The organism is Thermostichus sp. MS-CIW-34 (assembly GCF_054060435.1).
The window spans coordinates 1-56340 of record NZ_JBSSDE010000018.1 but is presented as its reverse complement, the minus strand read 5'-3'; the positions used below and the strand labels follow the sequence as shown (position 1 = coordinate 56340).

The following is a 56340-nucleotide window of genomic DNA, read 5'->3' as shown; positions in this document are numbered from 1 at the left end:
GCTCGGAACACCCCAGGGCCTCGATGAACTCCTTGACGGTGATCTCGCCGTTGCGCAGCTTGGACTCGGCAGAGCTGAGCTCGGCGCTGATGTTGTAGATGTCCATATCCCGCTCGAAGACCTGCCGGTAGGCGGCGCGGATGAGGTTGTTGACTTCCGCTTTGTTGGCCAGGCTGGTGAGCTTGAAGACAGGGATCTCTTGGCGTACCTTGGGCACCCCCTGCTGGGCCCGCCGCTGGATTTCCAGCTCGCCGGAAGGCATATCCCGAGGCTGACCCAACTTGACAAAGAGAGGGATGTCGTCGTCGGTGCGAATGGGCTTGGTTGCAACAGCCATGTCGCTGGATCCCGACCGCATCCGCCGCAACGCCAGACCGCCGGGGGTGAGGTAGCGCTCATAGGGCACGATATCTTCCCCGAAGACCTGCTGGTACTCCTCGCTGTCGAGGATGGCGTCCACGACGGCGTAGAACCCTTGCTTGGAGGCGATGTCAAATAGGCGGTTCATCTCCTGGCGCCCGTAGGTGGGTCGGCCCAGCAGCTTGCGGTGGATGAACTCGATGGCTTTGCAGACATACAAGCTGGACCAGTACTTGTTGCGGAAGAGATCCGACTTGGCCAGTTGGCGCACAAACTCTTTGACAGGAATTTCCCCCGACTCCAGCTTGATCTCCCAGCGGGTCAGCCGTTGGCCTTCGTAGGGCATGTAACCGTACACCTGCTGGTAGCAGGCGCGGATCACCGCCTGGGTGGATCCCTCGCTGCCGACAATGCCGGCCCGCACCCCTAGCCGCCGGCTGCGATCGCCGGGAGTTTGGGTGAGCTTGAAAACCTTCGGGCCAAGGCTGCCGGGATCCCCCACTGCCTTGGGATTGGTGCGCTCGTTGGTCAGGGCAAAGCCGCGCCGGATGAGGATGCGCTTGACATCTTTGTTGAAGGGAGCAGGGCGGGCGCTGAGGGAACGGGTTTCCTTGGGGAAGATGGCCCCAAATTGGATCTCCAGCGGGTCATTGCCGGAGCCATAGGCATGCTGATCCGGCAGGGGCCGGTTGTAGCGGGCAAAGAGGGTAATGAACTGGGGCACCTTGCGGCGGGGGGCAGCGTAGGTGTAGAGGTCGAATTTGGCCCCCCAGTTGGCGCTGGTTTGGGCTTCTATCCCCAGCTTGCGCAGGTAGGGTACCGTCTCCTCGCCGAAGTAGTCCCCGTACTCGCGGCTGTCCACCAGCGCGTCCACCAGGCCGGCCAGACCCTTGCTGGAGATGATGGAGAAGTAGGTCTGCACTTCCTCGCGGGTTTCGGGAGCCCGCCCCAGGAAGTGGCGGAAGGCCAGCTCCACGACGCGGCTGTTGATGTAAGGCTCGTAGAACTGCTTGCGATACAGCTCCGATTTGCCCAGGCGGCGAATGAACTCCTTCATGGAGATCTCGCCGTTTTTCACCTTCGACTCCAGGTCGGAAAGCTTGAGGCCGTAGGCGCGGCGGATATCCCGCTCAAACACCTGTCGATAGGCGGCCTTGATGACTTCTTCTTTCTCGGCGTTGGACAGCCCCGGCTTCATGGCAAAAACGGGAACTTTCTCGGCAGCCAAGTTGTAAACCTGGGGTAGCTGCAGCCCCTGCAGGGGCAGGCCGTCGGCGGTGCTGGCATTGCGCTGCCGCAGCTTGTCGGAAGGGGCGGGGGCGATGAACTCGCTCAGCAAGACATCGAAATATTGGTTGATGATGGCAACTGCTTCGGCATCTTTGCGGAAGTAGCCAGCCGCTGCCCGCTTCATCTCTTGAATGGCGACAATGGTGGCCTCGGCGGAGCAGGCATTTTCGATGATCTCCCGCAGGCCGCGGGTGTTGACGGCGATGATACTGGGATCCCCGGCCACCAAAGCGTAGGTGACGTAGCGCAAAAACCAGCTCAGATCCCGCAGCGATTTGCGCATGTTGGCAGCTCCGTAGCGGGAGATGTTGATGGGGCGGAAATTGGGGGGAATCTCCACACCGCTGGCGCTAAAGATGTTGCGGATGGCCTCAATGAATCCGCCGGTGGATTCCACGTAGAAGGCAGTACCCAGCTTGAAGGCTTCTTTCTCGTCTTGGGTCGCTTCTGGCCGCTCCAGATAGGCCATGGGCGAGCCCCCTGTGAAGATGCGGTTGGCTGCCCGGCTGACGATGATTTCCGAATTGGCCGCAATGACCTCGGCAATCTCTAGCCGTTTCAGGCCGCTGGAGAAAAAGTCCTCGAGGCGATCCAGCTCGGTGCGTCCCAGATAGCGATCCTGCTGTTCCGCCTGGGAGATGGTCGATACAGGCACGGTTTGGTAGAGACGGGGGTTGGAAACGACTGCGCCAGCGGATACGTTGATACCCATCGATCTTTTAAACTCCGTTTTGATCGAAAAAACTGCCGACAAAGGCCGAGGACAGTGCCATCGAAGGGGGTGAAGAGGCTGACCCACGACTGGAGGAGCATCCCTCTCTGAGCTGAGAAGGATCGATGCCCGATCCCTGAGGGGGAAGCCAAGCCTAGAATACTAGGGGCACGGGCCCAGAGTGGGGAGGTTGTTGCAGTTTGTAACACTGTTTCTCATCCACAAAGACATGGCTCTCAACCCAGCTCTACCCTCCCATCTGTTGTCTTCCGCTTTTCTCCTTGAGGATTGGGAGCAGGGACATTACGAACGCGTTACCCAGGTTTTACAGCAACAGCTCGAGCAGGGATCCCCCTCTCCAGAGCTGTATTGGGAGCTGGGAGCCGCCTATCTCCTGCTGGGTCGGGAACTGGAGGCGCAGCTGGTGTGGCAAGAGGGCTTGGCGATGCTGCAAGCGAGGGGGGTGGCCGAATCCGAGGCCGTCTACCACCTGCTGAGGAGCTTGCAGGCTTTGGCGGAAAGCCTGTGGGAGAAGGGCCATTGGCCGCAGGCAGCAGCTCTGTATCGGCAGCTTCTGGAGTTGGGGGATGGGCTTTCTGGGCTGGAGCTGTCTTCTGGCCAGGCTTTGGCTGCTCACCGCATTGGCCTGACCCAAGAGCGGAGCCGGCTGTGGGCTGCGGCAGCGGAGTGGTTTGAGCGGGCTTGCCAGCAGGATCCGACGGCGGCAGAGAGTTTTTGGCGCTGGGGCTTGGCCCTGATGAAGCTGGGCCGTTTGCGAGAGGCGATTTCCCCTCTGCAGGAGGCTGCGCGGCTGCGCCCTGAGTGGGGGGATCCCTGGGTACAGATGGGCTTGGCGTGGCTGGATCTGCAGGATCCAGTTCAGGCTGTGGGGTGTTTCCAGGCGGCTGAGGCGCGGGGCACCGGGACAGCGCAGCTCTACAGCTACTGGGCGGAAGCGGAAGTGCGGTTGGCTCACCCTGAGGCGGCTTGGGAGAAGGTTTGCCGAGCGGTGGCAGCGGAACGGAATTGGGTGCAGGCGTGGTGCGAGGGCAGCGGCAGAGAAAGCCCTCTGCGGTCTGGACTGGAGCAGGCATGCAGAGGGGAGGGCCCCGATTGCCTGCTGTACTCGGCTTGGCGGCAGCGTTGGGCTCCAGAAGGCGTTGCCCCTCCAGCAGACTCCTTTTCCCAGAGCACTCCCCCTACAACTGACTTCTGGCCAGTGCCAACCCAAGGCTACCTCACCACCCGACAGTGGCATCAGGCCACGGGCGAAGGGGACTACCAACTGCTGGATCCAGGGGGGGTTCTCTGTCTGAAAGCGCCCCCTGCGGCTGATCCCGCCATTTTGCAAAAGTTGCGCCCGCAGCGCATCCCCTTGGCAGAGACCTTTGTCGCCCAGATCCCCCGAGGATCCGTCCACGTGGGCCACTATCCCCGCCACCTCTACGCCAGCTTTGCCAGCGGGGTGCTCACCCGCCGGGGAGAATTGCTCGCCGATCTATCCCTGAGCTTGCCGCCGCCGGAGTTCCTCGACTGGGACTACAGGCCAGATCACCTGCGACACCACCCCCTGCTGGGCTTGCCCCATCTCCCCCCACCGATCCCACTGGATGGCCCCGTTGCCCTTTTGCCCTTGGGGGCAGTTAATTACTTTCACTGGATGGTGGATATTCTGCCGGCCCTCGATATCCTGCAGCGGTCGGGCGCCCTGGAAAAGGACATCCCCATCTTGATCCACGGGTATCAAAGAAAGCCCTTTCAGGTGCAGAGCTTGGCTGCTTTGGGGATCCCAGCCGAGCGCATCCTCAGCTTTGAGCAGTTGGGGGGATCCCATCTGCAAGCCCAGAACCTGATCGTGCCCTCGGCAGGCGCTCCGGTGGGGTGCTTGACGCCTAGGGGATTGGAGGTGCTGCGGCAACTGGCCCAGCCGAGTTTCTCCATCGACCCCCTGCAGCCGCGGCGGATTTACATCAGCCGTCGGTCTGCCCGCTGGCGGCGGGTGATCAACGAAGCGGAGGTGCTAGCCTGTTTGCACCCTTGGGGATTTGCACCGGTGCAAATGGAAACCCTTTCTCTTCAAGAGCAAATAGCCCTGATGCAGGGGGCAGAGGCGGTGATCGGGATCCACGGGGCGGGCCTAACCAACCTCGCCTTTTGTCCACCCGGCACCACCGTCATCGAGATCTTGCCCAGCAATGCAGTGCTCCCCTATTTTTGGATCATTGCCCAGGTGGCAGGGTTAAGGTACTTCCCTTTGGTAGCACCTGTTTGTGATCCGGCTTTGGTGGCTCTTCTTTCCAGCCCCGATTTGGATCGAGAAGATGCCTGGGTTCGGATCTCGAACTTGCTGGAGGTGCTGGAACAGACAGGGATCAAGGGATGATGGGATCGGAGGGACTCGAACCCTCACGTTCTTGAGGAACAACGGATTTTAAGTCCGTAGCGTCTACCATTCCGCCACGATCCCAATCTGTCGGCAATAGCCGTACTACTCTACCAAACTGCTTGCCTTGGGGGGGCAAGTCTTTAAGTTGGTTCACCCAGCCCTGCAGTGGAGGGTATGAAGTAGGGGATTGCTGCCTCTACTTATGGGATCCCTGCTGTGCCCGCTGGCTTGAAGCTCCTACAACTTCTCTTTCAAAAAAACGTTGGCCACCCAGATCCCCACCACCGCCAAGGCGGCCATCCCATAAAAGGTATAGCTATAGCTGCCCAGCCTATCGCGAATTTGCCCCGCGATCATCTTTCCCACCAAGGCCCCAACTCCATAGGCGGTAAACACAATGCCGTAGTTCTGGGCGTAGCGTTCGGGATCAAACAAGCGCAGGGTCAGGGCGGGAGCCATGGCCAGCCACCCCCCCAGGCAAAACCAAAGCAAGGAAAAAGTTACCCAGTAGGCCAGAAGGGATCCCTGAGGAGGCAGGAGCATTAGCCCACAGGCCAGCAGGATCAGCCCATAGGAGCCCGTAGTGACCTGATGGGGATGTAAGCGATCGGCCAACCAGCCAAACAGAGGACGGCTGAGCCCGTTGAAAATGGCGAAGAGAGCCACGCTGTTGGCAGCCGCAGGGGGATCCAGGCCGATCAGCTCTTCCCCCACGGGGCCGGAAATCCCAATGGCGCTTAAACCAACCAGGGTGCCGATGGCGTAGCAGATCCACAGGCCATAGAAGGAGGGGTTTCTCAGCAGAGGGAGAGAGCGCCGAGAAGTCAACGGAGAGCGATCTGGGCCATTCGTGGATTTTCTTGGAAAAGGTGAGGAAGGGATCCAATCGGGAGGAGGAAATCTCAGTTGGGTTGCGATCCCCAGGATCACTGCCGCGAAGAGGATCCCCAAAATCAGCAGCGTAGGCCGAGCCCCCAGTGCCTCGATCAAGCAGTTGGCCAGGGGAGCAGTGAGCAGGGGAGATAGGCCAAAGCCGATAATGGTGGACCCCACCGCCAATCCCTTGCAATCGGGAAACCAACGGGCTGCCACGGCCATTGGCACTCCATAGGCTATTCCCACACCGCTGCCGGCAATGACTCCATAGCAGAGGGCAATCCACCCAATGGAGGGGGCGAAGCTGGCCAGCCCATAGCCCAGGCCCACCAAGCTGCCCCCCAGAGCCAGTACTCGGCGGGATCCCCAGCGGGGGATGACAAACCCTGTGATGGGCATGAGGGTAGCGTAGAACACGAGGGCAACCGTGTAGGGCAGCAGGCTCTCACTGGCCCCGATCCCCAGCTCTGTTTCCAGAGGCTTGCGGAAAATGCTCCAGGAATAGACGGTTCCCAGGCAAAGAAGAACCAGGAGCCCCAGGAGGATAAAAAGCCATCTCCCTCCATAGGCTGGTTGTCTATACAAAGTAATGGGGGATCCAACCCTTTTCATGGGTATTTGGAGCTTGTTAGCTTGTGGGGGCGTGGGGTAGCTAAGCCCCGCACTGTAACCGTAGCATCAGTGTCGGGATACAGATACCCCCACATGGTGTATGATGGGAGTAGTTGTACAAAACGGCGTTGCCGGAATCTGGTACAACTACGCGGTAGGGCATTCCGTGTCTGCGCGTGGAGGGTTCTTGCGAAGGCTCCCCGATGAAGCGCGAAGCCCACGCTGTACCTGTAGGGTCAGCGATGGGAGTATGTCACAGCTGAGTTCAACCCATTCTCTCAGCCCTTTCGGGGATGAGCCGATAGGAATAGAATTGCTTGAATTGTTCAGCCAACCGTTGGCTAGAGGCGTTTGGCCTCTACCGTCTTGGGCAGAGACAAAGGCTCCGGCAGCTCCGGGATGGACAATTCCCAACCGTTGCTCAAGGTGAAAATGGTTTCCCCGGCCTCTGAACGGGTGGCCACAACCGATTCTTCCAGATCTTTTTTGGGAACGTAGACCATCAAATGCCCGTAGGCACTTTCGTGCAGGATGACTTTCATAGCCCTTTCTCCACAAGTTCCAGCTCTTGGGCACGGCACCCCACCACCAAGCCTTTGGCCAAGCAGTGGACGGCATAGACGTAAAACCGTTGTAGAAAGGTGCCAATGGAAATCACGTAACCTTCGTCGCCCGGAACGGCCAAGATTTTCCCCACCGGCTGGCCGAAGAAGGTGCCATCGTTGCGGATGACCTTACGGATGCGGACTTTGTCGCCCAGCTCAAATTGGGGAGGGCGATCCAGCTCCAGTTCGTCGCTCATGGGGTACCTCCTGTGATTTCTGCCAGCACCTGACAAAGCTCTTGGCGGGTTAGGCTGCGGCCTACTTGGCGCGCCCGTCGAGACACGGCTGCCAAAATGGCCTGAGATTTGGAAGTTTCCTTTCCGGACAAGCGGTTAGACAACATCGGGATGGCTCTCCTCTGGGATGGGTTCTGGAGTGTGTTGCGCCCATTGCGTCAGCGTTGCGCGGCAATAACGGGCCAGTTCCGCCGGTGGGATCGGATGCTTGCAGTGGGTGACGTGCTGCCGCACCTGTTCCAGGAGCTTTTCCAGCTGGCCAGGTGGGATCTGCTCGACAGGGATCCCGTGTTCCTTGAGGATTTGCAGCAGCAAATGCCGGCCGGAGTGTTTGCCCAACACCAGCCGCCGCTGGCCGCCCACGGCTTCTGGTGGGAAAGGCTCATAGGTCTGGGGATCCCGCAGCACCCCTGCAGCGTGAATGCCCGACTCGTGGGCAAAGGCGTTGTCGCCAACGATGGCCTTCCAGGGGGGGAGGGGAGCACCGCTGGCCCGCGCCACCTGTTGAGACAGCTCCCGCAAACGGCGGGTATCCACCCCAACATCGATCCCCAAGGTGCAGCGCAAAGCCATCACCACCTCTTCCAGGGGGGCGTTGCCGGCTCGTTCCCCCAGGCCGTTGACGGTGGTGTTTACCGACTGAGCGCCGGCGCGGATTCCGGCCAAGGCATTGGCAGTGGCCATGCCCAGGTCGTCGTGGGTGTGCATCTCCACAGGGATATCGATGGCCTGCACCAGACGGCGAATCTGCTTGTAGGTGCTAAAAGGATCCAAAATGCCCACCGTATCGCAGTAGCGGAAGCGCCGACAGCCCCAGCTCTGGGCCATTTGGGCCAACTCGATGACCTGCTCCAGGGGGGTGCGGCTGGCATCTTCTGCCCCCACCGAGACCCACAGCCCTTGCTCCAAGGCCATCTCCACGCATTGGCGCAACTGTCGCAGCAGCCGAGGGCGATCCCCTTGGAACTTGGCAGCGATTTGCCGATCCGAGACCGGCACGGAGATGTGGATCCGCTTGAGGCCGCAACGAATAGAGGCGAGGATATCGCTGGGCACAGCCCGGTTCCACCCCAGCAGCTGAGCCCGCAGCCCCAGGCTGAGCATGGCGCGAATGGCTTCCGTTTCCACGGCGCCCATGGCCGGGATCCCCACCTCGATCTCGGGCACGCCAATGGCATCCAAGAGGGCAGCAATGGAGATTTTCTCGGGGATTTGGAAGGCTACCCCTGCCGCTTGCTCCCCATCGCGCAGGGTGGTGTCGTTGATGGTAACAGAGGAATTCATGGGATCCATCCTCCAAGACCTACGGCCCGCCTAGGCAATCGGTAACCGTCGATGGTGCTCCGCACCGCTAGCGGGACCCCGGTTGCGTCAGGGCAATCATGTCCAGGGTAGAAAGCTCAACCAAGTTGCCGCAGAATTCATCAGATTCCTGTAAGGCTTGGCTGTTCCTCTTAGCGGGGTGGAGTCTTTGGAGCAGGGGATCCTTGACAAAGTCCGACAAAGTCCGGCCTTTGGGATCCCGCTGCTCTGGCCATCAACGAATTAAGTCGAAGGAGATGTCGGTTTTGCCGGGGATGATGCTGCGCCGATCTGCCTCATCCAGAATGGTGTTGACAATCCAGTTAAGGAGGTTGAGCGCCCCCACATAGCCATAGGTGGGGTAGCGGTGCAGGTGGTGGCGGTCGAAGATGGGGTAGCCGATGCGCACCAAAGGCGTGCCCGTATCCCGCCACAGGTATTTGCCGTAGGAATTGCCGATCAGCAGATCCACCGGCTCGGTGAACATCAGAGAGCGCAGATGCCAGAGATCCTTGCCCCCCCAGACGGTTGCCCCCTGTCCATAGGGACTGGAGGCCAGCAGTGCCCGCGCCTCGGCTTCGAACTCCTCGTTGCTGTTGGTCACCACCACATGGATCGGCTCCGCTCCCAGCTCCAGCAACAGGCTGAGCAAGCCCATCACCAGATCCGGATCCCCGTACAGGGCCACCCGCTTGCCGTGGATCCAGGCTTGGGAGTCGGTGAAAGCATCCACCGCCCGGCCCCGCTCGATCTCCAGCTCGGCGGGAATGGGCTTGCCGGTTAGCTGAGATAGCTGCATCAAAAACTCATCCGTGCCCCGAATACCCACTGGCCGCGCCGTCAGGGTGGGCCGACCCGAGGCCTCTGCTAGAAACTCCAGGGTCTTGGGCGTGGTGTAGCGCTGGAAGGAAAAAGTAGCCTCGGCGTTGAGGCATTGGGCGGCCACCTCCAGAGGGGTTCCGCCGGGATACATGTGGAAAGTGCCGTCGTTGGGCGAATCCAAATAGTCGGAGTTGTCCGCCAGCAGGGTCAGCGGGATCCCGAATAAGCCGAAGATGCGCTTGATCTCCCGCAAGTTGCCCATGTAGGTATCGAAACCGGGGATGACGTTGATGTAGCCATTGCTACCCGTGCGGCCCACCGGCTCGGTGAGGGTGCTGAGAATGCTCTTGAGCATGTTGTCGTAGCCGGTGATGTGGGATCCCACAAAGCTTGGCGTGTGGGCATAGGGCACCGGGAAGTTGTGGGGAATAACTCCCTCATTTCTGGCCGTGGTGATGAAGGCCCCCAGGTCATCCCCGATCACCTCTGCCATGCAGGTGGTGCACACGGCGATCATCTTGGGTTTGTAGAGGGTGTAAGCGTTTTCCAGTCCCTCGATTAGGTTTTTGAGGCCGCCAAACACCGCCGCATCTTCCGTCATCGAGGTGGAGACCGCCGAAAAGGGCTCCTTAAAGTGGCGGGTGAGATGGGTGCGAAAATAGGCCACACACCCCTGGGATCCATGGACGAAGGGCAAAGTTCCCTCGAAGCCGACAGCGGCGAAGATGGCCCCTAAGGGCTGGCAAGCCTTGGCAGGGTTTATCGTCAAAGCTTCCCGCTGAAAGTTTTTCTCCCGGTATTCCCAAGATTTTGTCCATTCGGCCACCCGGGCCACTTCTTCCGGGGAAGGGAGATCTTCAAAGGTTTGCTTGCACTGCAGAAGCGCCTGATATTCCGGATCTTGAAACAGGCGGGCGTGATCTTTGATGTCTTGGATATCTTGCGGCATGGTCGGTCTCCTAATGAGGGGCAGGGGAAGGAAGGGCCGTTGGCGTCTGGGATCCCGGCGGCAAGCTAGGATTTCCAGGGGGCTTTGACCAGATCCCAGGTGGGGCTATTCAAAGCTAAATCCATATCGCGGGCGAACACGGCAAAGCCGTCGTAGCCGTGGTAGGGGCCGGAGTAGTCCCAAGAGTGCATCTGGCGGAAGGGCAAAGCCATCTTTTGAAAGACGTACTTCTCCTTGATGCCGGAGGCGATGAGATCTGGCTTCAACCTCTTGGCAAATTCTTCAAACTCGTAGCCGGACACGTCATCGTAGATGAGGGTGCCGTCGTCGATGTACTGGGTGGTGCGCTTGTAGTCGTCGCCGTGGCCGAATTCGTAGCCGGTGGCAATCACCTCCATGCCCAGCTCCCGGAAGGCCGGAATGACGTGGCGGGGCCGCAGTCCGCCCACCATCAGCATCACCCGCTTGCCCTCCAGGCGGGGACGGTACTTGGCAATGATGGCCTCGCTCTGGGGCTGGTACTTGGCGATCACCTGCTCTGCCTTGGCCTGGATGGTCTCGTCAAACCGCTGGGCGATGGCCCGCAGGGATTTGGCAATTTGGGTGGGGCCAAAGAAGTTGAACTCCAGCCAGGGGATCCCGTAGGCTTCCTCCATGTGGCGGCAGATGTAGTTCATGGAGCGGTAGCAGTGGATGAGATTCAGCTTCACCCGAGGGGCAAGCAGCATCTCGTTCCAGGTGCCATCGCCGGAAAACTGGGTCACTACCCGCAGGCCCATCTCCTCCAGCAAAATCCGGGAAGACCAAGCGTCGCCGCCGATGTTGTAGTCCCCAATCAGGGCCACATCATAAGGGCCGGGCTCAAAATTGAGGGATCCCTCCTTGGCTTTCTTGTCGGCAATGGGCAGAACCCAGTCCCGCACTGTATCGTTAGCAATGTGGTGGCCCAGGGACTGGGAAACCCCCCGAAAGCCTTCGCAGCGCACCGGTACCACCGGCTTGCCAATTTCTTTGGAAACTCTCTTGGCCACTGCCTCGATGTCATCCCCGATCAAGCCGACGGGGCATTCGGACTGGATGGTAATGCCTTTGGCCAAGGGGAAGAGTTCGCTGGCTTCTACCAAGAGTTTGGCCAGTTTTTTGTCCCCCCCAAACACCACATCCCGCTCCTGGAAATCGGAGGTGAACTGCATGGTAACGAAGGTGTTCACCCCGGTGATTCCCACGTAGTAATTGCGCCGTCCCGACCAGGAGTAGTAGCCGCAGCCCACGGGGCCGTGGCTGAGGTGGATCATGTCTTTGACCGGCCCCCACACCACCCCCTTGGAACCGGCATAGGCACAGCCGCGAGTGGTCATGACGCCGGGGATGGATTTAATGTTAGATTTTACTCCGCAATCTGCTTTGCCCTCGTCATAGACGTTGAGGTGCTTAGCTCTCTTTTTCTGAGCTTTTTCGGGGTAGGTTTCCAGAACCTCCGTTACGATTTTCCGGGTTTCCTCTTTGAGGGTACTTTTCAGAGTAGTCATGAGAACCTCAGCTATTGGGTGTCATGGATAAAAGCCACAGTGCGAGGGGGGGCTGAGGGAGGAAACCAGCTACCCCCAGCCCGTCTTTTCGGGGATCAGACAGGGGCCAACTCTTTTTCGGTTTTGCCGATGAGGTGGGCGATTTTCTGGTCGTCGTCCAAAACGCCGAACTCTATCAACAACTGCTCCAGCTCATCCATAGAGATGGGGGTGGGGATCCTCAGATCCGTGTTGTTGATGATCTTTTTGGCCAAGGCCCGATACTCGTCAGCTTGGTTGCAGTCGGGGGAGTACTCGATCACCGTCATGCGGCGCAATTCTGCGTGCTGAACCACATTGTCGCGGGGGATGAAATGCAGCATTTTGGTGTTGAGCTTTTCGGCCAGAGCTTCGATCAGCTCGATCTCGCGATCCACCTTGCGGCTGTTGCAGATCAGGCCACCCAAACGCACGCCGCCGGAGTAGGCGTATTTCAGCACGCCGCGGGCGATGTTGTTGGCCGCATACATGGCCATCATTTCGCCAGAGCAAACAATGTAGATCTCTTGGGCCTTGCCCTCCCGGATGGGCATGGCAAAACCGCCGCAGACCACGTCCCCCAGCACGTCGTAGCAGACAAAGTCCAGATCCTCGTAGGCTCCGTTTTCTTCCAAGAAATTGATGGCGGTGATGATGCCTCGTCCGGCACAGCCAACACCAGGCTCGGGGCCACCGGATTCCACGCAGCGCACCCCTCGGTAGCCGGTGAGCACCACTTCTTCCAGCTCCACGTCTTCTACGGATCCCCGCTCCGCCGCCAGGTGAAGGACGGTGGTCTGGGCTTTGCAGTGCAACATGAGGCGGGTGGAATCGGCCTTCGGGTCGCAGCCGACGATCATGATCCGCTGCCCCAATTCGGCCATACCGGCAACGGTATTCTGACAGGTGGTGGATTTGCCGATACCGCCTTTGCCGTAGAATGCAATTTGTCTCATGGTTCAGTTCTCCTAATGAAGACTTGAGGAAAAACTTGAGGGCGACTTAAGGGTTAGAAATCTCCTGCCAATGGGCGCAACTGGTCGCATTAGCGAGACGGGATCCTTACTGCAAAGGATTTCAGCTCGCGGGAAGGCAGCCTTGGATCCTGGGCAGGATCTGGAAGCAAACCGGTTGAACGGTGGGGCTCTCCCGAATCGAGGCAGGAGATGGGGGAAGCGACGGGGAGTAACAGTGGGGCAGATCATAGGGCTCTCAGGCTTATCGAGAATGGGGAACTAGAGGGCATGCACGGTTAAAGTGGGCCACACCTGTTCTTGCAGGCGGGTTTCGATGAGCAACCGCAGGGTGTTTTGCTGGCTGGGGCAGGTGGTGCAGGATCCCTTGAGGCGTACCCACACCTGATCCCCTTCCAGGTCGTACAGCTCCACATCGCCGCCATCGGCCAACAGCAGCGGGCGAACTTCCTCGTCTAGGACGGCCTGAATGCGGGCGATCTTTTGCAAGGTGGTGAGGGGAGAGGGAGCAGCGGGAGAGGGCTCTGTCTGGTTTTGGGAGTTCCCTTTTGAATTTCTTGAATCTTCTGAAGGGGTTGCGTCAGTCTCGGCCAGAACAGCGGCGATCAGGTCTTCAATCTGGGCCAGGCAGGAGCCACAACCGCCGCCCGCTTTGCTGTAGGCTGTTACTTCCTCAACGGAGGTGAGGCGGTTTTCCCGGATCAAGCGGCGGATCTTTTGCTCGCTGACGCCAAAGCAGGAGCAGACCAAAGCGCTGTCATCATCCGTGTGGTCAGGCAGAGGAAGGCCGCGATAGCTGTAGATGGCTGCCTCCAGAGCCTCTTGCCCCATCACCGAGCAGTGCATCTTGGCGGGGGGCAGGCCGCCCAGGTAATCGGCGATTTGGCGGTTGTCGATCTGCAGGGCTTCATCCAGGGTGAGGCCGGTGATTAGCTCCGTCAGAGCCGAGGAAGAGGCAATGGCGCTGGTGCAGCCGAAGGTTTGGAAGCTGGCAGCCAAGATGCGCTCGCTGGCCTCGTCCACCTTTAAGTAGAGCCGCAGGGCATCGCCACAGGTGATGCTGCCCACTTCTCCCACCACCACCCGAACACCAGGCTCGGAGCTGGGATCCATTGCCCCTTGGTTTTTGGGGTGGTAGAAGAGTTCCAAAACTTTTTCGCTGTAGTCCCACATGGCTGGATCCTGAGTTGAGGATGCGAACGGTCGAGGGAAGATGAGTTTGAGGGGGGTCAGCGGTGAGCCAGTTCCCGCTCCTGCTGTTGCAGCCAGTCTTCCGCCTCGTGGCTGAAGGGGGAGATGGCCCGCAAATGCTCGATGATCCCCGGCAAAACCTCCAGCACCCGCTCCACCTCTGCCGGCTGGGTAAAGCGAGAGAGGCTGAAGCGGATTGAGCCGTGCAAAACGGTGTAGGGCAGGCCCATGGCCCGCAGCACATGGGAGGGCTCCAGGGATCCGGAAGTGCAGGCGGAGCCGGAGGAGGCGCAGATGCCGTATTTGTTCAGCCAGAAGAGGATCGCTTCCCCTTCCACGAACTTGAAGCCCAAGTTGGTGGTGTTGGGCAGCCGCTGAGTGGGGTGGCCGTTAACCTGGACATCCGGGATCCGCTGTAGCAAGCCCTGCTCCAAGCGATCCCGCAGCAGCCGCTCATGGGGATCCCCCAGGTGGGCTTGGGCCAGCTCCGCTGCCTTGCCCAGAGCGATGATGCCCGGCACATTTTCCGTCCCGGCGCGGCGGCCTCGCTCCTGATGCCCTCCCAGCAGCAACGGACGGAAGCGCAAGCCCCGCCGCACATAGAGAGCGCCGATCCCCTTGGGGGCATGCAGCTTGTGCCCGGAAAGGGTGAGGAGATCCACCGGCAGGCGCTGCAGATCGAGAGGGATCTTGCCCACCGCCTGCACTGCGTCCACATGGACAACAGCCCCATAGCTGCGAGCCAGGGATCCCACCGCCTCGATGGGGAAAAGCACGCCCGTCTCGTTGTTGGCGGCCATGCAGCTCACCAGGGCAGTATCGCCGGTCAGGGCTGCTTCCAACTCCAGCAAGTCCAGGCAGCCTTGCTCATCCACCGAGAGGTAGGTGACGCGGTAGCCTTGTTTTTCCAGGTGCTTGCAGACGTTGAGCACCGAGGCGTGCTCTACCTGCGTGGTGATGATGTGGCGCTTCTGGGGTTGGGCTGCCAAGGCTGCATAAATGGCCGTGGTGTTGCCTTCGGTGCCGCCACTGGTGAAGACGATCTCCGTCGGGTCGGCTCCCAGAAGGGCTGCCACCTGTTCGCGGGCTTGGTTGAGGGAACGCCCCACCTGGCCGCCAAAACTGTGCATCGAGGAGGGGTTGCCGTAGAAGGTCTGCAAATAGGGCAGCATCGCCTCCAGAACCAGGGGATCCACGGCGGTGGTGGCGTTGTTGTCCAGGTAGATCACGGGGTTCATACAGGCTCCGGTACAAGGTAGGGGTTGGGCAACGTTAAACGGCTTGCGGAGCGTGGGAATGGCACTGCTTTGGGCAAATGCGGGCGCAAGCCTGACAGCCGATGCAGAGGGCGGCATTGAGGATGGTCATCACTTTGCGCTCACTTTCTTCTTCCTCTTCGTTGTCGACAAACTCGCCGTCTTCGTTGAGGGCTCTGAGGGCGAACACACCCCGGCCACAGACTTTGAGGCAACGGCTACAGCCGAGGCAGCGGCTGATATCCAGGCTTTCGATAAACTGTGGGATCCAGGGCAGTCCGCCTTTGGTGAGAGCAGTTACAGTAGCCATGGCCGCGTCTCCAAAAGATGAGGTCTCAAGATCGGGAAGATTTGCTGTCCAGGGCCTGGTTGACCAACCAGGTGCGGTAAAACTTGAGGGCCACCGTTTCAATGAGGTCGTAGTCTTCCACCACTTCGATGCCGGCCTCGCGAATACGCTTCATGGGGCAATCGCCGATCTTGGAGACCAGCACGGCTCGGCAATCCCTGATGAGATCCAGGATTTGCTCTAGGTTGTTGTCCTCCCCGGATCCCCCGTGGCAGTACTGCGGAACCTTGCGGTGGCCGACAAACTGCGCCCCACGGGCGTTGACCTCGTAGATCAAAAACTCCCGTGCATGGCCGAAGTGGCGATTGACCAGGCCGCCGCCTTTGCTGGCTACGGCCACCAGGATGGAGGGGCTGTCGGGAGGCAGGTCGGCTGTCCAGTGGGTTGGGGTTGACTGCTGCTGAGCTTGCAGTTGGGCAATGCTTGCCTGGACCTGGCGGCGTTTTTCGGGGTCGTATTCGGGGGTCATCTGCATAAAGCGCTCCTTGGTAAACTCTTGGCTGCGGTCTTCCCCCAGCAGGCCCACCGCGTCCGCCCGACACTGGCGACAGTGGCGCATCATCCGCATGTTGCCGGAGCACCGATCTTGCAGGGCTTTCAACTCCTGAGGGGTGGGGCCCCGCTGGCCGATAAGGCCGAAGTAGGTGCCGTGTTCAGGCGCCGAGATCAGGGGCATGATGTTGTGCAAGAAAGCCCCTTTCTCCTGGATCACCCGGTTCACTTCCAGCAGGTGGGTGTCGTTGATGCCGGGAATGAGAACGGAGTTGACTTTGCAGAGGATGTCTGCCTCCCGCAGCAGATCCAGGCTTTCCATCTGCCGTTCGTGCAGGATGCGGGCTGCCTCCACCCCTCGAATGCGCTTGCGTCGCCAGCGGATCCAGGGGTAGATCCTGGCCCCGATCTCCGGATCCACCATGTTGATGGTCAGGGTGACGTGGTCAATGTTCAGCCGTTTGATCTCGTCGATGTAGTCCGGCAACATCAGGCCGTTGGTGGAAAGGCAGAGCTTGAGATCCGGAGCTTTCTCGGCAATGCGGGCAAAGGTCTCGAAGGTTTGCTTGGGGTTGGCCAAGGGATCCCCAGGCCCAGCAATGCCCACCACCGTCAGTTGCGGGATCTTGCCGGCAATCACCAGCACTTTGTGGGCGGCTTCCGCCGGGGTAAGCAGCTCGCTGACCACACCGGGCCGGCTCTCGTTGGCACAGTCGAACTTGCGGTTGCAGTAGTTGCACTGGATGTTGCAGGCGGGGGCTACCGCCACGTGCATGCGGGCGTAGTGATGGTGAGCTGCTTCGCTGTAGCAGGGATGGGTGGCGATGCGTTGCTGCAGATGAGGGGGGAGAGCCTGGCGGGGGCTGCTGCTGCAAGCGCAGGCCGATGGGGAAGGGGATCCCTGGCGGGGCGGAGTTGAAAGGGGCGGCATAGTGGGGTCAACCAGGGGATAGAACGTTACTGGCGGTTATATCAACCGCCCTCTGCCCGCTCCGTTGCACTCAGCCCGGTAGAACTGATCGAGTTTATTGGCTTTGTACTCAAGACCTGCAAAGCCTGATGGCAGGCCAAATCCAACTTTTTTTAGGGGTCAAGGGTCTGGTTTTTCAAGGCCGGGGATGCCGTATTTTGACCCAAAGGGGCGGGGGATCCGGCTGTGGGGAGGATCCCCGGAATCCCTGATTCGACAAGGGCTTGGGGCAATGCTTAGGAAATACTAAAAATCTGCTCAGATGCACTCAAGCGCCGCAGCCTCGGCTGCGTTTTGCATCAATTGCTACGATTTAATATCGTATCAGCCCAAAAGTGTATTGAAAATAGCCGTTTGAGTTTGAGGAAAGATCCCCCTGGGGCAAAGTCCTCGCCAAGGAAGTGAAGACTACTGCGGCGGCAGGCCGTCGGACTTTCTTGTTGTGACAGGGGGGATGTACTCGCTCAAATACCCATACCCTTCCCCAAAAATACCGGATCCCTGCGGGCAAAAGACTCAACCCCCTGCCCTCAGAAAAACTTTTTTTGCCCTCTGGGCCAAGCTTCCAGGGTTTGAGTACATCGGCAATAACTCAATCAATCCTGATCGCCCGCTGCCAAGCCTGAGCCCCTGCAGCCGCTTGCTATAAGCGGGGGATATAAGCGGGGGAACAGAAACCCAACGGTTCTGCCCTCTGCTGAGACTCCCTCCTGCTTCCCAACCGGTGAGCTTATGTCCCCCCTTGTTTCTCCCCCACCGAAAACGGCTGAAGTGCTGCAGGTGCCCCGTTGCGATCGCTGGCGGATTCTCTACCGTCTGCAGGAGCTGGATTTGACCTGTGGCTGTACCCCGACCGGCCAACTGTGGGTGATGATTCGCACCCCCACCGAAGCCCTCCTCGTCCACAGTGTGCTCCGCCTTTTCACCCTCAACCGCTCTGGCTGGCTGAGTTGGTTGGATCGCTGCTGGTCTCTCCAGACCTGGGATCCCCCTGAGAGATCTGCAGGAGGGGATGACCACCCCTGAACCTCTGCCGTTTGCCTTCTTGCTTCTCCTGTTCACCTCGTTTTGGTAGCGCCAATGAGCACTCCATCCCCCTCGACTCACTCCTTCCAACAAGTCCGAGACAACCCCGTTCATCTGGGACGTGAGATCACGGTTCCCATCTGCGAGGGCCTCAACCTAGTTTGGGCCAGTCTTCAGGGGCTGTATTTGCAGTATCTGAAGCACCATCTGGTTGTCGAAGGAGCAGAGTTCTACTCAATTCACCAATTTTTCAACGAAAGTCTACAGGAAGTTCAGAACCACGCCCATGAGGTGGGGGAGCGCCTGAACGGCCTGGGTGGGATCCCGGCCTCCAGCTTTGCCAAGCTGGCGGAGCTGTGCTGCTTCAGCCCAGAAGGGGACGATGCGTTGGCCGTGCGGCCCATGCTGGAAGCGGATTTGCGGGCCGAGCAAAGCCTAATCGATCTGCTGCGTCGCCAGGCGGCTCTGGCGGAAAGTGTTGGGGATCGCGCCACCCGTCACCTCTACGAGCAGATTTTGCTGCGGACGGAAGAACGGGCCTTTCACCTGGCCCACTTTCTGGCTGCCGACAGCTTGGTTTTGGGCTTGTCCCCATCCTAGCTTGCCCATCTACGCCCACCCCTCGTTTTGGGAGACTCTGCCATGCTTACCCCCGATCGGGCGCCGCTGCTGCAGTTTTTGCAAGTTGAGCTTGGGATCCCGGAATCCGCCCTCACCTTCGCCCTGAAACGGCATGGGTGTGAACAGGGCCCTTTGCCCATGATTCTTTGGCATTACGGGCTGATTTCCTTGGAGCAACTGGAGCAGATTTTTGAATGGTGTGCTCCCCCTCCTCTTGTTACCAATTCTACCCATTCGGAGGTTTAAGCCATGACTTATCCCTACCCTTCTCTTCCCTTTCCCAGAGTCGGCAACCCTTTGGGATGGCTCGGCCTGGTTTTTAACCCAATTTTCAGATCTGCCCTGCAGTGGCCGCGCCGCTGGCTCAACAGCATTGAAATTCGCGGATCCCGGCAGGCCCGTTGGATTTGTCGTTTGATCCCGGCTTCCTGTCCCTTTGAGCGGGATATCCGACTGGGATCCCGCACCGTTCACATTCCGGCCCTCTGTCGCATCAACCCCCTCTACGAGGAGATCATCGCCCTGCGGCTACGGGCGGCGGCTTATCTGGCCGAAGCTGCGGCTCAACCCCAGCCCCCTTCTTCTCAGGAGATCCCATCATGCCCTTGATCAGCCGGACTAAAGTGGCGGAGCTGCTCAACGAGACCGCCTGCGAGCACAACCACAAGAAAGACGGCAAAGGCAAAAACAAAGTCTGTGCCGAGCAAGCCAAGCCGGGAGGAGCGCAGGGAGGCTGTGCCTTTGACGGGGCTTCGATTGCCCTGGTGCCGATCGCCGATGCCGCCCATCTAGTACATGGACCGATCGCCTGCAGCGGCAACTCTTGGGGGACGCGGGGCAGCCTCTCTTCTGGCCCCCAGCTTTATCGGGTGGGCTTCACCACCGATCTGAGCGAGAACGAGATCATCTTCGGGGGGGAGGAAAAGCTGTTCCAGGCCATCCTTGACTTGCAGGCCAAATACCAGCCTGCCGCCATTTTTGTCTATCTCACTTGTGTAACTGCCCTCATTGGCGACGATGTGGAGGCCGTGTGTCAGCGGGCCAGCCGCCAGCTTGGGATCCCGGTCATTCCGGTGAATGCGCCCGGCTTTGTGGGCAGCAAAAACCTAGGCAACCGTCTGGCCGGAGAAGCGCTGCTGGACTATGTTATCGGCACCGCCTCCCCGGAGTACACCACTCCCCGCGACATTAACCTCATCGGCGAGTACAACATTGCCGGCGAGCTGTGGGATGTCTTGCCTCTGTTTGACGAGCTGGGGATCCGCATCTTGGCCAAGATCACCGGCGATGGCCGCTACCACGAGATCTGTACCGCCCACCGGGCCAAGCTGAACGTTCTCATCTGCGCTAAAGCCTTGCTCAATGTGGGCCGCAAGATGCAGGAGCGCTACGGGATCCCCTACATCGAGGCTTCCTTTTACGGGCTGCAGGAGATGAACCACTGCCTAAGGGCCATTGCCCAAGGGCTGAAGGATCCCGAACTGCAGGAGCGTACCGAGGCCCTCATCGAGCGGGAAACTCGCGCCACCGAGGCGGCTTTGGCCCCCTACCGGCAGCGGCTGGCGGGCAAACGAGTTGTCCTTTATACCGGCGGGGTGAAAAGTTGGTCGATCATCTCCGCCGCTCGAGATCTGGGGATGCAGGTAACGGCCACCAGCACCCGCAAAAGCACCGAAGAAGACAAAGCCCGCATCCGCGAGCTGCTTGGCCAGGATGGCATTCTCTTGGACAAGGGCAGCCCGCAAGAGCTGCTCAAGGTGGTGGAGCGCACGAAAGCGGACTTGCTCATCGCCGGCGGACGCAACCAGTACACCGCCCTCAAGGCCCGCATCCCCTTTCTGGACATCAACCAGGAGCGGCACCATGCCTATGCCGGCTATCGCGGCCTGGTGAACTTGGCGCGGGAAATCGATGCTGCCCTCCACAGTCCCATTTGGGAGCAGTTGCGACGGCCTGCCCCCTGGGAGACCTCAGCAGCAAAGGAGGTGGGAGGATGGCCCAGTTGATTCAAGAACGCAAGCCCCTCAGCGTCAACCCCCTCAAACTCAGCGCTCCGCTGGGAGCGGCCCTGGCCTTTCTGGGGATCAAGGGCTGTCTGCCGCTCTTCCACGGTTCCCAAGGCTGTACGGCCTTTGCCAAAGCGCTGCTGGTACGCCATTTCCGCGAGGCCATTCCCATGTCCACCACTGCCATGTCCGAGGTGGACACCATCTTGGGAGGCGAGGAGAATGTCGAAGCTGCCATCCTCACCTTGGTGGAGAAGGCCCAGCCGGAGCTGATTGGTCTTCTGACCACCGGCCTCACGGAAACCCGCGGGGACGATATGCCGCGCATCCTGCGGGAGCTGCGCCGGCGCCAGCCGCAATTGCAGGATCTGCCCATCGTGTTGGCCTCTACGCCTGACTTTAAAGGATCCCTGCAGGACGGCTATGCCATCGCCGTCAACAGCTTGGTCAGCACCCTGCCGGAATCGCCGTCGGGATCCGTCCGCCCTGCCCAGGTAACGGTGCTGTGCGGGCCTGCCCTCACCCCTGCCGACGCCCAGGAGATCAAAGAAATGGCGGAGGCTTTTGGCCTAGAGCCGATCCTGGTGCCGGATCCCGCGGGTTCCCTGGACGGACACTTGGGCACCGGCTTTAGGGCGACCCCAGACGGCGGCACCACCCTTGAGCAATTGCGCCAGCTCGGGCGTTCCGGCCTCACCATAGCTGTCGGCGAGAGCATGCGCCCTGCCGCTCAGATCCTGGCCCAGCGCTTTGGCACCCCCTATCGGGTTTTCCCCCACCTGACCGGTCTCAAGGCTGTGGATCCCTTTTTGGCAACCTTGGCCGATCACAGCCAGCAGCCGGTGCCCTCTCGCTACCGCCGCCAGCGCAGCCAGGTTCAAGATGCCCTCCTGGATTGCCACTTTTTCTTCGGCAACCAGCGGATTGCCTTGGCCCTAGAAGCCGATCTGCTCTGGGGGTGGGTGGACTGGCTGCTGGATATGGGCTGTCAGATCCAGGCGGCCATCAGTCCCACACCGGATCCCCACTTGACCACCCTTCCCATTGAGGCAGTGCGGGTGGGAGATCTGGGGGATCTGGAGGAGCTAGCACCCGGGGCTGACCTGCTGGTGGGCAACTCCCACGTGGCGCGCCTGGGCAAGCGGCTGGGGATCCCGGTGCATCGGATGGGGATCCCCATCTTCGACCGGCTGGGGGCCAACCACCTCTGTCAGGTGGGCTATCGCGGCACCCTATCCCAACTGTTTGCCGTCGGCAACCTGCTGATGGAGCAGGAGGAAGCCCGTCACCCCAGCCCACCCCAGGTTTCTAGGCAGGGATTCTAAGGGATCCAGAGCTTCGAGCTAGATCCCCCTAGCTCCCCTAAACCCTCAAGTTCACGGTTCTAAGGAGAACGCCTATGCAAGTGGCCTTTACAACCCGCGACGGCAAGCACGTCAATGCCCACTTTGGCTGGGCCAACCAGATCGACCTCTACGAAGTCACCCCCGAAGGCTACCGATTTTGTAAGACCCTCACCTTTGGGGGCAACTTGGAGGCAGATGGCAACGAGGACAAGCTGGTGCCCAAGCTGCAGGCTTTGGCCGATGTCACCCTCATCTACGTGGCTGCCATTGGCAGCAGTGCCGCCGCCCGCCTGATCAACCGCCGCATCACCCCCATCAAAGTGCAGTCGGAAGAAGAATCCATCGAGAGCTTGCTGCAGCGCCTGGTATCCACCCTGCACAACCCTCCCCCCTGGCTGCGCAAAGTGCTCTTGGCCGAGCGCGCCCGCAAAGCCGAAGCCCCAAATCCCTCTACTTCCCCTGCGGAGGTTTAGCCATGACGGTTACCCCTCTTTCCCCCTCGACCAGCCCCATCCTGCAGGAGATCGTCCGCCAGCTGCGGGCGGCGGATCCCTACGGCACCTACCGCACCTGGAGTGATGAGTTGCTGCTCAAGCCCTTTGTCGTCACCAAAGCCCAGAAGCGCCAAATATCCCTGGAAGGGGAGGTGGATCCGGCAGTGCGGAGCCGCATCCTCATCTACTACCGCGCCATTGCCGCCCTGATCGAAAAGGAGACGGGCCTCCTGGCTCAGGTGGTGCTGGATCTCAACAGCGAAGGCTTTGGTTGGGTGCTGGTCTTCTCGGGGCGGCTGTTGTTGGTGGTCAACACCCTGCGAGACGCCCATCGCTTCGGTTTCGAGTCTCTCGAACAGCTCACTGAAAAAGCTACTGCCCTTATCGACAAAGGGATCCAACTGGCCCGAACCTACCCTGAGGTGGGCCAACTGTAGCCGCTTGTCTCCGTCCCGGCAGCCATTTTTTCTTCTTTTTCTTCAGTAATTAGGAGTGCCTTGCCCATGTTGAATGAGAGTGACGTTGAGAATGTTGTGAACGACCTGGCTTTCGAGCCCTTCGAACACCTCTCTGCCGACCAGCTCCGCAGCGAGATCAAGCGCCTAAACAGCAAAGCAGGCCAACTGAAAATGGATCTGCACGATCTGGCCGAGGGGCTACCCGACGGGTTCGAGCGACTCCCCGACTTGGCAGCCCGCACCTATGCCCTGTTTGCCCGGCTGCACACCCTCAGACAACGCTTGAAAACCCTGGAGACCTGCCGATGAGTTGGAACCACAACCGCCGTTGGAAAGACTTCCAAGCCCTAGTCAATGCCGAGGATTATTTCGCTTTTTTCGAGCTCCCCTACGATCCGCGGGTGGTCAATGTAAATCGCTTGCATATCTTACGCAAATTTGCTCAGTATCTGGCTCCTCTGGAGCACTTCCAGGGCAGCGAAGAAGAGCGATTGGAGCAAGCTCGGCAAGCGCTGGAAAAAGCGTATCAAACCTTTCTCACTTCTACCCCGCAGCAGGAGAAGCTATTCCGAGTCTTTCAAGACTACGGTTGTCCAGATGCTGTCGGCGGCTGTGCCGGCTGCAGCTCTTTGGGAGAGCGGGGCGAATGCAGCCCTGGGATCCCTGCCTAAGATCTCTTGTTTACCCCTCGTCAGCTCTCTGGAGACTCCATCATGGCTACCTACACAGTTCACTTGGTTAACCCAAAACGACGGCTCGACACCTATATCTCAGTAGATGAAGATTCGACCATCCTAGAAGCGGCTGAGGATCAAGATGTGGATTTGCCCTCTTCCTGCCGCTCCGGTAGTTGTTCCTCTTGCGTGGCCAAAGTGGTAGAAGGAGAAGTCGATCAATCGGAGCAAACCTTTCTGGATGAGGAGCAAATAGCCAAAGGATTTGTGCTGCTCTGCGTGGCTAAACCTCGCTCCAATTGTACGATTCGCACTCACCAGGAAGCTTACTTGGTTTGATAGATCGCTGCTTCCAAGCTGCTCGCAAATGGACTCGGGCAAGGCTCAAATGGCCTCTTCTAAGATTAGGGATCCCTATATGTTGGCACCGCCCACCGTCCCTAAGATCTCAATAACCATATCTCCTCTCCAACTCATGAAGGTTGGAGAAGAAGGTCGCATCTACCAACTGCGCGGATCCGAAGCTGCTTGCGCCCAATTGCAGCAAATGGGTCTCACTCCAGGTACCTATCTCCAGGTTGTCCAACGTCACCCTGAGTGGATCCTACTCCTACCCAGTGGCCAACTTTCCCTTCCTGCTCATTTAGCTAAACCCATCTGGGTTTACATGGATCCCCGTTGCACCCTAGCGCCTCCCCAAGAACCGAATAAGAAAACAATCTTAAATTTGCCAAGAGCCTTCTAAAATGTAGTCTATTTACCCAATTTTTAACCTGTAATGAGGGACACTCAAAGTAAGGGAAGCTCATCTCTTCATAACCTATCTTGATTTGGGAGCAAAGCCATGAACACCTGTTTGTTGCACCTGGGCTCCATCCTTAAAGCTGCTGAAGAGCTTAGCCTTGTGGAAAAGCCATTTCCCAAGTTGCAACACATTCAACTCTGCACAGGGCTCAGCCCAGAGGAAATCGTGCGGGCGCTGGAGCTAGAACCCAATCCCTTGGGTTGGCATCTGGAGCCAAGCCACAACCTGGCCGATGAATCGGCGTATTGGGTGGGCGGACGACCTTGTGTCGGCTTGGTTATTGAGCGTTTCGCCTGACACTTGTTGCAGTTCGGATCCCTAAAAGGCTCTCAAGGGGGGAGGAGTAGCCTGCAAAGCCATCTCAAAAGTTCACTGCAAACATTAGAAGTTAAGAGAAAACAAAGCTTTCCAGAAGGTTCACCCTAGACCAAATCTCCCTGGCCTGCCGGGGATCTTTTGAGGTATCGTTCAATCCAGTTCACGAATTGAGCTTAGGAAACAGACCTTAAACTAAGGTCTCTCGCCGGGCTGACACGGCTTTGCGAGGAAGGTCTCCATGGCCGGGTTTAGGGTTTTGCAGATGCGATAGCAGGCGTGAACAAAGGAGAGCTACAGGGAAACGTTATGGAGTTTGAGGGCTATGGCTTATCAAATCTCAGGGGATTGTATCGGTTGCCACGCTTGCGTAGATAGCTGTCCTACAAAAGCTATCGTTGTCCAGGATGGGGAATACTGGATTAATCCTCTGTTGTGCAATGACTGCGAAGGTTTCTTCCCAGAACCTCAGTGCGTTAGCCTGTGTCCCGGTTCTGCCCCGCAGCCTTATGAAGCCATGAAGGGGCGCAACCGCACGGTCACGGCCCGCATTCGCAGCAGTCCACCTCTATTTTTGAACGGCCATAGCCAGGCTTTTGCTTCGTCAATTGTGGTCTGGGAAGCTTGCAATTTCCTATCTCAATTTCAATCTCTCAATCTGCAAAAGCAGGGAGATAACCAGGTTTGCTATCAAAAATCTGTTGGCCACAACCAGGGATCTCTGACCCTAACTCTATGTTTGGACGGGATCCCACAAAGTGCTCCGATCGATGTGCGAACTGCCTGTTTGCATCTTATTTTCGCTGCCTATGCCGCCGGGTTGGATAGCCCCTGGAAGGAATCCTTTGTTTTCACCGACTCACAATTGGAGTCCTATTTGGGCTGGGATAAACGTAAAGATCTGAGCAAGATGACCCGTCTCCACCTGTTCATGACCTGGATAGAGCAGCTCTGTCGGATTCAAGTCTCCATCGATTGGCCGGATCAGGGGCGGGTGAAGGGGTTTTCGGTACCGGCTGGCCCTCTGTGGAGGCTGCTCAAGATGCATCGCCACTTTCAAAAAGATGAGCAGGGCTGCAACCATCTGGTGGGCCTGACTTGGGCGATTCAGCCCGGCGAATGGACACGGTACTTTCTCAATCGACAAGGGTGCCGCCAGGGGCAAGCCTTTTATCAGTACAGCAGCCTGCCCCTATCCCTGCTGCAGGCCGTGATGAGCCATTGGCAACACCATGAAGGAGCCATGCGCCTGCTGCTGTGGCTGTTGTTCAAAGTGAGGATGGGGCGGCAACAGCGTCTGACGGTGCCCACCCTGATGCGAGTGGCCTACGGGGAAGAGCGACTGCAGGAAGCTTATCTCAATCTCCAAGAACGCAAACGGCTGGTGCGCACCTTTGAAAGCGATCTGGAGGTTCTCAACCACTACGGCCTCAAGCCGGAGTTCGATCCCCTCACCTATCCTTCTTCCATTCAACCCCTGTGGGCTCGCCTGGAAGCTGTGCCCGAGGATGCGGACGAGGCATTGAACTTTTGGATTGAAGATGCCAACAACGGTGGCTTGCTGACGGCTGCCGGGCCGCGGGGCAAGTGGGGACTCTTGATGCAGGCTCGCATTCAACGATTTCATCTGCCCTCCGACTGGCATCGTCAAGCAGTTCAAGAAGCCAGATCCCCGACCCGAGAATCGGGATCCCGGCAGCGGCGTAGGGCAAAGTCTGCGCCTGCTGCAACAGCCTCTGATCTCCCTTGCCATCCCGAAGACCCAAAAGACTTCCCCTCAAGCAAAGCTTTGCGTGGAGCGGATATCTCGGCGGCACGCCAGCAAAAGGGAATCAGCCAGCGGGAATTGGCCCAGAGGCTGGGGCGCAGCCAGAGCTGGGTGCGGGATGTAGAGAATGGGCGGCTTCAGATCAGCCTAAACGATCGCCAGCGCCTTATCAAAGCCCTGTATTTAGATCCCAGGCAACAGCAAGTCTAGGCCAGTCACTCAATTTGCTAATCCACCACTAATCCACGGCGATGACCACATCTGAGGCTTTAATGGCAGCATACGCTTCTTTTCCAACTGCTATACCCAACCGTTCGGCAGAGTGCTTAGAAATAATGGCTGTTATTTCTATGCCTGGTGCAACTTCCAGAACAATTTCGGCATTGACCATGCCCACCTGGAAGCTTTTTACAGTTCCTTTAAAAAAGTTGCGAGTGCTGATTTGCATGACTTCTCCTTTGTTGAACAAGCAGAGCAACAGGGGTGTTGACCGAACTGAACAAGAGAGGAGCTTGCCGGATGGTCATTCAACACCGGTTTCAATACTATCAGATGCTTATCGTTGCCTCTGGGGAGGAATGGCTGCCGATAGTCTAGGTGTGTATCTACAGATACAAATTACAACCCAATTCCGACAGTCAAAAGCACCGAACCATTGGCGGATTTTCCTGTTCTGAGAGTTGTCACGGGTCAAAGAAAAATGGCTATGAAACGAAGAACTGCAATGTTATTCCTAGGGATCCTGGCCGCCCTGGCTTTGAGGTGGGGGTCGGCTCCCGGCTTGGCACAATCTCAGCCCATTTTGGTGGGGGCTGCGGTGAGCTTGCAACCGGCTTTAACGGAAATCGACCGGTTGTTCACCGCCCGCTATCCCGACATCAAGGTTGAGTACAACTTCGCCAATTCCGGCTCTCTCCAGCAACAGGTGGAGCAGGGGGCTCCTTTGGACGTGGTATTTTTCGCAGCCGCCTCTTTTATGGACGCCCTTGCCAAGCAAAACCTGCTGGTGGCAGGATCCCGGCGAGATCTTCTCAGCAACCGCATGGCTTTAATTGTGCCTGCCAATGCCAGAACCAAGGTTCAGGATTTTGCCGACTTGGTGGCGGAAGAGATCCGGGTTCTGTCCATTGGGGATCTGCAGGCCATGCCCGCCGGACGCTACGCCCAGGAAATTCTCACCCAAGCAGGGGTGTTTGAGACGCTGCGGCCCAAGATGGTGTTTGCCAGCACGGTGCGGGAAATCTTGACGGCGGTAGAACAGGGCAATGCTGACGCTGGGATCCTGTTTACCTCGGATGCTCAGCTTTCAAATCGGGTGCGAGTAGTGGCTACGGCGGATCCCATTACGCCAATTATCTACCCGGTGGCCTTGGTGCGCGATACTCCCGCCGGACGGTCTTACTTGGAGTTTTTGACCTCAGGGGAAGCGGCAGAGGTGTTTGTGAAGTACGGCTTTATCCGCCTGTGAGGGATCCCTCTGCAATGGCGCGGATGAGTTACTCCAAATGAGCGACTACGACCTATCCCCGCTTTGGATCTCCCTACGGATTGCCGGCTTGGCCACGGGCATCACCTTTGGGGTGGGGACGCTGGCGGCTTACGGGATGTTGCACTACCGAGGTCGCTGGCGCTCTCTCATCGAGGCCCTCTTGTTGGCGCCGCTGGTGTTGCCGCCCACCATGGTGGGCTTCCTGTTGCTGCTGCTGTTTGGCCGGAGAACCCTTCTGGGACAACTTTTGGCCTCGCTGAACTTGTCGGTCATCTTCACCTGGTATGCCGGGGTGATCACGGCAGCGGTGGTGGCCCTGCCCCTGATGTACCGCACGGCCCTGGGAGCTTTCCAGCAGATCGACCCGACGCTGGTGGCGGCAGCCCGCACCCTGGGAGTAAGTAGGGCCAAGATTTTTACGCGGGTGCTGATCCCACTGGCCTTGCCGGGGATCCTAGCGGGGGTTACCCTCAGTTTTGCTCGCGCTCTGGGGGAGTTTGGCGCCACCTTGATGCTGGCAGGCAATATCCCGGGCCGCACGCAAACCCTATCCATGGCCATCTTCTTTGCCGTTCAGGCGGGGGATATGCGGGGGGCGGCCATCAGCTCGGCCCTGGTCTTGGGGTTGTCCTTGGGGGTGATGACGGCAGTTAACCTTTGGTTTCAGCGACAGCCTCTGCAGCAGCTTCCCCCTCGCCCCCTGCGGGTTCTGGCCAGAAGGGATCTGGATTTCTCAACTCCGGCCCCCCGCCTCTGGGTGGACATTGACAAGAAGCTGCCCCAATTTGAGCTGCAGGCGCAACTGAGCTGCGACGGGCGACCCCTGGGCTTGCTGGGGGCCTCTGGATCCGGCAAAAGCCTGCTTTTGCGCTGCATTGCCGGGATCGAAACCCCGGATGGTGGGCGCATTTTGCTCAACGAGCGGGCGTTGTTTGACGCCGAACAGGGGATCCGGCTGCCTCCGGCTCAGCGGCGGGTGGGGGTGATCTTCCAAAACTACGCTCTGTTTCCCCACCTCACCGTTGCCCAGAACATTGCCTTTGGGATCCCTGCGGGCTTGAGCGAAGCGGAAAAACAGGAGCGGATCCAGGCCCAGCTCCAGTTGGTCAAGCTGAAGGGCTGGGAAAACCGCTATCCCACGGAGCTCTCCGGAGGACAGCAGCAGCGGGTGGCCCTGGCGCGAGCCTTGGCTTCTGAGCCGGAGATCTTGCTGCTGGATGAGCCTTTTTCTGCTTTGGATGCCCACCTGCGCAGCCAACTGGAGCAGGAGATGGGGGAAATCCTAGCGGGCTACAAGGGAGTCACGCTTTTGGTAACCCACAACATTGAGGAAGCCTTCCGCCTCTGCGGGGATCTGGCTGTAATGGAGCAGGGGCGAATCATTGCCCAGGGGGACAAGCGTCAGCTATTTGAGGCTCCCCCCTGCCTTAGTGTGGCGCAACTGACGGGTTGCAAAAACATCTCGCGGGCCAAGCTCCTGGGCCCTCAACGGGTGCTGGCCTTGGATTGGGGCTGTGAGCTGCAGGTACAGGGATCCCCAGCGGGAGAATCGGGAGAATACATCGCCATCCGCGCCCACCACCTCACCTTCAGGCCCGACGGGAAGCTGCCCAACACGTTTCCGGCTTGGCTGGTGAAGTGGAGCGAGACCCCCCACCGACTGACTCTCTTCTTTAGGCTGGGCGGTCCTCCTGCCCACCGCCAGGACTATCACCTGCAAGCTGAGGTGTGGCGGGAGCGCTGGCGCGAGGTGGAAGGTTGGGGATCCCCCTGGTGGCTACAGTTGGATCCCCGGCATCTGATGGTGTTTTGAGTCTGGGCTTAACACCCGTCAAGTGGGTTCTTCGCCCAGGCAATAGCCCCGCGGGGTAATCAGCCGGTCTCCATGGCGAAAGGTCTGAGAGTTGCCGATAAGAACCAGGGTGAGCATGTCCACCTCCTCTGGATCCAGCTCCCCTAGGGTGGTGAGGTGGAGGGTTTCGCCGGGGCGGTAGAGGTTGCGGGCCAAAGCCACGGGGGTATGGGCGGGTCGGGCCTGCAGAAAGATCTGTAGAGCCTTGAGGAAGGGATCCACCCGCTGCCGGGAGCGGGGGTTGTAAAGGGCCACCACAAAATCGGCAGCTGCAGCCGCCTGCAGGCGTTTTTCGATCACCGGCCAAGGGGTAAGCAGATCCGAGAGGGAAATGGCGCAGAAGTCGTGCATCAGCGGAGCCCCCAGCCGGGCAGCAGCCGCCTGGAAGGCAGAGATCCCCGGCAGCACCTCCAGAGAAGGGCGGATCCCATCCCAGCCAGAGCGGGCCAAGCACTCCAACACTAGCCCCGCCATGCCGTAAATGCCCGCATCCCCCGAAGAAATCACCGCCACCTTCAGCCCCTGCTGCGCCCAAGCGATGGCCTGTTTGGCCCGCTGCAGCTCTTGGGTAATGGGAGAGACCTCCCGGATTTGGCCGGGGTGCAAAAGGGGATCCACCAGATCCAGATAAAGCTGGTAGCCAACAACCACATCGGCCTGAGTTAAAGCCATACGGGCAGCCAAAGTCAATTGACCCAGATCCCCAGGACCAGTGCCGATGAGCCAGAGGTGGCCGCTGCGAGGGGAATACTCCTGCGCCGCGCGGGCAATGGCCAGGGTGCAGGCCCCTTCGGTTTCTGACGTGAAGACCTGCTTGGGGCAGAGAAGAGTTGCCTTCCCCTCCGCAACGCAAGAGGGCCTCTCAAAAGCTCGGTCACCTCTTCCCCAGATCTGAGCCGCCAAAAGAGCAGCCGCCTCGGCTACGGAGGGAGTGCCCACCGCCTGCCGCACCGCCTCCGAAGGGTGGGGCACTGGGATCCCAGCCAAAGCCTCTGCCGAGAAAAACTCAATGGGCCAGCCATAGGCTTGGGCCAGCTCCAGAAGACCTGGCTCGTTTTGCTTCAGCTCCAAGGTGGCCAAGCCGGCAATGGCCTCAAAAGCCAGCCCCTGGGCCTGCAACAGGCGGCGCAGGGATCCCTCTAGCCAAGCGCGGGTGGTGCCCCGCTCGCAGCCCACCCCCACCCACAGCACCCGCGGATGCCAGTGCACTGTCGGGATCTCCGTGGGAGGGGAGAGGTATTCCCCAATCCAGATCTGGGCAACGGGATGGGGAGGAGAGGAGGCCACTAGGGGATGATCTGCCGGCCAAGCTTGTCGCCAAAGCCGCGTGCCGCAGGTCTGGTGAACGGCCACCGGCTCTCCCCGCGTCAAGGCGGCTGCCACCCCGTTCCAATCTCCAGCGCCCCGCCGCCAGCCGTAGGGATCCCCCAGCAAATCCAAAGGCGGGATCCCCAGCCCCTCGGAAGCAGAGGTGAGAACCGGCTGGGCTCCCAAGGTAGCGGCCACCTGCCGCGCCAGGGCATCGGCCCCCCCCACATGTCCCCCGCACAGGCTAATAGCCCAGCGACCGGCTTCGTCCACCACCACCACCGCTGGATCCCGCTGCTTGTCCTGCAAGAGGGGGGCAATGAGCCGCACCACCGACCCTGCGGCCAAGATGAAGAGACAGCCCTGCACCTGGGGCCAGGTTTGGGCAACGGCTTCTGCTAGGGAGCCTGGCGCTGTGGGATCCTTGGGATCCCCGTAAGCCTGCCAGGGGGAGGGCAGCCCCTGCGGGTCAGCTTTGCTCCAGCAGCTCACCTCCTTGCCTAGGAGGGGGATCAGAGAGTTGGCCAACCGGCGGGCGCGCGGGCTGGGGGCAAACAGAGCAAGCTTCATCGAGCGTGGGCCAAGGCCAGGATTCTCCCCGGATCCTATACTGGACATAGAGCCACCCGCGAAGGGACAAGTGCCGATGGTCATCCCACCTGGACTGATGCTGCCCCTAATCCCCCTGGAGGTTTTGCTCTCCACGAAGGGGCTGATGTTTTTGCTGCTATCGGCCTATGGGGGGGCCATGTGGACATTCTTAAGCGGCGCTCCCCGCGTCCACACCATCATCGTGCCGGACTTGGAGCAGGCCAGAGGGTTTTACGAGAAGGTGTTGAAACTGCCGGAAGCGGAGCTGCCCCTGCAGTACTACTACGGCTACGAGCAAAGCATGGTCGGCTACAGCCTAGGATCCGCTTACTTTCCAGGGGATATTGGCCTCAGTCCCCGCTTCGATGCCAAAGCCCGTCCCACCTCTGGGCCCACCCAATTGGATACCCCCGGACTTTGGTATCAGCTCTCCGACAATGTGCAATTGCACGTGATCCCCGGCTCCACGGATCCCTATGGGGGCTCTGGCCCCTACGGCAGCACCTCCAGGCCCAGCTCCTCATCTGCTTCTGCTTACGGGACTGTACCGGCAGCGGGCCGCAGCAGCGGCGTTCGCTATCGCCATGTCAGCTATGAGCGGGAGTCCCTTAGGGCCCTTCTGAAGCGAATCAACAAACAAGGGATCCGCAACAGCATTCGCTCCGAGAAACCCTTTGTCTTTTGGGTGCGGGATCACCAGGGTCAGATTATCGAATTTGCCGAACTGAAAGGCTGACGGGATCCTCTAAGATTGGTAAAGGAAAGCAAAAAGTCGGCGGTGGGGAGACGCCAACGGATGAAACGGGTGCTGCTGTTGGTGCTGGGCTTGCTGTGGCTTGGGGTGTGGGGCGGCCAGCCGGCCATAGCTCTATCGCGGGCCAAAGACAATCCGGTGGTGAGCGTGCAATCCCCAGCCAAGGACTTCATCACCACCGAGTCGGGATTGCAATACTACGATATTGCTCAAGGCAGTGGGCCTTCCCCTCAGCCGGGGCAAACGGTGGTGGTGAACTACGTGGGCAAACTACAGGATGGCACCATCTTCGATAGCTCCTACAAGCGCAATCAGCCTTTTGTCTTCACCTACGGAGTAGGGCAGGTGATCCGTGGCTGGGAGGAAGGGCTGGCCACCATGCGAGTGGGGGGCAAGCGCTACTTGCGCATTCCGCCGGAGTTGGCCTATGGCAGCCGCGGGGCAGGCGGGGTGATCCCCCCCAATGCCACCTTGGATTTTGAAGTGGAGCTCCTGGCCATCCAGTAGATTCAGATCTTGCAGAGACCGAATATCCAAGCGGCATTGGGCTTGTGCAGGAACTCCCTTCCCCGGAACTGTCTTCTTCTTGGCGGCCCAGTTCTCTGGCAGCAGATCCTGCCCTAGAAAAAGCTCGCCTGCGCCAGCACTTTCGCCAGCTACGGCAGAGGTTGGACAGATCCCTTATCAGCCAGAAGATCGTGGCTCATTTGGCCTCTTGCCCCCAACTTTTGGCCGCCAAAACCATCCTGGCCTATGTGGCCTTCGGCTCCGAGGTGGACTTGGGATCCCTGTTTGCCCTTTTTCCAGAGAAGCAGTGGGGGATCCCCCGTTGTCTGCCGCGGCGGCAAATGCAGTGGCACCGCTACCAGCCGGCTGAGCTTGTCCCCAACTGCTGGGGCTTGCTGGAGCCTTCTCCCGGCAGCACAGTTATCGACCCTGGCAAGGCGGATTTGATCCTGGTGCCCGCCCTGGCCTGCGATCGGTGGGGAAGGCGTTTGGGCTATGGCGGCGGCTATTACGATTGCTTTTTGGCCTCTCTGCCGGATCCCAGTGTGCCCAAGTGGGGCATCCTCCCCCAAGCCTGCTTGCTGGAGCAGCCCCTGCCTCAGGATCCTTGGGATCAGCGCCTGGATGGGATCCAAACCGAGGAGAGGTTCTACGAGACGGGGATCCCCTAGACTAAAGAGGGTGGGCCTTGGAGGAAAAACGATGAGCCAAGTTTGGAAGCTGGCGCAGTGGCTAACCCAAAAGCTGCGTCTTGTCTGCATGAGCTTTGGCTGTGTGGCATTGGCGGTGCTCTTGATGGGCTTTGGGGCGATCCCCCTGCAACTGAAGGATCTCCACGTCACCCCCTGTCCCGATACCCCCGAATACACCAACCTGGTGACCAGCAACGGCAACCCCATACCGGCCAGGTGCCTGTTTATCGAAGGCAGGGTGGTAAACCGCTCCAAAAATACCCTGCTGAACGCGGATGTCTTCGGTCGGCTTTACGATGCCAACGGCAACGAGGTTCTGCCGGAGCGTACCCGCCTGGGGGCCATTGCAGAAGTTCCTCCCGGCGAGAGCCCTTTTTCAATTCGCATCTCCGTGCCGGTGACCAGCCCCCTGCCCCTCACCCTGGAGCAATTCAAGGCCAGCGGCTTCAGCGGTACCGTGCGTCGTTAACGTCTAAAGCTGGCGGGTGAACTCCACCTGGGTGGGGCGCTCAGGCAAATGGAGCTGGGCAACCACAGGCGGGGTTTGGGCGATCAGCCGGCCCCGGCGGAAGACATACAGGCAAGCTGGTTTCAGGCGAATGGCTTCGACGGCATCGGCGGCCTGGAGCACCACCAGATCGGCATAGCAACCGGGTTCTAGGCCGTAGCCTTCCAACCCCAGAATGCGGGCCGGATTCTCCGTAACCGCCAAGAAACACTGGCGCATCTGCTCATAGCCTGTCAGGTGGGCGGCGTGGATGGCCATGTGGGCCACCTCCAGCATGTTGCCGCTGCCCAAAGGGTACCAGGGATCCATCACGCAATCCTGGCCAAAGGCTACCGTCAAGCCTGCGGCCATCAGCTCGGGCACCCGGGTCAGCCCCCGTCGCTTGGGGTAGGTGTCGTGGCGACCTTGGATGACCATATTGACCAGCGGGTTGGCGATCACCCCCAGCTCTGCCTCGGCCATCAGGGGGATCAGTTTGCTGACGTAGTAGTTGTCCATCGAGTGCATGGAAGTTAGATGGGATCCGGCTACCCGCCCCTGCAAGCCCAGCCGCAGCGTTTCGTAGGCCAAGGTTTCCACATGGCGCGAAAGCGGATCGTCCGTCTCGTCGCAGTGCAGATCCACCCGCAGGCCGCGCGCCGCAGCAATCTCGCACAGGGCCCGCACCGAAGCTGCTCCCTCGGCCATCGTCCGCTCGAAGTGGGGGATCCCGCCCACCACCTCCACCCCCAAATCCAGAGCCTTCTCCAGAAGCTGCACCGCCCCTGGCGAGCGATAGTAGCCATCCTGAGGAAAGGCCACCAGTTGCAAATCCAAGTAGGGAGCCACTTTTTGCTTGACTTCCAGCAGCGCCCGCACCGCCAACAGGTTGGGATCGCACACATCCACATGGGTGCGGATGGCCAGGATCCCGCGCGCCACTGCCCAGTCGCAGTAGGTTAGAGCCCGCTCGATGACCGCCTCCGGAGTTAGCAGTGGCTTCAACTCTCCCCAGAGGGCGATCCCTTCCAGCAAGGTGCCCGATTGGTTGACACGCGGGATCCCGTAGGTGAGGGCAGCATCCAGGTGAAAGTGGGCATCCACAAAGGGGGGCGACACCAAGCGGCCGCTCACATCGATCTCCTGGGGAGCAGTAGCCTGCAGATTTGCCTCCAGGGCAACGATGCGCTCCCCCTCGATGCCGATGTCGATTCCCTTACGGCCATCTGGCAAATTGGCCCGGCGCAAAATCAGATCCATATGTTGATGTTGTGGCTATTTCAACTTAGGTTGTTCATTACAAACAAGCTTCTTCCCGAAAAATCGTGTTTTACAGTACACATTTCTGGGGATCCCCCCTTTACAATGAACCGGTCAGTAACCCGATCTCGAACTAACCTCAACAGAAGCGACTATGGCACGTTTAGAACTCTCCCGGCGGGACTTCTGCCTGCGTTCTGGGGCTTTTGTGGCTGGCCTGATGGGGAGCCGCTGGTTGGTTCGCGATGCCGCGGTGGCTCAAGGAACCAAGCTGAAGGTGGCCGGGGTTTATACGGTTCCCATTGAGCAGCAGTGGGTGAGCCGGATCCATAAAGCGTTGATGGCTGCCCAGGAGCGGGGGGATATTGACTACACCTGGTCAGAGTCAGTTTCCAACACCGACTACCCACGGGTGCTGCGTCAGTATGCCGAGAGCGGCGTCCAACTGCTGGTGGGTGAGGTCTTCGGGGTGGAGCGGGAAGCGCGGGAAGTAGCCAAAGACTATCCCAAGGTCAGCTTTTTGATGGGATCCAGCCTCAAGCCGGATCCTGCCCTGAGCAATTTTGCCGTGTTTGACAACTACATCCACGAGCCTTCCTATCTGACGGGAATGGTGGCCGGGGGGCTGACGCGCTCCAAAATCATCGGCATGGTGGGGGGCTATCCCATTCCAGAGGTGAACCGCCTCATGAATGCTTTTATGGCAGGGGCGAGGGAACTGCAGCCGGAGGTGAAGTTTTTGGTCACCTTTATCGGCAGTTGGTTTGATCCCCCCAAAGCCAAAGAGGCGGCTTTTGCCCAAATTGATGCCGGCGCAGATATCCTCTATGCAGAGCGGTTTGGGGTATCTGATGCCGCCAAAGAGAGGGGCGTTTTGGCCATCGGCAATGTGATCGATACCCAGCCTGATTATCCAGAAACAGTGGTGGTCAGCGCCCTGTGGCACATGGAACCCACCATCGACAGAGCCATTGCCGCGGTGAAGGCCGGAGAGTTTAAGGCAGAGGACTACGGGATCTACAGCATGATGAAATATGGGGGATCCAGCCTCTCCGACTGGGGAACCTTCGCCGACAAGGTTCCGGCTGAACTGAAAGCTAAGGTGATGCAGAGGCAGGCAGAGATTCTGGCAGGGTCTTTTGTTGTAGCCATCGATGATAGCGAACCCAAGTCCACCCTCTGAAGCGCCTTTGGCCTTGAAGGTGGTGGGCATTACTAAGCGCTTTGGTGCTCTGCTGGCCAACGACCAGATTGATCTTGAGCTGCGGGCCGGGGAGATTCTGGCCATCTTGGGGGAAAATGGGGCGGGCAAAACGACGCTGATGAATATCCTGTTTGGGCACTATGTTCCCGATCAGGGTCAGGTGTGGGTGTTTGGTCGGCCCCTCAAGCTGGGATCCCCGGCGGCTGCCCTGGCGGCGGGGATAGGCATGGTGCATCAGCATGTGGTCTTGGCCGATAATCTGTCGGTGCTGGACAACATTCTGCTGGGCACTCAGCCCCTGTGGCACCTATGGTCTCGGCGGCGAGAGGGACGGCAGCGCATCCAAAAGCTGGCCGAGGAATTGGGGTTGGCCGTGGATCCCGATGCCCTGGTGGGATCCCTGACCTTAGGGGAGCGGCAGCGGGTGGAGATCCTCAAGGTGCTGTATCGAGGGGCGCGGATCCTGATTTTGGATGAGCCTACGGCGGTGTTAACCCCACCGGAAATTGAGCCGTTTTTTCACACCCTACGGCAGATGGCCGGTCGCGGACTGGGGATCCTGCTGATTTCCCACAAGCTCCAGGAGGTGATGCGCATCAGTGACCGGGTGATGGTGCTGCGGTCAGGGCGGGTGGTGATGGCGGGCAAGACGGCTGAGATCCATCCCACAACTCTGGCGGAAGCGATGGTGGGGCAGCGGTTGGCGGCGGTGGTCAAAGCCCCTTTGTCTCCGGGGGAGACGGTCTTAGAGTTGCAGCAGGTCTCCTGTCGGGTGGGGCAGCAGCATCTGGAGCAGGTTTCTCTGACGGTGCGGCGTCACGAAATCGTGGGTATTGCCGGGGTGGCGGGCAATGGGCAGGCCGTTCTGGCAGATCTGGTCTGTGGGGTGATCCGGCCCCACCAAGGTCATCTGCATCTGTATGGCCGAGTCCTGCGGCTGATCTCTCCTGCTGAGATGGTGCGGCAAGGCATGGCTCGGATCCCGGAAGACCGCCACAAGACCGGACTGATCGGTTCCCTTAGCCTGTGGGAGAATTGGGTGATCGAGCGCTATCGGGATCCCGAACTCTCGCGGTGGGGGATCCTGCGTCACCGGCAAATCTATCAGCAGGCTCACACCTGGCTACAGACCTACGACGTGCGGGGACTCCAGAGTGGGGATCCGCGGCAGGCGCTCCAGATGCCAGTGCAACTGCTGTCCGGCGGAAATATGCAAAAAGTGATCCTCTCGCGGGAGCTGTGTCGGGATCCCCAGGTAATTGTGGCTCACCAACCGACGCGGGGACTGGATCTGGGGGCTGTGGCTTACGTGCATGCCCAACTGCTGGCAGCAGCCCGAGCTGGAGCCGGGATCCTGCTCATTTCTGAAGACTTGGATGAATTGCTGAGTTTAGCCGATCGAGTGGCGGTGCTCTATCGCGGTCGGCTTTCCCCAGCAATCCCAACCCAAACCACAACGGTGACCGCCTTGGGGTTGCGCATGGCCGGGCAGGAGGTGGCCGATGCGTGTTGAACCTCGTTCCACTGTGCCCCTTTGGCTGATCCTGAGTGCGCCGATGGCAGCCATTGTCCTGGCTTTCCTCTCCTGTAGCCTGCTGATCCTGTGGACGGGATCCCCGGTTTTGGCAGCCTATGGAGCTTTGCTGCGGGGAGCGGTGGGATCCCCCTTTGCCCTGAGCGAAACTTTGACGCGGGCCATTCCCCTGATCCTGACGGGATTGGCGGTGGCGGTGTGTTTTCGGGCCAAGTTGTGGAACATCGGTGCAGAAGGCCAGTTTTATGGTGGGGCTCTGGCTGCCAGCCTCTTGGGCACCGCTGGGCTTTCGCTGCCGCGCCCGTGGTTGGTGCTGGTGCTGCTGCTGGCGGGCTGGATTGCTGGAGGGCTGTTGCTGTGGATCCCGGCCTGGCTCAAGACTCAGTTCCAGGTGGACGAAGTGGTGACCACCCTGCTGCTCAATTTTGTCATTCTTCTCGGGATCAGCTATCTCCTGGAAGGCCCCCTCAAAGATCCTCTGGCCCTGGGTTGGCCCCAAGGTCGTGCCCTGGCGGAGAGTGCTCTTCTGCCGCGGCTGATTCCCCGCAGTCGTCTCCACGCTGGTTTAATCATCGCCCTGCTTGCTGCCCTGGGGGTGTGGGCCATAGAGCGGTTCACCGTTTGGGGCCTAGAAATGCGAGCCGTAGGCGCGAACCCGGAAGCGGCCAGGTTTCTCGGCATCCCAGTCCAGGGAGTTATTTTGTATACCTCACTGCTGGGAGGGGGGCTGGCAGGCTTGGCGGGAGCTTGTGAACTTCTCGGGCTCAAGGGCTATCTCACCTTGGATTTATCCCCGGGCTTTGGCTACACCGGCATTGTTGTTGCCCTGTTGGCCCAACTGCATCCCTTGGGAGTGGTGGGGGCCGCAGTTTTCATTGCCGGGGTTTATGTGGGAGCCGATACCATGGGGCGTAGCTTGGGCGTTCCCACCTATCTTGCCGATGTCATTGTTGCTGCTGCCCTGCTGTGGATGTTGGTCTGCATGGGATTGGCCCGTTATCGTCTGCGCTGGGACTGAGCACCCGTGTCTGCACTCCTGAGTCTAATCAGCTTAATCAGCACCACCAGCTTCTGGGTGGCCACCCTGCGCATTGCCACTCCCTTGCTCTTTGGCACTTTGGGCGAAGTCCTCTGTGAGCGGGCCGGCGTTCTCAATTTGGGCATCGAAGGGATCATGACCCTGGGGGCCATGACCGGTTGGCTGGTGGTCTATCAGGGATCCGGATTGTGGTGGGGCGTAGCCTTTGCTGCCACCCTAGGTGCCGGCGTGGGCTTGATTCACAGCCTGTTGACCGTCCGCCTTGGGGTTTCCCAGCACGTCACCGGCATTGGCATTACCCTCTTGACCATCAATGCTGCTTATTTTGTTTATCGCATGGCCCTGCCCCAGGTCACCTCTCCTCCCAAAATCGTCCCCTTCAGCCCTTGGCCGATCCTGGGTCTCTCCAGCCTGCCCTTTCTGGGAGAAACCCTGTTTACCCAGCCGCCCCTCACCTACCTCAGCCTTCTCCTGGTGCCCCTCATGGCCTACATCCTCTACCGAACTCCGCTGGGCCTGGCCGTGCGCATGGTTGGAGAAAATCCCCAGGCTGCCGCTTCCCAGGGGATCCCGGTCTATGCCGTTCGTACCGGAGCGGTGATGGTGGGCAGCGCTCTTATGGCCGTGGCCGGTGCTTTTTTAACCCTCTCTGCGTTCGATGCGTTTTTCTTCAATATCGTCAATGGGCGGGGGTGGATTTGCATTGCTCTGGTGGTTTTTGCCGCTTGGGATCCCTGGCGAGCCTTAGGAGGAGCGTTGCTGTTTGCCGGGTTTGATGCTTTGCAATTGCGCCTTCAGCAGCTTTGGGGTAGCCGGATCCCCTATCAGTTTTTCTTAATGTTGCCCTATCTGCTCAGTATTGTGGCGTTGATTTTGGTCTCTCGCCATGCCAAAGCGCCCCGCGCCCTTTTGATCCCCTTTCGCCCTGAAGAACGGATTTGACTACTGGACTTTCAAGAAGCCGAAAATTACTCCCATTGAGCCTTTGCCCTTGCCCCAGAAGCCTGTATGTCTTACGTCAAGACGATTGTCTGTTTCGCCAACTCCAGAAAAATGGCCGGTCGCTGTATTGCCGGCAAGGAATGGCAGAACGGAGAGCCAGGAGAATGGGTGCGTCCTGTCAGCAGCCGCCCGTCACATGAGGTCTCTGAACATGAGAGGTACTACGAGAGCGGTGGCGACCCAGAACTTCTTGATATTCTCTGTGTCTCTTGTGATACACCTCAGCCACTACCTCACCAGAGGGAGAACCACGTTATCAATCCAAAGCACCGCTGGAAAAAAGTTGGCCACCTGCCTTGGGAGGATATCAACAGTTGGCTAGACAACCCTGAGAATCTCTGGGGCACTGGCGAGAGCAGCTATGCTGGGTGGAACAACCGGTTAAGTGTCGGGCGAGAAAGCGGAGTTTCTCTTTACCTTGTACCGGTCGAGCATTTGCGTCTGTTGGTTGGTTACAAGGCACCAGGATACCCGAATTCTAAGCGTAGAGTACGCGGCGAGTTTGTATACAAGGGAGTAAAATACTGCATGGATGTTACCGATCCTGTGATTGAACGGGATTTCCTAATGGGCGAAGACGGTCAATATGACATCCCCGATCCGGTGCTGTGTGTTAGCCTTAGCGATCCCTACTTGGGCTATTACTACAAGCTGATAGCGGCTGTTCTCTACTCAGGTCGACTCATATGAAATCAGAGATCTACACGATTGGTCACTCAAACCACGAGATTGATTTTTTCATAGACTTACTGCGCCAGTACAACATCACCGGTATTGGCGACGTTCGTTCACGTCCATATAGCCTTTACGTCCCTCAATATTCACAAGAAAAGTTGAAAAGTGCTTTAGCGGCAGCAGGTATTGCTTACGTCTTTCTGGGCAAAGAATTGGGAGGACGTAGCGAAAATCCGAGCTGCTATGATCAGGGTAGGATTCAGTATGAACGACTGGCAAATGAGCCAGCCTTCCTCGAAGGGATCGACCGTCTGATCCAAGGTTCTAGTCGGTATCGGATCGCACTGATGTGTGCTGAGAAAGACCCTATTGAATGTCATAGATCGTTGCTGGTGGCGCGTAAACTTTTTCAAAGTGGGATTCCGGTCAACCACATCTTGGCCAATGGCTCTTTGGAGACTCATGAGGCTCTAGAATCTCGTCTTCTTGCCCTTTGCAAACTTCCAGAGGGCGACTTGTTTAGAAGTCGGGAAGAGTGTATAGCCGAAGCCTATCTCATTCAAGGCAGGCGTGTCGCCTATCGAGATGAGAAAATGTCAAAAAGTGATGAGCGGAGCGCGAGGCCATGAAGATATTTACAATAGGGTTCACGAAGAAAAGTGCAGAACAGTTCTTTAATCGTTTAAAACAGCCTGGTCTAGTTCGAGTTGTTGATGCTCGACTTAACAATACCTCACAACTGGCAGGATTCACGAAAAAGAATGACCTAGAGTTCTTCCTTCACGAGATCTGTAAGCTTGGATACATTCATTTGCCAGAATTGGCACCGACCCAAGAAATTCTTGATGCTTATAAAGCTAGTGGTGACTGGTCTAATTATGAGAGACAGTTTTTGTCGTTGATGGCCGAGCGTCGTATCGAAGATCAAGTGGATAAAAGTATTCTCGATGGAGGATGTCTGCTTTGTAGTGAAGCTACTCCTGAGCACTGTCATCGTAGGCTGGTTGCTGAATATTTGCGCAGAAAATGGGGTGATGTTGAAATCGTGCATCTATGATAACTAAGAGCTGGCACTACGGCTTTTTCCGATTTATGCAGCTATTCCAAGTTGCAGCAGGATTCCGGCAACACGGAGCGAAAGGGATGCCCAACCGATTTGGAAACTCTCTCACCGACAGCAAGCTCAATACAGGGATCCCAGCTTGGGCAGCTCCAACACTGGGCCAGTGTTTGCCACCGTTGCTTTTGGATCCCAAGTTCCTGCTGTCAGCTAGCGTGTATGGTAGATGAAAGCTTGTTTTTGGGTCTTTCCCCGTCCCCATGCCCAGGGCTAGCACCTCTCGCCATCAGACCGACCCCCGCTTCAGCTCTGCTATCGCTCCACGACGCTTTCCCGAACAGGCCAAAGGGTTAAAGCCCCACCAACAAAAGCAACTGCAACGGCTTTACCAACTGCGCCTACCCCCCAACCGCCTGGTGACGGTGGAGTTTGCCCAACGGCTGGGATCCCTGACCCAAGAGTTGGAAGGCCGGCCCATCAGCGTTTACCTCAACCGGCGCGGCCAGGTGATCCGCGTAGGGGTGGGATCCCCTTTTGAAACCCAGATCCCGGCTTGGGAATTGCCCCGCCAGGGGGCCGAGCGCCTATCCGGGATCCGCTGCATTACCACCCAAATGGGGGAGGGGGGCCCCGGTCAAAAAGCGCTGACGGCCATGGCCCTGCAGCGTTTGGATGCCCTCATCACCCTTTCCGTGTCCAAGTCAGGAGGGCACCGACGCCGGGGAGGAGCGGCTACGGGCTTTGTTCACCGGGCCTATCTGGCCCATCTGCTGCCGGAGGGAGAGCGCCGTTGGCAGGTTTCTGAGCCTTTGCCTTTGGGGATCCTGGCAGAACAGGATCTGCAGGAGCTGGTGGCGGAGCTAGAAGATGGCTTTCGGCGCCAGTTGACCGCCCGCCAGGTGGATCTGGATCAGGATCGGGCCATCCTGGTGGGGCTGCAGGAGTCCGGGCAGAGCTACGAGGATCTCATGGATGGGTTGGCGGAGCTGAGCCGCCTGGTGGAGAGTGCCGGCGGACAGGTGCTGCAAGCCCTCTGGCAGAGGCGGGAAGGCCCCAATTCGGCCACGGTAATCGGATCCGGTAAGGTGCAAGAGCTGGCTCTGCTGGTCCAGGATCTGGGCGCTAACTTGGTGGTGTTCGACCGGGAACTTACCCCCAGCCAGGTGCGCACCTTGGAAGAGGCCCTGGGAGTGCGGGTGGTGGATCGCAGCGAGGTGATCTTGGATATTTTTGCCCAGCGGGCCAGAACCCGGGCCGGAAAATTGCAGGTGGAGCTGGCGCAACTGCAGTATTTGCTGCCTCGCCTGGCCGGTCGCGGTCGCACCATGTCTCGGCTAGGTGGGGGCATCGGCACCCGTGGCCCGGGGGAAACCCAACTGGAAATGGAGCGGCGGGCCATCCAGCGACGCATCACCAAGCTGCGGCAAGAGGTGGAAGAGCTGCGCCGCCACCGCCAGCGGCTGCGCCAACGGCGCGAGGCATCCCAAATTCCTGTGGTGGCCCTGGTGGGCTACACCAACGCCGGCAAATCCACCCTCCTCAATGCCCTCACCCATGCCCAGGTCTACGTGGCCGACCAACTCTTTGCCACCTTGGATCCCACCACGCGGCGGCTGGAGCTGCCCGACCAGCAGGCGGTGCTGTTGACCGACACAGTGGGATTTCTAACCGAATTACCAGACCAACTGGTGGATGCCTTTCAAGCCACCCTGGAAGAGGTGACGGAAGCCGATGCCCTACTACATGTGGTGGATCTCTCCCACCCCAACTGGGAGGGGCAAATCGAGGCGGTGGAAACATTGCTGGACGAGATGCCCTTGGCCACCGGCCCCCGGCAGCTGGTGTTTAACAAAATCGACCGCCTGGATCCCGAATGGGTAGAGGATGTGCGCCTGCTCTACCCGAAGGCCCTGTTTGTTTCCGCCACCACCGGCCAAAACCTGGATCAGTTGCGCCACACCCTGGCCCAATTTGCTGCAGTTCTAAGCCCCAACCCCTTCGATAGTCAGGAACCCAAGGATCCCTAAAAGCATTCCATAAGGATTTCCAAACCTGCATAGCTCATCTTCATCCGCCGTCAACATAAACATTCAGTTACATTGAGATCAGGATTGTGACCCGACTTAAAGTTAGGGAGAGAACATGGCCACCACTGCAGTTGCACCTCAAGTCGCACCTCGCCTGGCCCAGCCCCATCTGACGCTGCAAACTCTGCCCATCGGGGCCGACACCCTTGCCATTCGCTCCCAAGATTGGGATCGGGATCGATTTGACATCGAATTTGCTCTGGAAAATGGCACCACCTACAACTCCTTCTTGATTCGCGGCGAGAAGGTGGCCCTCATCGACACCTCCCACGAGAAGTTTCGCCAGTTGTACCTGGATTGCCTGCAAGGGATCCTAGATCCTGCCCAGATCGACTACCTGGTGGTCAGCCACACCGAGCCAGATCACAGCGGCCTAGTCGGTGATCTGCTGGAGCTGGCGCCCCAGATGACGGTGGTGGCCTCCAAGGTGGCCATGCAATTTCTGGAAGATCTGGTGCATCGGCCCTTCCGGCGGCTGGTGGTGAAACAGGGAGATCGCTTGGATCTGGGCAAAGGGCACGTTCTGGAGTTCATCTCGGCCCCCAACCTGCACTGGCCCGACACCATCCTCACCTACGACCACGGCACCCAGATCCTCTACACCTGCGACGTGTTTGGGATGCACTACTGCGACGATTTCGCCTGGGACGAACATCCCCACCTGTTGCAGGCCGACTTCAAGCTCTACTACGACTGCCTCATGGGGCCCAACGCCCGCTCGGTGTTGTCCGCCCTGAAGCGCATGGAAGCCTTGCCTCCTATCGCTGCCATTGCTACCGGCCACGGCCCCCTGCTGCGCCATCACCTGTCCGACTGGGTGGGGCAATATCGCACCTGGAGCCTCGAGCAGGCCAAAGCTGAACGGATGGTGGCAGTGTTCTACCTGTCGGGATATGGCAAGGCGGAAACCTTGGCTCAAGCCATTGCCCGTGGGATCCAAAAAACCGGCATCCAGGTGGAGCTGGCAGATTTGCGGCTGGTGGATGCCCACGAGGTGCGGGAGCTGATGAGCTTGGCCGCCGGTGTGGTGATAGGCATGCCGCCCCAATCGGGGCCAGAGGCGGCCACTACCCAGGTGCTGCTGAAAACCCTGCTGGCCTCTGCCCACAGCAAGCAGGGCTTTGGCCTGTTCGAGTCAGGGGGGGAAGACGACGAGTCGGTGTACCTCTGCCGCAACACACTGCAAGAAATCGGCGCCAAAGAGGTGTTTGCCCCCATTCTGCTCAAGCAGCCTGCCGGCGAGGCCCTGCTGCAACTGGCCGAAGAAGCAGGTACCGACCTGGGGCAGTGGCTGACCCGGGATCGCAGCATTCAGCAGATGAAAGCCTTGGATGCCGACCTGGATCGCGCCCTGGGCCGCATTAGCAATGGCCTCTACATCATCACTGCCCGCAAAGGGCAAGCCACCAGCGCTATGCTCGCCTCCTGGGTAGCCCAAGCCAGCACCGATCCGCCAGGGATCAGCATTGCGGTGGCCAAGGATCGGGCCATCGAATCCTTCCTGCAGGTGGGAGATACCTTCGTGTTAAATGTGCTGCAAGAAGGCCATTACCAACCCTTGATGCGCCACTTCCTGAAGCGATTTCCACCGGGAGCCGACCGCTTTGCCGGGATCAAGACCTACCCTGCTGCCAACGGATCCCCCATCTTGGCCGATGCTTTGGCCTACCTGGAGTGCCGTGTGGTGAGCCGCCTGGAAACCAGCGATCACTGGGTGGTGTACAGCACCCTAGAAGCTGGTCGGGTCTCCAGCCCAGAGGGCCTCACCGCCATCCACCACCGCAAGGTAGGGAATCATTACTAATACTGTACTAATACTGATAGTGAGCAGTGAGAAGAGAGAAGTGAGAGATAATTTCTCACTCCCAGCCCTTCTCCCTGGGGAAGCTGGGATCCCTGTAGCGAACAGACTCACAAAAACTTCAATAGGACTGCCGATAGACCAACCCACTGGGATGTAGGAAAAAAGGGCTGTCTTCTCCCAGGCGGATCCCGATCTGCTCCAGCTGTTCCCCTTGGCGGGTCGCAGGCCCTAAGGGCAGCCCCTCTGTTCCCTGTTGAATCCTTTGGGATCCCTGCTGGGCTGGCCGATAAGGGACGCTGTTCAAACCTGAAGAGAGGGGATCCGAGGGGGCATACCTCTGTCGCCAGCGCTGGTAGGGGCTGACCGGTTCGGGAAAATGTTGCGTAGCGATAACCTCTGCCTTGTCGAGTGCAGTAGCAGTGTGGAGCACTTTCTGGGCTGTCGAGAGAGTAGAGGCAAGTGTTGACGATTCTGACAACTGCAACTGTGAAGAGGGCGAAAGGACGACCACCGGGCATGGCTCAGCTTGTGCCCAAGCCCCCGGCGCAAAAACCCAGGCAAGCCAGCAAAAGAAGATGGCACACCGCATGGGAAGATCCCTCCATAGGCCCAACCCAGTCGTCTCTCAGGCCATTTTCTGAAGAGGCAGGACTGAGAGCGCAGCTCCCATCTTGCCGATGCCGACTTGAAGGCCGGGTGATCGGGATCCCCCCAGTTGAGTGATCTCGATCAGATCAGCAGACCTACTCTAGAAATGGGGTCTAAAGCCCTGCTCTACCGCTGCGCAGTTTGCCTTGGCTTAGCCAGCCAGTAGAGCAAGGAGCATGTCAAGAAACGGCGGATTTGCCAGGATAGTCTGCGCTGCTGACCCGTATATAGGCGTGCCAAGCCAAGTCCAGCAGGCCATCCAACACCGCTGCAGCCACTGCCGGGCCTCCTTTGCGTCCCTCAGTGCGGATGTGGGGCACCATGGAATCGGCTAGCTCCTGCTTGGCTTGCACCACGTTCACAAACCCAGCCGGCGTGGCGATGACCAGAGCAGGGGCCACCTCCTTCTTTCTAATCAGCTGCACCAAGGTGGAGAGGGCAGTCTGGGATTGGCCAATCACAAAGATCGCCTCAGGGTAGCGTTGGGCCAGAGTTTCCAAGCCCCAAGCGGAGCGGGTCTTGTCCCTTTGGGGGCGGGTAATGGCTTCGCTGCTGCAATAGATGGGGTTGGAAAAGGTGTTCTGAACAGCCCAGGCAATGCCCACCTGCACCATCGGCTCATCGACCACAATGGTGGTACGCGCTGCCAAGGCCGCCGCCCCAGCCTGTAAGGCTTCGTTACCAAAACGGATGAGGTTCAAGTACTCAAAGTCGGCAGTAGCATAAATAACCCGACGAACCACCTCATACTCAGCAGGAGAAAGCTCGTGCTTGCCCACCTCCTGGTCGATGATCATCAAACTCTCTGCATCGGTTACGTGCCACTCCATCGATCCCAGACCCCGCCCGCTGTTTACCTCCGTAATGACAGGATTGTACCTGCAGAGGCTCCAATGGGTGGGAAAAACCATCGCTCAACCTGGGGGCCAGCCCATCCCCCGACCGCCCAGAACGTGAATGTGGAGATGAAAGACGGTTTGCCCGCCGTCTTCTCCTTCGTTGATCACCAATCGGTAGCCTTTATTTAAACCTGCCTCGGCAGCCACCCGCTGAGCGGTCAGCAGGAGATGTCCCAGCAATGCCTCATGTTCGGGCTTGGCCTGGGAAATGCCGGGGATGGGCTCTTTGGGCACCACCAAAATGTGGACAGGGGCTTGGGGGGCAATATCTTTGAAGGCCAGGGCTCTATCGTCTTCGTAAACGATTTGTGCAGGGATCTCCCTGCGGATGATCTTGCCGAAAACTGTGTCGCTCATGGGTGCTCACAAACCAGTTCTGCCCCTAGCCTACCTGCTAACCGCGCCTTCTCCTACCCAGGTGGCGAGAGTGGCGCTCGGCATCTACTGCTTCAGCAGCCATTCAAATTCCTGCCGCAGTGATTGAATATGCCCCACTCGCGAGACCAACAGCGCATCTCGCCCGGCATCGCGAAAACGAGAGCGCCACATACTGACCAAATCGGGGTTGCTGCACCAAAAGCGGATAACAGCGTCGACCAACTGATCCAAGTCCCAGCCGCGCCGGGCCGGCACTTCCTCCACGGATCCCAGCAACGCATCGAGGGTGCAGGAGCTGGTACCCAGGTATTCCACCCCACAGGGCCGCTGGGCCAGCTTCTGTTGCTGATGAAAGAACTGCAGAGCAGGGGCGATGCCGATGATCTCGAAGGTGTAAACCATGTTGCTCCGCAACGCTGACGCGACTGGGCTCAGTCCTACAGAGTTTTTTGCGAAAGATCCTAAAAAGGGGACTAGCAGTCTCAAAACCAAATCAAGGTTGGGATCCCTTCCCAACTATCCTCGATCTGATCCTGGATGTTAGGTATTGATTATACTCAACTTGGGCAAAATGCCAAGGCAAAGGACAGGCAGATCCCTGCGTGGCGAAATACTTTTGCGCCACAGAGGAAGGCTTTGCCTGATGGGCACTCCCTCGTTCAGCTCTGTGTAAATAATCTGTGCAGAAATCTGTGCAGATAAGAGGTAAAGCTGCTAGCAAACACAAGTGAGGACTGCTAGCATCCAATGGGATCTTTTGCTAATTGGCTTTAGCTACACAACTACAGCCCACTAAGGGACCACGGGATACGGTTGTATGGTCATTCTAGGCTAATTGAGACACTCCCCAAGCGTTCCGCGCCGCTGCCGCGACCACCCCCAGCCCCTTTCCCAGAGGGAGTCATCCCTCACCCCCAACCCCTCTCCCAAAGGGAGAGGGGAGTTAGGAAGCAATACAACAGAAATCTTTCAGTTCTGTTTAAAATGACTATAAACCTGCTTGTTTTAAACCTCGTTAGGGTCAAGCCTCGGAAACACGATTTTTGTATCCCCCAGTTTGTGAACAGGCTGTATTGTCACCTGCCTTTTCTGCAGACATTGAAGCAGACATTGAAGATTGTGACTTGAGGCAAGCAAAAGCACAGGCATCAAAAAACTGGCGTGGCCGCATTCTCCGACCGCGCCACCAGCTCAAGCCCTCTCCTCTATCCAAGTCGGTATTGTGTTTTGGGTCTTTTCTTGAGTGGGGGGGAGTTGAAACTGGATGCGCGGCTGCCCTACCCCATACGTGAGGGTGTAGCTCCACTGCAGGCAGCGCAGCCACAGGCGGGGGTAACGCGCTTCTAGCCAGGGCTGCAGGCGACGCAGCAGATTTGGAAGCCAGCCCCTGAGCAAAGCAGAGGTCAAGGCCAGGCCGGTATAGCTGAGGTAGGTGGGTAGCCACTGGGCAAAGCCTTTGGCCCCTACGGCCTCCCAGATCCACAGCAGCAGCCGTGGGTTTTGCAGGGCAGCTTTGATGGCCATGCGGTTAAAGGCCAGCCAGCCAGCCCGGTCTTTGATGAAATCGTCCACCACCTCCGGCGGCTCGGTGGCGAGAATGCCGAAAAAGCTGTTGAGAGTGGCATTGATGCGCTCGGGGGGCAGCACCTTGCCGGTGGGCACCATCATCCCCCGCGAGAAGAGCCAGGTGACGGCGGAGTTGCCCTGGTAGGCCCGGATCTGGGCTAAGTCTGCAGCCCTGAGCAGGTCGTGGCGCAGCGCCGTATCCAGCAGATCGCACAGGCGGGGGCAATTGCGCACCAGGGATCCAAACCCGGTAAAGCTAAGGGGCGATTGCATAGCCGCCGCATCCCCTATGAGCAGTATCCGGTCAAAGGGTTCCGAAGACTCCGCCCCGCTGCCGCCAACAGGGTGCCGGGGCTGGCCAAATCGTCCGGGGATATAGCCGAAGGTCGCTTTTTTCCACTGCAAGCGCTCTGGGTCGCAGCGGCGGTATTCCGGCAGAATAGTGAAAAAATCTTCGTACAGTTCCAGCAGGGATCCGGGGTTTTCCGGATGCACCTGGTGGTAGTGGAACAGATAAAAGGTAAGATCTTCGCCTGGCCCGGGGAACAGCTCCCAAATGAGTTGCCGACCGCGGCTGATGTCCCCGTGGCTGGCCAGAATGTCCCCAAACTGGGGATCCCATACCCCTGGCTCAAACCCCCCCGCAATGGTAGCCCCCACCGTGGGGCAGACGCTATCAAAAGCCCGATGGCGGTAAAGCTGCTGGGCAATGGGAGAGACTGTTCCCATAGCATCCACCACAAGGCGGGATCCCAGCCGAAACTCCTCGCCGGTGGGCAAATCCTTCAAAACCAGCGTGACGCCTTGTTCGCCAACATAGGCCCGCTGAAACTCGGTGCGCTCGTAGATAGCTCCCCCGCAGGAAGTGAGGATTTGGCCACAGAGCTGCAATAGCTTTTCCGCGTCAATGGCCAGATTGAGTACCGTCGGCGTGTGCAAAACGGGAGCGCGAACCGGGCTATTGCCGTCAAAAAACTTGTTGAACCCATCTGTATATTCCCGCAGGATCAAGCTCTCCATCTGCTCGGCGCTCAGAAGGCCCAAATCCACCAGGGTTTGCAGCTCCCGCCGGGAGATGTTCCACTCGCGGTTCATGCGGCCAAAAGGAAGCCGCTCCACCAAGGCCACGCGGTAGCCCAAGCGAGCCATGGCCGCTCCATAGAGGGCTCCCAGCGCTCCTCCCACGATGGCCAGATCCCACTCCACTGGGGCCGGCTCAGGGGCAGGCTGGCGAAACAAGACCGGCTGAGCAGGGCGGTGGGCTGCGTGGCAATGTTGCACTTCTTCCCGCCAGCGCTTTTCCCACCAGTACACCCGCTGCAGGTCAAATTCTCCATTGGGGATCCGCCGAAAATACTTCACCGTTTGCGGGTAGAAAGGCTCAAGCTGATCGAAGATGGATCCCCGGTTCAGGTCGATCTGGGGCAACTGCGGGTAGCAGTGGGGAAATTGGCTTTGAATGGCCTGTTCCAGCTCTCCCAGCCAGCGAGCTTGGCGGGGGAAGGGCTGTTCCGACCACTGGAACACCTTGAGATAGGTGGTGTTCAGCCCCGACCACAAGAAAAGGGCCAGCTCAGCGCCGGATCCCTGTAGGCGCAGGCCCGTGGGGGTAAGAACCTTCTGGCTGCCTTGGGGCAGGGGGATACACTCCTGTAGCCAGCGCAGCACTTGAGCACTATCGGGGCAAGGGATCTCGCGGTAGTAAAGGGAAGTAAGCACGGCGCCGAGATAAGAAACCGAGCAAATCTTTACCCATTGTGACATGAGGGGATCCCTCCCTTTGCCGATCCCAGGGATCACCCCCTACCCAGGTTTCCCCCCAGCTGCAGATCTGCAGGGGTGTTGCAATTGGTGAGCATCCTCTCAAGGGACTCCGTCCCGCTGTCGGGAACGGTCAGGGGCAGGATGGCTGTTGGCACCTGGGACAACCAGCCCTGAAAGGATCTTCCTCCTGCCTGCAAGAAACTCTCCAGAGAACCTAGCTGCGCCAGGCGATAGAAGCCACACAGGGGCTCCCAGCCCCGCTGACTTTTGGGCAGGGCGGCCACCGTCTGAGGGGGCAGGGTGGCAAGGCGCTGTCGCCAATCCCCAAGAACCTGCTCCTGCAAGCAGGGCAGATCGCAGGCCAGCAGCAGGATCCACTCCGGGGGAGCAGCCAAGGTTTGTAGCCGCCGGATCCCCTCTTGAAAGGCCAGCAGCGGGCCTCGGTGTTGCTCCGCAATGCTGTCGCGGCTGTGAACGTTTTCCCGCCAGAGGTGCCAACCGGGATCCACCACCGGCGCATAGCGCTCCGGCCAGGGGGTGAGGATGTAAACCGCGTCGGCGCAGGCTGCTGCCACCTGAGCCACCCGTCGCAGCAGGGGGATCCCATCCCAAAGCACCAAGGCTTTGTCGGATCCCATGCGGCGGCTGTTGCCCCCGGCCAAGATCAGAGCCACGACCGCAGGCGGGGAATCTTCAGGCATTTTGGACATCCAGTTTTCCACAACGAGCAGCAGGTATTTGTGGAGGAATAGGATAGGGATCCCATCCTCTCCTCACTTTGGCCGCCATGTCTGAGCCCTCTGGTCGTCTGGTTTGGAACCACTCCACCCACATCTCAGGGTTGATCCCTGTTTTGGAACGCCTGACCCGGCAGGCGGGCATTAAAACCGTGACGCCGGGCGCTCTGTCCTGCAGCCGTGGGCGGATCCCCCAGTTGCAGTTGCGGGTTTCGGTGCCGATCCGGGGCGGGTACAAGCTGGTGGCCCGCAAGGGAAGCAGCGTGCAGGAGGTGTTTGTGGTGACGGATCTCAGCCAAACCGAGCTAGAGGCGGCTATTCTCCGCTGTTTGCAGTGAGCTCTTCTGGCAACGCAACCGAGCCTCGTTCTTGCTACACAACGCTGTCCCGATCCAGGACTCCGCCCTGCCAACGCGAATAGCACATCTGATTATGAGTCAATCTTATGTCTCGTACTAGCCTCAAGCCTGCCCGCATCAGTGCTGTTTTGCCGGGATCCCTGGCAGCAGAAGCAGGCATTCGACCTGGAGAGGCCCTGGTCAGCATCAACGGCGAGCGCCCCCGCGATCTCATCGACTACCGCTTCCTGATCGCTGAGGAGTGTGTAAGCCTGGAGATCTTGAATAGCCAAGGGATCCCGCGCACAGTTGAGCTGGAGAAGGGAATCGACGAGGATCTGGGGCTAGAGTTTGAGACAGCCCTGTTCGATGGCCTGATCCAGTGCGCCAACGCTTGCCCCTTTTGCTTCATCGACCAACAACCTCCGGAAATGCGGGCAACGCTGCACCTCAAGGACGACGACTACCGCCTCAGCTTTCTCTACGGCAGCTACCTCACCCTCACCAACTTGCCTGCTGCCGAATGGGAGCGCATCGCTCGCCTGCGCCTTTCTCCCCTCTACGTGTCAGTGCATGCTACCGACCCGGAGCTGCGCAGCCGCTTGCTCAAAAACCCGCGGGCTGGCCTGATTTTGGAGCAGTTGGCCTGGTTTCGCCAGCATCGCTTGCAACTGCACGCACAGGTGGTGGTCTGCCCAGGCTGGAACGATGGGGATCACCTCACCCGCACACTCCTCGATTTGGCCGCCTTTCGCCGGCCCGTAGACGGGATCCCTACGGTGCTGTCGGCTGCTGTGGTGCCTGTGGGGCTGACCCGCTTTCGCCCCCCTGGAGATGAGCTGGTTCCTGTGGATGCAGCCAAGGCCCGAGAAGTGATCCGGCAGGTGGAAACTTTGCAGGTCGAGTTTCGGCAAACATTGGGATCCACCTTTGCCTGGCTGGCCGATGAGTGGTATCTGCTGGCGGGGTGGGAACTGCCACCGGCAGAGCACTATGAAGATTACCCCCAACTGGGGAATGGCGTGGGATCCCTGCGGCTTTTCCTCAGCCAGTTCGAGCAGCTCAAACTGCCGCCTGAGCTCCCTTCTCCCCTCAAGGTTCTGTGGGTGGTGGGCAATGCCGTAGAGCAAGCCTTCCAGCCTGTGGTGGAGCAGATGAACCGCATCCGCGGGCTGCAGTTGGATCTTTTGCCTATTGCCAGCCAATTTTGGGGACAAACCCTGACGGTAACCGGGCTGCTGACGGGCCAAGATGTCTTGAATGCCTTGAAATCGGTTGAAAACTTGGCGGCCTACGATGGGCTGCTGCTACCTCAGATTGCCCTTAAGGATGGGGAGCGCTTTTTGGACGATCTGACCTGGCAAGAGGTGCAGGCCCAGGTGGGGATCCCGGTGGTGCGGGTGGACGGCGGGCCGGCAGGCTTGGTGCAGGCGGTGCAACAGCTAGAACAGGGCTATGCCTACGGCACCCTGTGTTGTTCCGCAACGCTCGGGCGAAGGGAAACTGCACCGCTGACGCGACCAAGAACAGCTTTGAGCCGAGGATCCTGAGGCGATGCAGAGGTTGCGGCGAGGATTGTTTCTGCTGCTGGGGGTGGGGCTGGGGATCCTGGCCATCACGGCTTTGGCCTCTTTCTATGTAGATCTGGCCTGGTTTGCCGAGCTGCATGCTCTGCCGGTGCTGTGGACGCGGGTAATTGCCCGCTGGGGGCTGGGCCTGGGCGCTTTCCTCTTTGCCCTGGCGGTGGTGGGATCCAACATCTGCTCCTGCTGGCGGGGGGCAACCTTGGCTGGGGCCTGGGCGATTGCCACAGGTTTGAGTGTTTTCTTTGCTTGGTCTCTTTCCAATCACTGGTTCACGCTGTTGCTCTGGCTGAACCAGGGGCCCGTCGGGGAGTCGGATCCCATTTTCAACCGCGATCTCGGCTTTTTTCTCTTCAGCCTGCCTTTCTGGGAGACGGTGCAGCATTGGTGCTTCAACCTGGTGCTGCTCACCTTGATTGCCGTTGTCCTCATCTACTTGGTGGAGCTGGGGCTTTCCGAGCAACGGCTGACCTTGGCCCTCTCTCTCTATGCCCAGCGGCACCTGCTGATCTTGGGGGGATCCCTGTTTCTCATTCGCGCCTGGGGCCATTGGCTGGAGCGCTACGAGCTGCTCTATTCCACCCGCGGCGTTGTGTTTGGGGCCGGTTTTGCCGATGTGCATGCAACCTTGCCGGCCACGACCTTGATGAGCGGGGTGGCAGGCCTGACGGCGGTGGGATTCTGGGCTTTGGCCCGCCAGGGGATCCGCCTCAACCTTCCTTTCCTCAAGTCCTGGTGCCCCCCCTGGGCCAGCTCTCTCTTGGCGCCGGCCATCCTCTGGGGGGCCTACCTGGGGTTTGGGCTGCTAACCACCCAACTTTATCCCCAACTGGTGCAGACCTTCTTGGTCACCCCCAACGAGCTGGAGCTGGAGCGCCCCTACATCGAGGACAACATCCGTTTTACCCGTGCTGGCTTTGGCCTGGCCGATGTCGAAGTCCAACCCTTCCCGGAAGGGGGAGCCCTCACCTGGGAGATCCTGCAGCAGAATCAATCCACCCTGAGCAACGTGCGCCTCTGGGATGCGGATCCCCTATTAGCCACCTACCGCCAACTGCAAGAAATCCGCCCCTACTACCAATTTCCCTATGTGAATGTGGATCGCTACCGCATTGGGGGAGAATTGCGCCAAGTTATGCATGCCGCCCGCGAGCTGGACTTTGCCCAGGTACCCCCCGCCGCCCAAACCTGGGTTAACCGGCGGTTTTTCTACACCCACGGCTATGGCCTCACCCTCAGCCCGGTGAATGTGGTGACCCCTGAAGGCCTGCCGGATTTTTTCCTATCGGATATTCCGCCGCGGGTTTCTCCTCGCTACCCTGAGGTGGCCTCCGTCTTGCGGGTGGAGCAGCCGGCCCTCTACTATGGCGAGCTGACCACCACCGATGTTTTCGTGGGCGCTGAGGCGCGGGAATTGGACTACCCTGCAGCAGAGCGCTATGTGTACAGCAGCTACCGGGGCAGCGGTGGCGTGCCCATTCCCCACCTCTGGCAGCGGTTTCTCTACGCCTGGCATTTTGGCGATCTGCGCATCCTTCTCAGCCGCGAGCTGTCTTCTGCCACCCGCTTTCTCTATCGCCGCCAAATCCGCGAGCGCATCCGTCGGGTGATGCCCTTTTTGCTCTACGACCGGGATCCCTACCTGGTCATTCAAGGCGGCAAGCTCTACTGGTTTTTCGATGCCTATACCACCAGCAGCCGCTACCCCTACTCGGAGCACCTGCCCGGCTTTCCCTTCAACTACATCCGCAACTCGGTCAAGGCGGTGATGGACGCCTACAACGGCAGCATCGATTGGTACATTGCCGACCCTCGGGATCCCCTCATCCAAGCCTACGCCCGCATCTACCCCACCCTCTTCAAGCCTCTGGAGGCAATGCCGGAGCCGCTGCGGCAACACATCCGCTATCCCCAAGACCTCTTCCGCCTGCAAGCGCAGCAGTTTGCCACCTACCACATGACGGATCCCCGCCTCTTCTACAACCGCGAGGATCAATGGCAGATCCCCGGCCAGTTCCGCAATCGACGGCGCATTCCCATGCAGCCGCAGTATCTCATTCTCACCTTGCCGAGGGATCCCCAAGGGGTTGCAAACCACACTCCTGAGTTCGTCCTCCTCTCCCCCTATGCCCCTGTTAACAAGCAGAACATGGTGGCTTGGATAGCGGCCCGCTGCGACGGGGAAAACTACGGCAAGCTCCTGGTGTACGAGTTTTCCAAGCAACGGCTCATCTATGGCCCGGAACAGGTGGAAGCACGGGTCAATCAGGATCCCTTAATCTCCGAGCAAATTTCCCTCTGGAACCAGCATGGGTCGCGGGTGAACCTGGGCACGCTGCTGGTCATTCCTATCGAGACTTCTTTGCTCTATGTTCAGCCCCTCTACATCGAAGCAGAACAGGGCCGCTTGCCTCAGCTCACCCGGGTGATCGCTGCCTACGAAGACCGGGTGGTGATGGAACCGACTCTCGGCCAGGCCTTAGAAGCCCTCTTTCTGCCGAGGGGCAGCCGATAGAGAAAGGGATCCCCTCCTCATTTTTGAGGCAGGTAGTTGACGAAACTTAACGGATGTTTTAAGTTTAGGTTGTCAATCTTCGCGCTTCCTTAGGGAAGTTTGTCCTCATGACTACTGTTATCCAA

55 protein-coding genes and 1 tRNA gene (1 of these 56 only partly in view) are annotated in these 56340 nt (G+C 59.1%); 33 read left to right on the top strand and 23 right to left on the bottom strand.

Translation table 11 applies throughout. The features are described from left to right. Positions 1 to 2362: the 5' portion of a phycobilisome rod-core linker polypeptide gene (locus ACVWYY_RS08095; protein ID WP_457403735.1), read on the bottom strand. Its footprint begins 335 nt before the window's first position; 2362 of the gene's 2697 nt are visible here — the first part of the coding sequence; the start codon lies at positions 2360 to 2362; its stop codon lies beyond the left edge, outside the window. A gap of 193 nt (positions 2363 to 2555) precedes the next feature. Here ACVWYY_RS08095 and ACVWYY_RS08090 point away from each other — a divergent pair, with 193 nt between their 5' ends. Further along, positions 2556 to 4745, top strand: a complete 2190-nt coding sequence (locus tag ACVWYY_RS08090) for a glycosyltransferase 61 family protein (protein ID WP_457440185.1) — start codon at positions 2556 to 2558, stop codon at positions 4743 to 4745. On the opposite strand, the gene ACVWYY_RS08085 is transcribed toward ACVWYY_RS08090, so the two are convergent. The 13 genes from ACVWYY_RS08085 to nifB all read right to left on the bottom strand — a co-directional run bounded on the left by ACVWYY_RS08085 (position 4746) and on the right by nifB (position 16890). Beyond that, positions 4746 to 4829, bottom strand: a tRNA-Leu gene (locus ACVWYY_RS08085). 156 nt (positions 4830 to 4985) lie between these two features. Next, a complete protein-coding gene (locus tag ACVWYY_RS08080; RefSeq protein WP_457440187.1) occupies positions 4986 to 6242 on the bottom strand; it encodes an L-lactate MFS transporter in 1257 nt (418 codons plus the stop codon). A gap of 335 nt (positions 6243 to 6577) precedes the next feature. Next, complete coding sequence (nifT, locus tag ACVWYY_RS08075; RefSeq protein ID WP_011430645.1) at positions 6578 to 6778, bottom strand: putative nitrogen fixation protein NifT; 201 nt, start codon at positions 6776 to 6778, stop codon at positions 6578 to 6580. Continuing rightward, entirely contained in the window at positions 6775 to 7038 is a 264-nt protein-coding gene (locus tag ACVWYY_RS08070; RefSeq protein ID WP_011430646.1) for a nitrogen fixation protein NifZ, read from the bottom strand. Before ACVWYY_RS08070 ends, nifT begins: the two co-directional genes overlap by 4 nt. Then, the gene (locus ACVWYY_RS08065) at positions 7035 to 7184 is read right to left on the bottom strand and encodes a hypothetical protein (protein ID WP_011432085.1); all 150 of its coding nucleotides are present in this window, start codon (positions 7182 to 7184) and stop codon (positions 7035 to 7037) included. The genes ACVWYY_RS08070 and ACVWYY_RS08065 overlap by 4 nt, the downstream gene beginning before the upstream one ends. Continuing rightward, entirely contained in the window at positions 7174 to 8361 is a 1188-nt protein-coding gene (gene nifV, locus ACVWYY_RS08060) for a homocitrate synthase (RefSeq protein WP_457440183.1), read from the bottom strand. The genes ACVWYY_RS08065 and nifV overlap by 11 nt, the downstream gene beginning before the upstream one ends. Positions 8362 to 8614: 253 nt before the next feature. Continuing rightward, positions 8615 to 10150, bottom strand: a complete 1536-nt coding sequence (gene nifK, locus ACVWYY_RS08055; protein ID WP_457440181.1) for a nitrogenase molybdenum-iron protein subunit beta — start codon at positions 10148 to 10150, stop codon at positions 8615 to 8617. Between the two features lie 65 nt (positions 10151 to 10215). Beyond that, on the bottom strand, positions 10216 to 11679 hold the full coding sequence (nifD, locus tag ACVWYY_RS08050; protein WP_457440179.1) for a nitrogenase molybdenum-iron protein alpha chain: 1464 nt from the start codon (positions 11677 to 11679) through the stop codon (positions 10216 to 10218). 95 nt (positions 11680 to 11774) lie between these two features. After that, positions 11775 to 12653 (bottom strand): nitrogenase iron protein, encoded by an 879-nt coding sequence (gene nifH, locus ACVWYY_RS08045; protein ID WP_011430651.1) that lies wholly within the window; start codon positions 12651 to 12653, stop codon positions 11775 to 11777. 279 nt (positions 12654 to 12932) lie between these two features. Beyond that, positions 12933 to 13844 (bottom strand): Fe-S cluster assembly protein NifU, encoded by a 912-nt coding sequence (gene nifU, locus ACVWYY_RS08040; protein ID WP_457440177.1) that lies wholly within the window; start codon positions 13842 to 13844, stop codon positions 12933 to 12935. A 56-nt stretch (positions 13845 to 13900) separates the two neighbouring features. Beyond that, positions 13901 to 15100: a cysteine desulfurase NifS gene (nifS, locus tag ACVWYY_RS08035; RefSeq protein ID WP_457388653.1), complete on the bottom strand. Its 1200-nt coding sequence runs from the start codon at positions 15098 to 15100 to the stop codon at positions 13901 to 13903. Between the two features lie 34 nt (positions 15101 to 15134). Beyond that, complete coding sequence (gene fdxB / locus ACVWYY_RS08030) at positions 15135 to 15428, bottom strand: ferredoxin III, nif-specific (RefSeq protein WP_011432079.1); 294 nt, start codon at positions 15426 to 15428, stop codon at positions 15135 to 15137. A gap of 25 nt (positions 15429 to 15453) precedes the next feature. Beyond that, positions 15454 to 16890 (bottom strand): nitrogenase cofactor biosynthesis protein NifB, encoded by a 1437-nt coding sequence (nifB, locus tag ACVWYY_RS08025; protein WP_457440175.1) that lies wholly within the window; start codon positions 16888 to 16890, stop codon positions 15454 to 15456. 771 nt (positions 16891 to 17661) lie between these two features. Between nifB and ACVWYY_RS08020 the strand changes: the two genes are divergently transcribed. From ACVWYY_RS08020 to ACVWYY_RS07955, 14 genes are all read left to right on the top strand, one after another. Beyond that, positions 17662 to 17955: an Asr1405/Asl0597 family protein gene (locus ACVWYY_RS08020; protein ID WP_099813101.1), complete on the top strand. Its 294-nt coding sequence runs from the start codon at positions 17662 to 17664 to the stop codon at positions 17953 to 17955. A gap of 54 nt (positions 17956 to 18009) precedes the next feature. Next, complete coding sequence (locus ACVWYY_RS08015) at positions 18010 to 18555, top strand: ferritin-like domain-containing protein (RefSeq protein ID WP_414330307.1); 546 nt, start codon at positions 18010 to 18012, stop codon at positions 18553 to 18555. A gap of 42 nt (positions 18556 to 18597) precedes the next feature. Then, positions 18598 to 18822: a DUF2949 domain-containing protein gene (locus ACVWYY_RS08010; protein WP_011430659.1), complete on the top strand. Its 225-nt coding sequence runs from the start codon at positions 18598 to 18600 to the stop codon at positions 18820 to 18822. 3 nt (positions 18823 to 18825) lie between these two features. Next, a complete protein-coding gene (locus ACVWYY_RS08005; protein WP_457440172.1) occupies positions 18826 to 19185 on the top strand; it encodes a Mo-dependent nitrogenase C-terminal domain-containing protein in 360 nt (119 codons plus the stop codon). Next, positions 19176 to 20582, top strand: a complete 1407-nt coding sequence (gene nifE / locus ACVWYY_RS08000) for a nitrogenase iron-molybdenum cofactor biosynthesis protein NifE (protein WP_099887423.1) — start codon at positions 19176 to 19178, stop codon at positions 20580 to 20582. The genes ACVWYY_RS08005 and nifE overlap by 10 nt, the downstream gene beginning before the upstream one ends. After that, positions 20570 to 21907 (top strand): nitrogenase iron-molybdenum cofactor biosynthesis protein NifN, encoded by a 1338-nt coding sequence (gene nifN / locus ACVWYY_RS07995; protein ID WP_457440170.1) that lies wholly within the window; start codon positions 20570 to 20572, stop codon positions 21905 to 21907. The genes nifE and nifN overlap by 13 nt, the downstream gene beginning before the upstream one ends. 74 nt (positions 21908 to 21981) lie before the next feature. Further along, complete coding sequence (gene nifX, locus ACVWYY_RS07990) at positions 21982 to 22401, top strand: nitrogen fixation protein NifX (protein ID WP_011430663.1); 420 nt, start codon at positions 21982 to 21984, stop codon at positions 22399 to 22401. A 2-nt stretch (positions 22402 to 22403) separates the two neighbouring features. Beyond that, a complete protein-coding gene (locus tag ACVWYY_RS07985; protein ID WP_457440168.1) occupies positions 22404 to 22859 on the top strand; it encodes a NifX-associated nitrogen fixation protein in 456 nt (151 codons plus the stop codon). Between the two features lie 66 nt (positions 22860 to 22925). After that, positions 22926 to 23189 carry a CCE_0567 family metalloprotein gene (locus ACVWYY_RS07980; RefSeq protein WP_414351585.1) on the top strand — a complete coding sequence of 88 codons (264 nt, stop codon included), beginning with the start codon at positions 22926 to 22928 and terminating at the stop codon, positions 23187 to 23189. Next, the gene (gene nifW / locus ACVWYY_RS07975) at positions 23186 to 23551 is read left to right on the top strand and encodes a nitrogenase-stabilizing/protective protein NifW (RefSeq protein ID WP_457440166.1); all 366 of its coding nucleotides are present in this window, start codon (positions 23186 to 23188) and stop codon (positions 23549 to 23551) included. The genes ACVWYY_RS07980 and nifW overlap by 4 nt, the downstream gene beginning before the upstream one ends. Before the next feature lie 42 nt (positions 23552 to 23593). Further along, positions 23594 to 23893: a 2Fe-2S iron-sulfur cluster-binding protein gene (locus ACVWYY_RS07970; RefSeq protein ID WP_099813376.1), complete on the top strand. Its 300-nt coding sequence runs from the start codon at positions 23594 to 23596 to the stop codon at positions 23891 to 23893. A gap of 28 nt (positions 23894 to 23921) precedes the next feature. Beyond that, positions 23922 to 24299 (top strand): ferrous iron transport protein A, encoded by a 378-nt coding sequence (locus tag ACVWYY_RS07965; protein ID WP_457440164.1) that lies wholly within the window; start codon positions 23922 to 23924, stop codon positions 24297 to 24299. A 99-nt stretch (positions 24300 to 24398) separates the two neighbouring features. Then, positions 24399 to 24656, top strand: coding sequence for a hypothetical protein (locus ACVWYY_RS07960; protein WP_011430669.1), 258 nt, complete (start codon positions 24399 to 24401; stop codon positions 24654 to 24656). Between the two features lie 343 nt (positions 24657 to 24999). Then, positions 25000 to 26652, top strand: a complete 1653-nt coding sequence (locus tag ACVWYY_RS07955; protein WP_457440162.1) for a helix-turn-helix domain-containing protein — start codon at positions 25000 to 25002, stop codon at positions 26650 to 26652. Positions 26653 to 26680: 28 nt separating this feature from the next. On the opposite strand, the gene ACVWYY_RS07950 is transcribed toward ACVWYY_RS07955, so the two are convergent. After that, the gene (locus ACVWYY_RS07950; protein WP_011430671.1) at positions 26681 to 26890 is read right to left on the bottom strand and encodes a TOBE domain-containing protein; all 210 of its coding nucleotides are present in this window, start codon (positions 26888 to 26890) and stop codon (positions 26681 to 26683) included. A 258-nt stretch (positions 26891 to 27148) separates the two neighbouring features. Here ACVWYY_RS07950 and modA point away from each other — a divergent pair, with 258 nt between their 5' ends. Continuing rightward, entirely contained in the window at positions 27149 to 27910 is a 762-nt protein-coding gene (gene modA, locus ACVWYY_RS07945; RefSeq protein ID WP_457440159.1) for a molybdate ABC transporter substrate-binding protein, read from the top strand. Between the two features lie 37 nt (positions 27911 to 27947). Then, positions 27948 to 29744 (top strand): molybdate ABC transporter permease subunit, encoded by a 1797-nt coding sequence (gene modB / locus ACVWYY_RS07940; protein WP_457440157.1) that lies wholly within the window; start codon positions 27948 to 27950, stop codon positions 29742 to 29744. An 18-nt stretch (positions 29745 to 29762) separates the two neighbouring features. On the opposite strand, the gene cobJ is transcribed toward modB, so the two are convergent. Continuing rightward, complete coding sequence (gene cobJ / locus ACVWYY_RS07935; RefSeq protein ID WP_457440155.1) at positions 29763 to 31661, bottom strand: precorrin-3B C(17)-methyltransferase; 1899 nt, start codon at positions 31659 to 31661, stop codon at positions 29763 to 29765. 76 nt (positions 31662 to 31737) lie between these two features. Here cobJ and ACVWYY_RS07930 point away from each other — a divergent pair, with 76 nt between their 5' ends. The 4 genes from ACVWYY_RS07930 to ACVWYY_RS07915 are packed head-to-tail and all read left to right on the top strand — an operon-like array spanning position 31738 to position 34104. Continuing rightward, a complete protein-coding gene (locus tag ACVWYY_RS07930; RefSeq protein ID WP_457440153.1) occupies positions 31738 to 32418 on the top strand; it encodes a hypothetical protein in 681 nt (226 codons plus the stop codon). Between the two features lie 60 nt (positions 32419 to 32478). After that, positions 32479 to 32943: an FKBP-type peptidyl-prolyl cis-trans isomerase gene (locus tag ACVWYY_RS07925; protein ID WP_011432059.1), complete on the top strand. Its 465-nt coding sequence runs from the start codon at positions 32479 to 32481 to the stop codon at positions 32941 to 32943. 44 nt (positions 32944 to 32987) lie between these two features. Next, entirely contained in the window at positions 32988 to 33614 is a 627-nt protein-coding gene (locus ACVWYY_RS07920) for a 5-formyltetrahydrofolate cyclo-ligase (RefSeq protein ID WP_457440150.1), read from the top strand. A gap of 31 nt (positions 33615 to 33645) precedes the next feature. Continuing rightward, entirely contained in the window at positions 33646 to 34104 is a 459-nt protein-coding gene (locus ACVWYY_RS07915) for a hypothetical protein (RefSeq protein ID WP_457440148.1), read from the top strand. Positions 34105 to 34107: 3 nt separating this feature from the next. On the opposite strand, the gene ACVWYY_RS07910 is transcribed toward ACVWYY_RS07915, so the two are convergent. Then, on the bottom strand, positions 34108 to 35382 hold the full coding sequence (locus ACVWYY_RS07910) for an amidohydrolase family protein (protein ID WP_457440146.1): 1275 nt from the start codon (positions 35380 to 35382) through the stop codon (positions 34108 to 34110). 154 nt (positions 35383 to 35536) lie between these two features. Here ACVWYY_RS07910 and ACVWYY_RS07905 point away from each other — a divergent pair, with 154 nt between their 5' ends. From ACVWYY_RS07905 to ACVWYY_RS07865, 9 genes are all read left to right on the top strand, one after another. Next, positions 35537 to 36565 (top strand): BMP family protein, encoded by a 1029-nt coding sequence (locus ACVWYY_RS07905; protein ID WP_414389483.1) that lies wholly within the window; start codon positions 35537 to 35539, stop codon positions 36563 to 36565. Continuing rightward, positions 36537 to 38099 (top strand): ABC transporter ATP-binding protein, encoded by a 1563-nt coding sequence (locus ACVWYY_RS07900; RefSeq protein WP_457440143.1) that lies wholly within the window; start codon positions 36537 to 36539, stop codon positions 38097 to 38099. The genes ACVWYY_RS07905 and ACVWYY_RS07900 overlap by 29 nt, the downstream gene beginning before the upstream one ends. Then, positions 38089 to 39138, top strand: coding sequence for an ABC transporter permease (locus ACVWYY_RS07895; protein WP_414413422.1), 1050 nt, complete (start codon positions 38089 to 38091; stop codon positions 39136 to 39138). The genes ACVWYY_RS07900 and ACVWYY_RS07895 overlap by 11 nt, the downstream gene beginning before the upstream one ends. A gap of 6 nt (positions 39139 to 39144) precedes the next feature. Beyond that, a complete protein-coding gene (locus tag ACVWYY_RS07890) occupies positions 39145 to 40101 on the top strand; it encodes an ABC transporter permease (RefSeq protein ID WP_457440141.1) in 957 nt (318 codons plus the stop codon). 66 nt (positions 40102 to 40167) lie between these two features. After that, positions 40168 to 40851, top strand: coding sequence for a dual OB domain-containing protein (locus tag ACVWYY_RS07885; RefSeq protein ID WP_011432051.1), 684 nt, complete (start codon positions 40168 to 40170; stop codon positions 40849 to 40851). Then, positions 40848 to 41465, top strand: coding sequence for a DUF488 domain-containing protein (locus ACVWYY_RS07880; RefSeq protein WP_457440139.1), 618 nt, complete (start codon positions 40848 to 40850; stop codon positions 41463 to 41465). The genes ACVWYY_RS07885 and ACVWYY_RS07880 overlap by 4 nt, the downstream gene beginning before the upstream one ends. Next, positions 41462 to 41893 (top strand): DUF488 domain-containing protein, encoded by a 432-nt coding sequence (locus ACVWYY_RS07875; protein WP_414383681.1) that lies wholly within the window; start codon positions 41462 to 41464, stop codon positions 41891 to 41893. The genes ACVWYY_RS07880 and ACVWYY_RS07875 overlap by 4 nt, the downstream gene beginning before the upstream one ends. Before the next feature lie 263 nt (positions 41894 to 42156). Then, positions 42157 to 43923 carry a GTPase HflX gene (gene hflX, locus ACVWYY_RS07870; RefSeq protein ID WP_457440136.1) on the top strand — a complete coding sequence of 589 codons (1767 nt, stop codon included), beginning with the start codon at positions 42157 to 42159 and terminating at the stop codon, positions 43921 to 43923. Positions 43924 to 44038: 115 nt separating this feature from the next. Continuing rightward, positions 44039 to 45787, top strand: coding sequence for a diflavin flavoprotein (locus tag ACVWYY_RS07865; protein ID WP_457403710.1), 1749 nt, complete (start codon positions 44039 to 44041; stop codon positions 45785 to 45787). Between the two features lie 118 nt (positions 45788 to 45905). On the opposite strand, the gene ACVWYY_RS07860 is transcribed toward ACVWYY_RS07865, so the two are convergent. The 6 genes from ACVWYY_RS07860 to ACVWYY_RS07835 all read right to left on the bottom strand — a co-directional run bounded on the left by ACVWYY_RS07860 (position 45906) and on the right by ACVWYY_RS07835 (position 51752). Next, a complete protein-coding gene (locus ACVWYY_RS07860) occupies positions 45906 to 46376 on the bottom strand; it encodes a hypothetical protein (RefSeq protein ID WP_011432045.1) in 471 nt (156 codons plus the stop codon). Between the two features lie 238 nt (positions 46377 to 46614). Beyond that, the gene (locus tag ACVWYY_RS07855) at positions 46615 to 47265 is read right to left on the bottom strand and encodes a precorrin-8X methylmutase (RefSeq protein WP_011432044.1); all 651 of its coding nucleotides are present in this window, start codon (positions 47263 to 47265) and stop codon (positions 46615 to 46617) included. A gap of 84 nt (positions 47266 to 47349) precedes the next feature. Then, positions 47350 to 47691 carry a histidine triad nucleotide-binding protein gene (locus ACVWYY_RS07850; protein ID WP_011432043.1) on the bottom strand — a complete coding sequence of 114 codons (342 nt, stop codon included), beginning with the start codon at positions 47689 to 47691 and terminating at the stop codon, positions 47350 to 47352. Positions 47692 to 47775: 84 nt separating this feature from the next. After that, positions 47776 to 48114: a hypothetical protein gene (locus tag ACVWYY_RS07845; protein ID WP_011432042.1), complete on the bottom strand. Its 339-nt coding sequence runs from the start codon at positions 48112 to 48114 to the stop codon at positions 47776 to 47778. Positions 48115 to 48903: 789 nt separating this feature from the next. Further along, on the bottom strand, positions 48904 to 50997 hold the full coding sequence (locus tag ACVWYY_RS07840) for an FAD-dependent oxidoreductase (protein WP_457440133.1): 2094 nt from the start codon (positions 50995 to 50997) through the stop codon (positions 48904 to 48906). A 77-nt stretch (positions 50998 to 51074) separates the two neighbouring features. Next, complete coding sequence (locus ACVWYY_RS07835; protein WP_457403708.1) at positions 51075 to 51752, bottom strand: molybdenum cofactor guanylyltransferase; 678 nt, start codon at positions 51750 to 51752, stop codon at positions 51075 to 51077. Positions 51753 to 51829: 77 nt separating this feature from the next. Between ACVWYY_RS07835 and ACVWYY_RS07830 the strand changes: the two genes are divergently transcribed. From ACVWYY_RS07830 to ACVWYY_RS07820, 3 genes are all read left to right on the top strand, one after another. Beyond that, entirely contained in the window at positions 51830 to 52117 is a 288-nt protein-coding gene (locus tag ACVWYY_RS07830; RefSeq protein ID WP_414373940.1) for a DUF2103 domain-containing protein, read from the top strand. Between the two features lie 107 nt (positions 52118 to 52224). Further along, positions 52225 to 53667, top strand: coding sequence for a TIGR03279 family radical SAM protein (locus tag ACVWYY_RS07825; RefSeq protein ID WP_457440131.1), 1443 nt, complete (start codon positions 52225 to 52227; stop codon positions 53665 to 53667). A gap of 4 nt (positions 53668 to 53671) precedes the next feature. Beyond that, a complete protein-coding gene (locus ACVWYY_RS07820; protein WP_457403707.1) occupies positions 53672 to 56215 on the top strand; it encodes a UPF0182 family membrane protein in 2544 nt (847 codons plus the stop codon). Positions 56216 to 56340: the final 125 nt, after the last annotated feature.

Coding starts and splice junctions, on each gene's coding strand:
- nifT (WP_011430645.1), bottom strand. CDS start 6,778: ATGAAAGTCATCCTGCACGAAAGTGCCTACGGGCATTTGATGGTCTAC.
- ACVWYY_RS08070 (WP_011430646.1), bottom strand. CDS start 7,038: ATGAGCGACGAACTGGAGCTGGATCGCCCTCCCCAATTTGAGCTGGGC.
- ACVWYY_RS08065 (WP_011432085.1), bottom strand. CDS start 7,184: ATGTTGTCTAACCGCTTGTCCGGAAAGGAAACTTCCAAATCTCAGGCC.
- nifV (WP_457440183.1), bottom strand. CDS start 8,361: ATGAATTCCTCTGTTACCATCAACGACACCACCCTGCGCGATGGGGAG.
- nifK (WP_457440181.1), bottom strand. CDS start 10,150: ATGCCGCAAGATATCCAAGACATCAAAGATCACGCCCGCCTGTTTCAA.
- nifD (WP_457440179.1), bottom strand. CDS start 11,679: ATGACTACTCTGAAAAGTACCCTCAAAGAGGAAACCCGGAAAATCGTA.
- nifH (WP_011430651.1), bottom strand. CDS start 12,653: ATGAGACAAATTGCATTCTACGGCAAAGGCGGTATCGGCAAATCCACC.
- nifU (WP_457440177.1), bottom strand. CDS start 13,844: ATGTGGGACTACAGCGAAAAAGTTTTGGAACTCTTCTACCACCCCAAA.
- nifS (WP_457388653.1), bottom strand. CDS start 15,100: ATGAACCCCGTGATCTACCTGGACAACAACGCCACCACCGCCGTGGAT.
- fdxB (WP_011432079.1), bottom strand. CDS start 15,428: ATGGCTACTGTAACTGCTCTCACCAAAGGCGGACTGCCCTGGATCCCA.
- nifB (WP_457440175.1), bottom strand. CDS start 16,890: ATGCCGCCCCTTTCAACTCCGCCCCGCCAGGGATCCCCTTCCCCATCG.
- ACVWYY_RS08020 (WP_099813101.1), top strand. CDS start 17,662: ATGTCCCCCCTTGTTTCTCCCCCACCGAAAACGGCTGAAGTGCTGCAG.
- ACVWYY_RS08015 (WP_414330307.1), top strand. CDS start 18,010: ATGAGCACTCCATCCCCCTCGACTCACTCCTTCCAACAAGTCCGAGAC.
- ACVWYY_RS08010 (WP_011430659.1), top strand. CDS start 18,598: ATGCTTACCCCCGATCGGGCGCCGCTGCTGCAGTTTTTGCAAGTTGAG.
- ACVWYY_RS08005 (WP_457440172.1), top strand. CDS start 18,826: ATGACTTATCCCTACCCTTCTCTTCCCTTTCCCAGAGTCGGCAACCCT.
- nifE (WP_099887423.1), top strand. CDS start 19,176: ATGCCCTTGATCAGCCGGACTAAAGTGGCGGAGCTGCTCAACGAGACC.
- nifN (WP_457440170.1), top strand. CDS start 20,570: ATGGCCCAGTTGATTCAAGAACGCAAGCCCCTCAGCGTCAACCCCCTC.
- nifX (WP_011430663.1), top strand. CDS start 21,982: ATGCAAGTGGCCTTTACAACCCGCGACGGCAAGCACGTCAATGCCCAC.
- ACVWYY_RS07985 (WP_457440168.1), top strand. CDS start 22,404: ATGACGGTTACCCCTCTTTCCCCCTCGACCAGCCCCATCCTGCAGGAG.
- ACVWYY_RS07980 (WP_414351585.1), top strand. CDS start 22,926: ATGTTGAATGAGAGTGACGTTGAGAATGTTGTGAACGACCTGGCTTTC.
- nifW (WP_457440166.1), top strand. CDS start 23,186: ATGAGTTGGAACCACAACCGCCGTTGGAAAGACTTCCAAGCCCTAGTC.
- ACVWYY_RS07970 (WP_099813376.1), top strand. CDS start 23,594: ATGGCTACCTACACAGTTCACTTGGTTAACCCAAAACGACGGCTCGAC.
- ACVWYY_RS07965 (WP_457440164.1), top strand. CDS start 23,922: ATGGACTCGGGCAAGGCTCAAATGGCCTCTTCTAAGATTAGGGATCCC.
- ACVWYY_RS07960 (WP_011430669.1), top strand. CDS start 24,399: ATGAACACCTGTTTGTTGCACCTGGGCTCCATCCTTAAAGCTGCTGAA.
- ACVWYY_RS07955 (WP_457440162.1), top strand. CDS start 25,000: ATGGCTTATCAAATCTCAGGGGATTGTATCGGTTGCCACGCTTGCGTA.
- ACVWYY_RS07950 (WP_011430671.1), bottom strand. CDS start 26,890: ATGCAAATCAGCACTCGCAACTTTTTTAAAGGAACTGTAAAAAGCTTC.
- modA (WP_457440159.1), top strand. CDS start 27,149: ATGAAACGAAGAACTGCAATGTTATTCCTAGGGATCCTGGCCGCCCTG.
- modB (WP_457440157.1), top strand. CDS start 27,948: ATGAGCGACTACGACCTATCCCCGCTTTGGATCTCCCTACGGATTGCC.
- cobJ (WP_457440155.1), bottom strand. CDS start 31,661: ATGAAGCTTGCTCTGTTTGCCCCCAGCCCGCGCGCCCGCCGGTTGGCC.
- ACVWYY_RS07930 (WP_457440153.1), top strand. CDS start 31,738: ATGGTCATCCCACCTGGACTGATGCTGCCCCTAATCCCCCTGGAGGTT.
- ACVWYY_RS07925 (WP_011432059.1), top strand. CDS start 32,479: ATGAAACGGGTGCTGCTGTTGGTGCTGGGCTTGCTGTGGCTTGGGGTG.
- ACVWYY_RS07915 (WP_457440148.1), top strand. CDS start 33,646: ATGAGCCAAGTTTGGAAGCTGGCGCAGTGGCTAACCCAAAAGCTGCGT.
- ACVWYY_RS07910 (WP_457440146.1), bottom strand. CDS start 35,382: ATGGATCTGATTTTGCGCCGGGCCAATTTGCCAGATGGCCGTAAGGGA.
- ACVWYY_RS07905 (WP_414389483.1), top strand. CDS start 35,537: ATGGCACGTTTAGAACTCTCCCGGCGGGACTTCTGCCTGCGTTCTGGG.
- ACVWYY_RS07900 (WP_457440143.1), top strand. CDS start 36,537: ATGATAGCGAACCCAAGTCCACCCTCTGAAGCGCCTTTGGCCTTGAAG.
- ACVWYY_RS07895 (WP_414413422.1), top strand. CDS start 38,089: ATGCGTGTTGAACCTCGTTCCACTGTGCCCCTTTGGCTGATCCTGAGT.
- ACVWYY_RS07885 (WP_011432051.1), top strand. CDS start 40,168: ATGTCTTACGTCAAGACGATTGTCTGTTTCGCCAACTCCAGAAAAATG.
- ACVWYY_RS07880 (WP_457440139.1), top strand. CDS start 40,848: ATGAAATCAGAGATCTACACGATTGGTCACTCAAACCACGAGATTGAT.
- ACVWYY_RS07875 (WP_414383681.1), top strand. CDS start 41,462: ATGAAGATATTTACAATAGGGTTCACGAAGAAAAGTGCAGAACAGTTC.
- hflX (WP_457440136.1), top strand. CDS start 42,157: ATGCCCAGGGCTAGCACCTCTCGCCATCAGACCGACCCCCGCTTCAGC.
- ACVWYY_RS07865 (WP_457403710.1), top strand. CDS start 44,039: ATGGCCACCACTGCAGTTGCACCTCAAGTCGCACCTCGCCTGGCCCAG.
- ACVWYY_RS07860 (WP_011432045.1), bottom strand. CDS start 46,376: ATGCGGTGTGCCATCTTCTTTTGCTGGCTTGCCTGGGTTTTTGCGCCG.
- ACVWYY_RS07855 (WP_011432044.1), bottom strand. CDS start 47,265: ATGGAGTGGCACGTAACCGATGCAGAGAGTTTGATGATCATCGACCAG.
- ACVWYY_RS07850 (WP_011432043.1), bottom strand. CDS start 47,691: ATGAGCGACACAGTTTTCGGCAAGATCATCCGCAGGGAGATCCCTGCA.
- ACVWYY_RS07845 (WP_011432042.1), bottom strand. CDS start 48,114: ATGGTTTACACCTTCGAGATCATCGGCATCGCCCCTGCTCTGCAGTTC.
- ACVWYY_RS07835 (WP_457403708.1), bottom strand. CDS start 51,752: ATGTCCAAAATGCCTGAAGATTCCCCGCCTGCGGTCGTGGCTCTGATC.
- ACVWYY_RS07830 (WP_414373940.1), top strand. CDS start 51,830: ATGTCTGAGCCCTCTGGTCGTCTGGTTTGGAACCACTCCACCCACATC.
- ACVWYY_RS07825 (WP_457440131.1), top strand. CDS start 52,225: ATGTCTCGTACTAGCCTCAAGCCTGCCCGCATCAGTGCTGTTTTGCCG.
- ACVWYY_RS07820 (WP_457403707.1), top strand. CDS start 53,672: ATGCAGAGGTTGCGGCGAGGATTGTTTCTGCTGCTGGGGGTGGGGCTG.